45 protein-coding genes are annotated in these 57,671 nt (G+C 47.5%); 30 read left to right on the plus strand and 15 right to left on the minus strand.

Going from position 1 to position 57,671, the window contains the following annotated elements:
* Positions 1-249 (minus strand): hypothetical protein (locus tag ACEW9O_RS00430; RefSeq protein WP_373548135.1); only part of this gene is annotated, 249 nt, incomplete at its 3' end.
* A gap of 110 nt (positions 250-359) precedes the next feature.
* On the opposite strand from ACEW9O_RS00430, the gene ACEW9O_RS00435 reads away from it, so the two are divergent.
* The 6 genes from ACEW9O_RS00435 (at position 360) to ACEW9O_RS00460 (ending at position 7,078) form a co-directional block, all read left to right on the plus strand.
* The gene (locus ACEW9O_RS00435) at positions 360-899 is read left to right on the plus strand and encodes an RNA polymerase sigma factor (RefSeq protein WP_373548136.1); all 540 of its coding nucleotides are present in this window, start codon (positions 360-362) and stop codon (positions 897-899) included.
* Complete coding sequence (locus ACEW9O_RS00440; RefSeq protein WP_373548137.1) at positions 880-1,152, plus strand: hypothetical protein; 273 nt, start codon at positions 880-882, stop codon at positions 1,150-1,152. Before ACEW9O_RS00435 ends, ACEW9O_RS00440 begins: the two co-directional genes overlap by 20 nt.
* 125 nt (positions 1,153-1,277) lie before the next feature.
* Positions 1,278-1,949, plus strand: a complete 672-nt coding sequence (locus ACEW9O_RS00445) for a ClpP family protease (protein WP_373548138.1) — start codon at positions 1,278-1,280, stop codon at positions 1,947-1,949.
* A gap of 131 nt (positions 1,950-2,080) precedes the next feature.
* On the plus strand, positions 2,081-3,208 hold the full coding sequence (locus ACEW9O_RS00450; RefSeq protein ID WP_373548139.1) for a serine hydrolase domain-containing protein: 1,128 nt from the start codon (positions 2,081-2,083) through the stop codon (positions 3,206-3,208).
* 106 nt (positions 3,209-3,314) lie between these two features.
* Entirely contained in the window at positions 3,315-6,287 is a 2,973-nt protein-coding gene (locus ACEW9O_RS00455) for a PVC-type heme-binding CxxCH protein (protein WP_373548140.1), read from the plus strand.
* Positions 6,288-6,415: 128 nt separating this feature from the next.
* On the plus strand, positions 6,416-7,078 hold the full coding sequence (locus ACEW9O_RS00460; protein ID WP_373548141.1) for a hypothetical protein: 663 nt from the start codon (positions 6,416-6,418) through the stop codon (positions 7,076-7,078).
* A 363-nt stretch (positions 7,079-7,441) separates the two neighbouring features.
* On the opposite strand, the gene ACEW9O_RS00465 is transcribed toward ACEW9O_RS00460, so the two are convergent.
* On the minus strand, positions 7,442-9,313 hold the full coding sequence (locus ACEW9O_RS00465) for a U32 family peptidase (RefSeq protein ID WP_373548142.1): 1,872 nt from the start codon (positions 9,311-9,313) through the stop codon (positions 7,442-7,444).
* Between the two features lie 110 nt (positions 9,314-9,423).
* Entirely contained in the window at positions 9,424-9,606 is a 183-nt protein-coding gene (locus ACEW9O_RS00470; protein ID WP_373548143.1) for a hypothetical protein, read from the minus strand.
* A 483-nt stretch (positions 9,607-10,089) separates the two neighbouring features.
* Between ACEW9O_RS00470 and ACEW9O_RS00475 the strand changes: the two genes are divergently transcribed.
* The 3 genes from ACEW9O_RS00475 to ACEW9O_RS00485 all read left to right on the plus strand — a co-directional run bounded on the left by ACEW9O_RS00475 (position 10,090) and on the right by ACEW9O_RS00485 (position 15,444).
* Positions 10,090-12,594, plus strand: coding sequence for a DPP IV N-terminal domain-containing protein (locus tag ACEW9O_RS00475; RefSeq protein ID WP_373548144.1), 2,505 nt, complete (start codon positions 10,090-10,092; stop codon positions 12,592-12,594).
* Between the two features lie 175 nt (positions 12,595-12,769).
* Positions 12,770-14,206 carry a DASS family sodium-coupled anion symporter gene (locus tag ACEW9O_RS00480; RefSeq protein ID WP_373548145.1) on the plus strand — a complete coding sequence of 479 codons (1,437 nt, stop codon included), beginning with the start codon at positions 12,770-12,772 and terminating at the stop codon, positions 14,204-14,206.
* A 35-nt stretch (positions 14,207-14,241) separates the two neighbouring features.
* Positions 14,242-15,444, plus strand: a complete 1,203-nt coding sequence (locus ACEW9O_RS00485) for a M20 family metallopeptidase (protein WP_373548146.1) — start codon at positions 14,242-14,244, stop codon at positions 15,442-15,444.
* Between the two features lie 205 nt (positions 15,445-15,649).
* Here ACEW9O_RS00485 and ACEW9O_RS00490 read toward each other — a convergent pair whose 3' ends face one another.
* Positions 15,650-18,151 (minus strand): serine hydrolase, encoded by a 2,502-nt coding sequence (locus ACEW9O_RS00490; RefSeq protein WP_373548147.1) that lies wholly within the window; start codon positions 18,149-18,151, stop codon positions 15,650-15,652.
* Positions 18,152-18,380: 229 nt separating this feature from the next.
* Here ACEW9O_RS00490 and ACEW9O_RS00495 point away from each other — a divergent pair, with 229 nt between their 5' ends.
* Complete coding sequence (locus tag ACEW9O_RS00495; RefSeq protein WP_373548148.1) at positions 18,381-19,874, plus strand: CRTAC1 family protein; 1,494 nt, start codon at positions 18,381-18,383, stop codon at positions 19,872-19,874.
* 116 nt (positions 19,875-19,990) lie between these two features.
* On the opposite strand, the gene ACEW9O_RS00500 is transcribed toward ACEW9O_RS00495, so the two are convergent.
* Positions 19,991-20,902, minus strand: a complete 912-nt coding sequence (locus ACEW9O_RS00500; protein ID WP_373548149.1) for a TIGR01777 family oxidoreductase — start codon at positions 20,900-20,902, stop codon at positions 19,991-19,993.
* A 180-nt stretch (positions 20,903-21,082) separates the two neighbouring features.
* Here ACEW9O_RS00500 and ACEW9O_RS00505 point away from each other — a divergent pair, with 180 nt between their 5' ends.
* The 4 genes from ACEW9O_RS00505 to ACEW9O_RS00520 all read left to right on the plus strand — a co-directional run bounded on the left by ACEW9O_RS00505 (position 21,083) and on the right by ACEW9O_RS00520 (position 28,307).
* On the plus strand, positions 21,083-22,807 hold the full coding sequence (locus ACEW9O_RS00505) for an ABC transporter substrate-binding protein (RefSeq protein ID WP_373548150.1): 1,725 nt from the start codon (positions 21,083-21,085) through the stop codon (positions 22,805-22,807).
* Positions 22,808-22,905: 98 nt separating this feature from the next.
* Complete coding sequence (locus ACEW9O_RS00510) at positions 22,906-24,342, plus strand: ABC transporter permease (protein ID WP_373548151.1); 1,437 nt, start codon at positions 22,906-22,908, stop codon at positions 24,340-24,342.
* Positions 24,339-25,598 carry an ABC transporter permease gene (locus ACEW9O_RS00515; protein WP_373548152.1) on the plus strand — a complete coding sequence of 420 codons (1,260 nt, stop codon included), beginning with the start codon at positions 24,339-24,341 and terminating at the stop codon, positions 25,596-25,598. The genes ACEW9O_RS00510 and ACEW9O_RS00515 overlap by 4 nt, the downstream gene beginning before the upstream one ends.
* A 324-nt stretch (positions 25,599-25,922) precedes the next feature.
* Complete coding sequence (locus ACEW9O_RS00520) at positions 25,923-28,307, plus strand: outer membrane beta-barrel protein (protein ID WP_373548153.1); 2,385 nt, start codon at positions 25,923-25,925, stop codon at positions 28,305-28,307.
* A 300-nt stretch (positions 28,308-28,607) separates the two neighbouring features.
* Here ACEW9O_RS00520 and ACEW9O_RS00525 read toward each other — a convergent pair whose 3' ends face one another.
* Together ACEW9O_RS00525 and ACEW9O_RS00530 are read right to left on the minus strand one after the other, a co-directional pair.
* Positions 28,608-29,558, minus strand: coding sequence for a T9SS type A sorting domain-containing protein (locus tag ACEW9O_RS00525; RefSeq protein ID WP_373548154.1), 951 nt, complete (start codon positions 29,556-29,558; stop codon positions 28,608-28,610).
* 37 nt (positions 29,559-29,595) lie between these two features.
* A complete protein-coding gene (locus ACEW9O_RS00530; protein WP_373548155.1) occupies positions 29,596-30,600 on the minus strand; it encodes a T9SS type A sorting domain-containing protein in 1,005 nt (334 codons plus the stop codon).
* A gap of 79 nt (positions 30,601-30,679) precedes the next feature.
* Between ACEW9O_RS00530 and ACEW9O_RS00535 the strand changes: the two genes are divergently transcribed.
* From ACEW9O_RS00535 to ACEW9O_RS00545, 3 genes are all read left to right on the plus strand, one after another.
* Complete coding sequence (locus ACEW9O_RS00535; RefSeq protein ID WP_373548156.1) at positions 30,680-32,134, plus strand: tyrosinase family protein; 1,455 nt, start codon at positions 30,680-30,682, stop codon at positions 32,132-32,134.
* A 113-nt stretch (positions 32,135-32,247) separates the two neighbouring features.
* On the plus strand, positions 32,248-33,039 hold the full coding sequence (locus tag ACEW9O_RS00540; protein WP_373548157.1) for a tail fiber domain-containing protein: 792 nt from the start codon (positions 32,248-32,250) through the stop codon (positions 33,037-33,039).
* A gap of 242 nt (positions 33,040-33,281) precedes the next feature.
* A complete protein-coding gene (locus ACEW9O_RS00545; RefSeq protein ID WP_373548158.1) occupies positions 33,282-33,866 on the plus strand; it encodes a helix-turn-helix domain-containing protein in 585 nt (194 codons plus the stop codon).
* A gap of 82 nt (positions 33,867-33,948) precedes the next feature.
* Here ACEW9O_RS00545 and ACEW9O_RS00550 read toward each other — a convergent pair whose 3' ends face one another.
* Complete coding sequence (locus tag ACEW9O_RS00550) at positions 33,949-35,052, minus strand: alkaline phosphatase (protein WP_373548159.1); 1,104 nt, start codon at positions 35,050-35,052, stop codon at positions 33,949-33,951.
* A gap of 72 nt (positions 35,053-35,124) precedes the next feature.
* Complete coding sequence (gene dprA / locus ACEW9O_RS00555; protein WP_373548160.1) at positions 35,125-36,219, minus strand: DNA-processing protein DprA; 1,095 nt, start codon at positions 36,217-36,219, stop codon at positions 35,125-35,127.
* 147 nt (positions 36,220-36,366) lie between these two features.
* Here dprA and ACEW9O_RS00560 point away from each other — a divergent pair, with 147 nt between their 5' ends.
* On the plus strand, positions 36,367-36,873 hold the full coding sequence (locus tag ACEW9O_RS00560) for an SH3 domain-containing protein (RefSeq protein ID WP_373548161.1): 507 nt from the start codon (positions 36,367-36,369) through the stop codon (positions 36,871-36,873).
* A gap of 179 nt (positions 36,874-37,052) precedes the next feature.
* Here ACEW9O_RS00560 and ACEW9O_RS00565 read toward each other — a convergent pair whose 3' ends face one another.
* Positions 37,053-37,799: a glucosaminidase domain-containing protein gene (locus tag ACEW9O_RS00565; protein WP_373548162.1), complete on the minus strand. Its 747-nt coding sequence runs from the start codon at positions 37,797-37,799 to the stop codon at positions 37,053-37,055.
* A 52-nt stretch (positions 37,800-37,851) separates the two neighbouring features.
* On the minus strand, positions 37,852-39,066 hold the full coding sequence (locus tag ACEW9O_RS00570) for an HD domain-containing protein (protein ID WP_373548163.1): 1,215 nt from the start codon (positions 39,064-39,066) through the stop codon (positions 37,852-37,854).
* Between the two features lie 231 nt (positions 39,067-39,297).
* Here ACEW9O_RS00570 and ACEW9O_RS00575 point away from each other — a divergent pair, with 231 nt between their 5' ends.
* The 4 genes from ACEW9O_RS00575 (at position 39,298) to ACEW9O_RS00590 (ending at position 44,049) form a co-directional block, all read left to right on the plus strand.
* Positions 39,298-40,854 carry a response regulator gene (locus ACEW9O_RS00575; RefSeq protein ID WP_373548164.1) on the plus strand — a complete coding sequence of 519 codons (1,557 nt, stop codon included), beginning with the start codon at positions 39,298-39,300 and terminating at the stop codon, positions 40,852-40,854.
* Positions 40,855-41,394 carry a DedA family protein gene (locus tag ACEW9O_RS00580; RefSeq protein ID WP_373548165.1) on the plus strand — a complete coding sequence of 180 codons (540 nt, stop codon included), beginning with the start codon at positions 40,855-40,857 and terminating at the stop codon, positions 41,392-41,394.
* Between the two features lie 140 nt (positions 41,395-41,534).
* The gene (locus ACEW9O_RS00585) at positions 41,535-43,169 is read left to right on the plus strand and encodes a carboxylesterase/lipase family protein (RefSeq protein WP_373548166.1); all 1,635 of its coding nucleotides are present in this window, start codon (positions 41,535-41,537) and stop codon (positions 43,167-43,169) included.
* A 301-nt stretch (positions 43,170-43,470) separates the two neighbouring features.
* A complete protein-coding gene (locus ACEW9O_RS00590; protein WP_373548167.1) occupies positions 43,471-44,049 on the plus strand; it encodes a c-type cytochrome in 579 nt (192 codons plus the stop codon).
* 125 nt (positions 44,050-44,174) lie between these two features.
* Here ACEW9O_RS00590 and ACEW9O_RS00595 read toward each other — a convergent pair whose 3' ends face one another.
* The 4 genes from ACEW9O_RS00595 to ACEW9O_RS00610 all read right to left on the minus strand — a co-directional run bounded on the left by ACEW9O_RS00595 (position 44,175) and on the right by ACEW9O_RS00610 (position 49,288).
* Positions 44,175-46,403, minus strand: coding sequence for a DUF5916 domain-containing protein (locus ACEW9O_RS00595; protein WP_373548168.1), 2,229 nt, complete (start codon positions 46,401-46,403; stop codon positions 44,175-44,177).
* 343 nt (positions 46,404-46,746) lie between these two features.
* Positions 46,747-47,817 (minus strand): hypothetical protein, encoded by a 1,071-nt coding sequence (locus tag ACEW9O_RS00600; RefSeq protein WP_373548169.1) that lies wholly within the window; start codon positions 47,815-47,817, stop codon positions 46,747-46,749.
* Positions 47,792-48,526, minus strand: coding sequence for an NRDE family protein (locus ACEW9O_RS00605; RefSeq protein WP_373548170.1), 735 nt, complete (start codon positions 48,524-48,526; stop codon positions 47,792-47,794). The genes ACEW9O_RS00600 and ACEW9O_RS00605 overlap by 26 nt, the downstream gene beginning before the upstream one ends.
* 75 nt (positions 48,527-48,601) lie before the next feature.
* Positions 48,602-49,288 (minus strand): iodotyrosine deiodinase, encoded by a 687-nt coding sequence (locus tag ACEW9O_RS00610; protein WP_373548171.1) that lies wholly within the window; start codon positions 49,286-49,288, stop codon positions 48,602-48,604.
* Positions 49,289-49,410: 122 nt separating this feature from the next.
* Here ACEW9O_RS00610 and trxA point away from each other — a divergent pair, with 122 nt between their 5' ends.
* From trxA to lipA, 8 genes are all read left to right on the plus strand, one after another.
* Entirely contained in the window at positions 49,411-49,716 is a 306-nt protein-coding gene (gene trxA, locus ACEW9O_RS00615) for a thioredoxin (RefSeq protein ID WP_373548172.1), read from the plus strand.
* A 70-nt stretch (positions 49,717-49,786) separates the two neighbouring features.
* Positions 49,787-51,109 carry a porin gene (locus tag ACEW9O_RS00620; RefSeq protein ID WP_373548173.1) on the plus strand — a complete coding sequence of 441 codons (1,323 nt, stop codon included), beginning with the start codon at positions 49,787-49,789 and terminating at the stop codon, positions 51,107-51,109.
* 85 nt (positions 51,110-51,194) lie between these two features.
* Entirely contained in the window at positions 51,195-52,532 is a 1,338-nt protein-coding gene (locus tag ACEW9O_RS00625) for a hypothetical protein (protein ID WP_373548174.1), read from the plus strand.
* Between the two features lie 50 nt (positions 52,533-52,582).
* Positions 52,583-54,178 (plus strand): M1 family aminopeptidase, encoded by a 1,596-nt coding sequence (locus ACEW9O_RS00630; protein WP_373548175.1) that lies wholly within the window; start codon positions 52,583-52,585, stop codon positions 54,176-54,178.
* 194 nt (positions 54,179-54,372) lie between these two features.
* A complete protein-coding gene (locus tag ACEW9O_RS00635; RefSeq protein WP_373548176.1) occupies positions 54,373-54,687 on the plus strand; it encodes a cytochrome c in 315 nt (104 codons plus the stop codon).
* A gap of 106 nt (positions 54,688-54,793) precedes the next feature.
* Positions 54,794-55,792, plus strand: a complete 999-nt coding sequence (locus ACEW9O_RS00640; protein ID WP_373548177.1) for an NAD-dependent epimerase/dehydratase family protein — start codon at positions 54,794-54,796, stop codon at positions 55,790-55,792.
* A 56-nt stretch (positions 55,793-55,848) separates the two neighbouring features.
* A complete protein-coding gene (locus ACEW9O_RS00645; RefSeq protein ID WP_373548178.1) occupies positions 55,849-56,499 on the plus strand; it encodes a hypothetical protein in 651 nt (216 codons plus the stop codon).
* Positions 56,500-56,615: 116 nt separating this feature from the next.
* A complete protein-coding gene (gene lipA / locus ACEW9O_RS00650; protein ID WP_373548179.1) occupies positions 56,616-57,476 on the plus strand; it encodes a lipoyl synthase in 861 nt (286 codons plus the stop codon).
* Positions 57,477-57,671 lie beyond the last annotated feature (195 nt).

Raw genomic sequence — 57,671 nt, forward strand, 5'->3', positions numbered from 1 at the left:
CGTCATGAGCTTTTGCACTTTCGTTTCCTCCAGCACAATCACAACGGCTTCAAGCTGATCGGCATCTTGGCTTGTGTGGCTCTTCCATCCACTAGGTTTTTTTGCATTATATTTACCGCACGCCTCGTGGCGCACCAAAGAACCACAGAGGACACAAAGACCGTCAACGTCTAACTTTGTGTCCTCTGTGTCCTCTTTTTTTTCCTTTGTGCTAATTTTCTTTGTGTTGTTTTTCGGGTAATGACTCATGTTTGTGTAGCAAAATTGGTCCACCCCTTATATTTTTTTTGCAAAAAAATCTCTTGCACCTGGTGATATTTCCCCCCTAACTTGCACTTACCATTAAACACGCAACGATCATGGTAGCAGCACCAGCAAAAATAAAGACTGATTCCTCCATCGAAACCCTGTACGAAGCGGCGTTTCCAAACGTAGCCCGCTTCGTACAAAAAATGGGCGGCAACTTAGAAGACGCCAAAGACATCTTCCACGATGCCCTGGTCATCTTCCAGGAGCGCCAAACTCAGCCCAATTTCCAACTCCAACAAAGCTCCAGTGCCTACTTGCTCGGCATTGCCAAACACCTCTGGATTCGACAACACCACCGCCAACGGAAACTGGTGCCCTTAAGCGAGGCTGAGCAACAGATTGAAATCCCTACTGATTATTTTCCGAATCTGCACACCCAACGTTTGTTGCAGTTTTTGGAAGCTGTGGGTCAAAAATGCCTGGAACTGCTTCGCAGTTTTTATTTCCAAAAAACGGCTCTGAAGGACATCGTCAAAACCCAGGGTTACGCCAACGAGCATTCCGTCAGCGTCCAGAAATACAAGTGCCTCGAAAAGGTTCGCCACAGCATTCAGCAAAAATCCCTGCGTTATGAAGACTTCCATGAGTGAAACCATCCTGATCGAACGCTACCTGTGGGGAGAGCTGCTGCCGCTGGAAAAACAAAACTTCAAAGCGCGTTTGTTAAAAAGTCCGCGCCTGCGGCTCAGGGTGTATTTCCAAAAAAAGGTGCACCTCCTGGTCAAATTGTACCACCGCAAAAAGCTTAAAGCAGAACTGGAAGTGCTACACGAGGAATTGTTCAGCAACCCGGACAAAACCCAGTTTCGGGAAAACATTCACCACATCTTTAATAAGGGTTGAGAGACAGTTCGTCATCCCGAATTTTTGGGATGACAAACCGCGGAGCGATTAGGTTTATTCCCGATTTTGACTTTTCAAAAATTCGGGATGACGAACGTTCCTCAACCTCCTCAAACTCCAAACCTATGGTTCGAGCAAGTCTTGTCCCCATGGTCATTGACAATGACGGTGGCGGAGAACGAGTGTATGACATTTACAGTCTGCTGCTCAAGGAACGTATTGTCTTTTTAGCGGGCGAAATCAACGATACGATGGCCAATATCGTGGTCGCGCAATTGTTGTACCTCAGCAGCCGCGACCCCAAACAGCAGATCAACCTGTACATCCAAAGTCCGGGCGGCATTGTGTATTCGGGTATGGCCATTTACGACACCATTCGTATGATTGGCACGCCAGTCTCCACAGTTGCCGTGGGCTTTACGGGAAGTATGGCCACCTTTTTGCTCAGTGCGGGCACCCCAGGCAAACGTTATGCGCTGGCCCATGCCACCATCCACAACCACCCTACCAGTGGCGGTTCACGTGGCTATACCGAAGATGTGCGCATTGCCACCCGGGAACAGGATCGCATCCAGGCCCAGATTTTTCACCTCCTGGGTAAACACTGCGGGCGCAGCGGCCAAGAAGTGGAAGAGTTTTTCCTGCGCGACAAGTACTTGAATGCTCAGGAAGCCAAGGATTTTGGCATTGTGGATGAGATTTTGGGGGATGTGGGGGATTTGGTGGTGCTGAATTCCGTACTGCCAGAAGTAGGTTTGTTGTCGGCTTTGTCACTCAACACCAGGAATAACAGTTAAGGGCATTTGTTTATTCATCAGGCTAAACAAACCTTACCGGGTTTGTTTAGCCACCTTATCTTCATTGAAGCAAAGCATTGAATTAGCGACAAAATTTTCGCAAATTTGGACCTCATCCAAAATTTAAGAAGATGAGGCCTTTTTTATATTTAATCATTCCAGGTTTAATTCTTTTATCCCCCAACGCCTATACACAAGAAAAAAGCAACACTAACCCTGTTTCAGAGGCAATTGAGAAATATGGAAAATCTTTTTTAAAAAATAAAGACATCACTTCAGTCTCCATAGGTGTGTTTAAAGCCGGAGAAGTTTACACCCAACACTTTGGCGAAATTGAAAAAGGCAAGGGGAATGTGCCTAATGACGAGACCATTTATGAAATTGCCTCGGTGACCAAAACCGTAACGGGTTATTTGGTGGCTAAGGCTGTCCTCGAGAAAAAAATCAAATTAGAAGAGGATGTTAGAGTGTATTTAAAGGGAACTTATCCAAACCTGGAATACAATCAAACGCCCATCACTATCAAACACTTGCTTACACATACGAGTGGCTTGCCACTATTTTTGCCGAAAGAAATGAATGGAGTGTTTGAAAAGCTCAATGAAAATGTACCTAACGATTATTATGAATTAGAGAGATCTTATGGTAAAGAACAATTTTTAAGCGATTTGAAAAACGTTTCTCTAGCTGTTGAGCCAGGAACAAAGTATGCTTATTCTAATGTTGGAGCGGAATTAGTCGGGTATGTTTTAGAAACGGTTTATGAAAAAACCATCGATGAATTATTGCAAGAAAGTTTTTTGAAAAAATACGCGATGGTCAACACGGCAATTGAGTTAAACGAGACCCAAAAGCAAAAACTGGTGCGTGGATATTGGATGAGCAATACAAGCCCCTCCCCTAACCAACTCAATAAATTATGGGCAACCGCAGGTGGCTTAAAAATGAACATGACCGATGTATTGCACTATATGGATTTACAGTTAAACAGCGAAGACCCGATTGTCGCTGAATCCCATAAAGTGCTTTATGAAGAGGGCAACATCCTAAAAATCGCCTATTTTTGGAGGGTATGGAATGACAAATATGGCACCTCTTACAACCATCACGGAGGGACGAGCGGTACTCAAAATTGGTTGTTCATTTTTCCGAAATACAAACTGGGCATATCCATTATCACCAACCAAAGCGGCCCAGATACGCCAAATCTGCTGAATAAAACGGCAAAAAAGATTCTGGAAAGCATCATTAAGGAATAAACAGGTTTAACTCTTGTGGCAAAACCAGCCCGATCATATTTGTTTAGCCTTTTTATTATCTTCATTGCAGCAATATTCATTATCCACCATCAGCCCAGACCTCCTTATGCGCCATCAGACTCAGCAAGCTGCAACAACAACTTTTGTGTTAAAAAACGCTCCCGTTTTATTTCTGATGCTTGTGTTAGGCACTTTTGCCTGTCAGCATTCGGCAACACCCAAAGGCTTTCAAATCGAACCCGGTTTCAAACTCGAACGAGTTGCCGCCGAGCCTTTGATCAAAGACCCCGTTGACCTGGAATTCAACGAACGCGGCGAGGCGATGGTGCTCGAAATGCCCGGTTACCCCTTCGAAGACCGCCAAAGCCGCCTGCTCGTACTTCAGGATAAAAATCAAGACGGCACTTACGATGACTCCAAGGTTTTTGCCGAAGGTTTACAACTCGCCAATTCCTTTTTGCCCTATAAAAAAGGCGTCCTGGTGGCTGCCCCACCCTATCTCCTTTTCTTGCACGATGATGACCAAAACAACGTAGCTGACCAAGTGGACACCCTCATGGGCGGCTTTTCCACTGGCAACTTACAGCACAACTACAACGGCCTCACCTACGGCCTGGACAACTGGATTTACGCGGCCAATGGCGGCAACGACGGCAAACCCTACTGGTGGGGCGATCCCGACAGCGCACTGGATTTGCGTGGACAAGATTTTCGTTTTAATCTGGAGACCCGCACTCTGGAGCGCTTGGGCGAATCCTCCGGTGGGTTTGGCCTAGCTATGGGCGAGTACGGGCGTTTGTACGAAACCCACAACCTCACCCATATTTCCACCCTGGTTTTCCCGGCTCGTTATTTCAAAGGCAAGGATCATTTGGAAAAAAGTACCCTTGAAAATGCCTCCAATCACGAAGAAAATGGTCTGGCGCGTATCTACCCCATCGGCGAACAGGAGTCGCGGGTGAACCACCCGGAGCAATCGGGGTATTTTTCGGGCGCCTGTGACATCACCTATTACGGCGGCGGTGCTTTTGGGGAGGAATACGACCACAGCGTTTGGGTGGCCGATGTGGTGCTCAACCTGATCCATGTGGATAAGATCAAAGCCCAGGGTGCCTCCTTCGCTGCCCAGCGCCACCTCGACAACCGCGACTTGTTGGCCAGCAGCGACCGTGCCTTCCGCCCCGTCAATATGAACGTCGGACCCGATGGTAGCATGTACCTCGTAGACATGTGCCGCAAAGTAATTGAACACCCCGAATGGATTCCCGATGACATCGAAAAAACGCTCGACCTGGAAGCGGGCAAGGATCAGGGCCGGATTTATCGGATCAGCAAAGGTACTGCCATAGCCTATGATGTAGCCCAATTTAAAACAGAAACTGGTCTGGTCCAGGCGCTAACCCATGCCAATCAGTGGGTGCGCAAAACGGCTCATCGCTTGTTGATGGAGCAAAAATTGGGACAAACCAGCATGCATGGTTTAAAAGGATTGCTGAAAGACAAAAATCCACTTGCGAAAGTACACGCACTGCACATCCTTGCCGCTCAAGGTGCATTGAACTCCACAGCACTCGCCACGGCATTAGCCGATGAGGTGGCACCGATCCGCGAGACCGCATTGCAATTGGCAGAAAGCAGCTTGAGCAATGACCCAACGCTGCTCCAACAATGCATCCAACTCCTGAATGACCAGGATCAACGGGTACGGATGCAAGCCGCCTTGAGTTTAAGTACCCTGAATGAAGCCAGTGCAGCCTACCAAAAGCAGCGCACCGCCATTCTCACCGGATTGAACACGGCCGCCCAAAAAAGCATGGATACCTGGAACAGTTACGCCATTGCCCTAGCAGCGCAAGGATCGGCGGCAGACTTGTTTGCCAGCCTCGTTCAATCCACTCAGCCAAGCAACAGCGACTTATTGGCGGCTTTGGCCCAAAGCGCCGCGCAATCAACCCAGGGTTTGCAAAGTGTTTTGCAACAGTTGACTGCGCCAAAAATAAGCAATGCGACTCGACAGAACATCCTGCAACAACTCAGTCGTGAAGCTCCAAAACTCAGCGGAACGGCCACCATCGAACCCGCCCTCAAAGCCCTGGAACAATCCCGTGACCTCGGCCTGATTTCCGCTTCAGCTGCTCTGCGGCAACGCCTGAACTTGTCGCCCTCCCCCGAGTTTTTAACCCTAAGTCGCAACGCTTTGCAAAAAGTAAACGACGCCACCCTTCCCGATTCCATCCGCGTGCAGCAACTTGCTCTATTGACTTTGCTACCCTATGCCCAAAAATCAAAAGTACTCTTTGCCTGTCTGCCCAATAGCCAGCCCATCCAGCTACAGGAAGAAGCCCTGCGGCAATTGGCCAATTCCGCCGAGCCTGAAATCGGCCGACGCCTCGTCCAACTATGGGCAGAGCTGGGGCCACACATCCGCAAGTACGCGGGCGACCTGCTGCTGGATCGCGAAATCCACCACGACGCTCTACTAACTGGACTGGAAAAAGGCCAGATCAACATCGGTGAGATGAACTTCGACCTCGAACGCCGCCGCACCCTGCTCTGGTGGACCGACAATAAAAACACCAAACGCCGCGCCGAAAAACTCTTCAGCGACGCCGCCGTAGTGACTCGGCAAGCGGCCATCGATAAAATGAAGCCCGCCCTGATGCTCAAAGGCACTGTGGCAAAGGGGAAAATGGTATTTGCTACTCATTGCGCCAATTGCCACCGCTACGGCAATACGGGCAAAGAAGTGGGCCCGGTACTGACCGAAATATCCCGCAAAAGTAAAGCCACCCTCCTGCACGACATCCTCGATCCCAACGCCGCCGCCGACCCCAAATACATCAGCCACCGCCTCGAAACCAAAGATGGACTGAGCCACCTGGGCATCGTGGCCGCCGAAACGGATCAGAACGTGACTTTGTTAAAAATGGGAGGTGAGAAGGTGACTTTGGCTAAGAAGGAGTTGAAGTCGTTTCGCTCAATGGGGACTTCGTTGATGATGGAGGGGTTTGAAAATGCGTTGACGGTAGCGGAGATGGGGGATTTGTTGGCGTTTTTGCAGGGGGGGAGTGAGGAATAAATCAGCTCTGGATTTAGAAGTAAGATCTGGCGCGGTAGAGACACACGGCAGTGCGTCTCTGCAATGTTTTACATAGCGCAACAGTATCTTACCATCCCGAAATAAAAAATACAAATGCATTGAAACCAATGAATAGAAGCATAATTCCAAAAAGTATTTATTTCCGAGAGTTGAAAAAGAATTTAGATTCTACATCAATGGAAAAGCATGTTGAAAAAATGCAAAAAAAGTTAGTAGACAATTGGTCTAATTTGAATTTGAATTCGGGCCTACGTCCAATTTATCTATTTGAAGAAGATTACAACTCAATTTCTGCATATGCTGTTGAGATTCATGAAGAAAGCTTCTTTTATGTTGAACAAATTACTGAACAAATAGAATCGACGCTTATAAGTAACGAAGCAAAATTCTTCGTAAGAAAGCCAATGGCGTTTTTCGATTTTGAAATTACCGCGTGTAGAAAAGAAGAATGTAGAAATACTGTTCAATATTTGGATTCAAAAGAAGATGAAGATATCCTCAAAAGCCTAACAACTGGATTTAATAAGTTAGAAAACATTGCCCAAATTGGACGACAGTTGATTTCTCGTGGAATAATTATTAATTCAATTAAATTGTTCTGTCAAAACTGGAAGATTCAGTCGTTGGAATTTCGAGCAACAAAAAAAAGAGTTCATTTTGTGGATAGTACAAATGGAATCGTTTACCTAGGAATCAGAAAGTGTTTAGAAGATATGTTTGGAATTGACAAAGATGAGATTCAAATGATCATTGAAAAAAATCACAGCTAAAAACAAATGGAACGTGCATGACCGCAAAAGCTGGCCACAACGTTTCTGCAAGAACCTTTTACATCACCGAACCCAAAAATATCGATAAAATATCGATAACATTTAGATATCCCCCTCAGATATCGATAACTTGCAGATAAGATATCGATAAAATAGAGCGGAAAATACTTAGTTTTGAAATTTGGGCTAAAGCCCAATTGGAAAAGCAATCCTGACCCACGCGCTAAAGCACGTGGCAATTCATGTCCTCCGAGCAAAAGGTACAGAAGTATAAAAATTGGCTCAAAATTGGCTCAAAATTGGCTCAAAAATAGAAAAAACTGGCTCAAATTGGCTCAAATTGGCTCAAAATGGAAGGAAGGCTCACTCCATCCCATCCTCCTCCAGCACCAATTCCGCGTCCTTCTCCCAAATCTCCATCTCACAAGGCTTACAATTGAACTTGAGCTTGTACTCCACCTCCCCATGCTTCAAGGTAAGTGGTTCGGCCACTTTGGTGCCCATAGTTGCGCGTTGGTAACGGGGGCATTTACCCAGTTCGTACTTCACGCAATATTTGGTCACCATCACCCGCGATTTGCCGGGGTCCCACTGCAACTCAAAAGCCTTTTCAATGTCGGTGACGCCGTGGCGATGGTAGAATGCCCTGGCTAGTTTATTGGACACGTTGTAGGTAAAATCGAGCGTCTGCACTGGATAAGGGTGTTCTGTTTTGACGATCTGCGGTTCATCCCGCTGGTAATCCCGAATGCGGATTTCCGCCAATGCTTCCAGGGCCGCTCGGCGGATTTCGTTCACCTTTGAATTGGGCAAAAACCAGTTTTGCGAAAATTCCACCGCTATCTCATCCGTCATGAAAGGCGTATTGCCCGTTTTGGCAAGGTTCTTTTTGATGTTGTCGATCAACCCTTCGGCGTTTTTGGCGAGTTCTTTGGGCATGTCAAAGCTGGCCACATGCTCGTGGCCATCCTCGTCTACTACCCGCAGTGTGAAACCCGTTTCCGTCTCGCTGAACTGCATGGTCACCCCAATTTTCCGCACGGCGCTGTTTTCATTCTCCAGCATACGGTTGAATTCGGCGTCGTGGTTGCGGTAGATTTCCGTGCCGACTGGCAGGGGTTTCAAGGTATTGGGCACCACAATGTCGTTGACGATGATGTTGACCTGCACGCCATCGGCCACGCCCTGCTCGTTGAGGAAGTACAGGCCGTCGCCGTTGTTGAGCAACTCGTAGTTTTCGATCAGGTAGCCATTCGCTTTTTGCTCCAACAATTTGCCGATGTATTGGCCTTGGGACTTGGGGCTTTCCCAAGAGCCGATTTTACTGTGGCGCTGGTTGACAAAATAATCGGTGTAGCCCCGGTTGAAACTGCGATCCAGGCCAGGCTCAAAATTGTAAAAGGTGCGGCCCGAAGAGGCCTTTTGGTATTGATCGGGATGGGCCTCCAGGAAGGCATCCAGTCTTTGGCGCAGGTAGGAGGTATTGTTTTTGACATAAACAATATCTTTCAAGCGGCCTTCAATTTTGAAGGAAGAAATGCCAGCCTGGATCAGATTGGGCAGCTCATCGCTCAGGTCCAAATCCTTGATGGACAAGAGGTGGCTGCTTTCAATGAGGGTATTGCCATTGCCGTCGATCAGTTGGTAGGGCAGGCGGCAGTTTTGGGCGCAGGAGCCCCGATTGGCCGAACGTTCGCCGTTGGCAATGCTCATGTAGCAGTTGCCACTGAAGGAGACACAAAGTGCGCCAGTTACGAAAAACTCCAGTTCTACGTCTGAGGCTTCGTGGATTTCCCGCACCTGGTCCAGGTTCAGTTCCCGGGCCAGCACCACCCTTTTGATGCCAGCATCACCCAAGAATTTCACATGGCCGGCATCCCGGTTGTTGGCCTGGGTGCTGGCGTGAATGGCGATGGGTGGCAGCTCCATTTCCAGGATGCCCATGTCCTGAACAATGATGGCATCCACCCCAATGTGGTACAATTCCCAGATGAGTTGCCGGCAAGGCTCCAGCTCGTTTTCGTACAAAATGGTATTGAGGGTCACCAACACCTTTGCTTTGAACAAGTGGGCGTACCGGGCCAATTCGGCTATGTCTTCCACGGAGTTCGTGGCATTGGTGCGGGCACCAAACAGCGGCGCGCCAATGTACACGGCATCTGCGCCCGCATTGACGGCAGCCATGCCTTGATATAGATTTTTGGCCGGAGCCAGTATTTCGATCTTTCTGCTCATTGGGTGCGCCTCGTTTCTTACTGCTAATTCGGATGAGGCGCAAAATTACAAAAATTAGTAAATGTTTGGTGGATCAACTTTGGGAGGTTGTTTAGGAGAAGTTCACTCATTTACATTCCCAAGGCTTTTAAGGCTTCATACACCAAGAACCCGGGCCACAAAATGGCCTTTAAAATCCCTAAAAGACCCATCCAGAAGCTTGTGGCATGGGAAATGTAATAGACAAGCGCGCCGATGAAACCCATCCCATAAATCGGGTTACTGGAGGCGTGGCGTTGAATTTGTTCTTTCATGGTGTTGATGCGTTTGATGCCTCAAGTTGTTGGTATTTGCTGCATTGTTGGAAAAACTAAAGTCAGTGGCGGGGCTGATTTTTTATGGGTTGTAACTTGATTATGAAGTGGTCATGACTTGGTATAGGTCGCTGACCGGAGCTAGAACTTCGGGAAAGAGCACCAATTTGTGCAGAAGGTATTCGCGAATGATCGGAAGAATTTGCCACCACAGGTGAAAGCTTGATTGTTGGGCAGGCTAAAGCGACACACAAAAGCGACACAAAAGCGACACAATTGCAGCGCGGAGGACGCGGATAAAGCGGATTTACGCGGATTTTTTCTCGCGCCTTCGGCACGAGTTGGGCAAAGTTCAGCAAAAGCATTCCAAACTCCGCATCACTCCCCCTTTTCGCCCTCCGTCGTCAAAAAACCACCATATCAATCCCCCTACTTTCCTTTTTCCAGCATTTTCCTATCTTCCCTCCAAAATTTTGGACTAGTATGAAAAAACTCGTTATTGCCCTGTTTGTTTTGGGTTGCAGCACTTTGGGTATGGCCCAAAACAAACCCAAAGCCAATTATGACCTGGCCGCCCGTTTTTCCCAACCCAAAGTGGAAAAAATGGTCTTTTCCACCAGCGTAAGCCCGCATTGGCTCAAAGAATCGGAACGGTTCTGGTACCAGTACGAAACCAGTCAAGGCCGCAGCTACTACCTGGTGGATCCCGCCAAAAAGCTCAAAAAGCTGTTGTTCGACAATGTAAAAATGGCCGCCGATCTATCGCGCCTCACTGGCGATCCCTTCGATGCACAGCACCTCGACATCACCAGCCTCAAATTCATCAACAAAGAAACCGCGATTCGTTTTGAAGTCAAGAGCAAATTGGCGGAAGAAGATGAAAAGAAGGATGAGGAAGAGGACGACATGAAACAGAAGAAGTCGGACGCGCCGCCCAAAAAAGTAAAGCGCACTTTTTATTTTGAATACGACCTCACCACGGGTGTACTCAAACTCCTTGAAGACTACAAAAAGCCTAAAGACAAACCCACTTGGGCCAGCATTGCTCCTGATTCCTCTTATGTGGTTTTTTCCAAAAACTACAACCTCTACTGGATGGACAAAGCCAATTTCCTGAAGGCCGTGAAAAAGGAGAAGGACTCCACTATTGTTGAAACCCAATTGACCACCGACGGCGAAGAACATTACGGGTACCACAGCGGCGTTTTTGGTCAAACCGACCTGGAGAAGGAAAAAAACAAAGGCAAACGCCAGGGGGCCAGTGTCCTATTTTCCCCCGATTCCAAAAAATTCGCGCTCGTTCGCAACAACAACCGCAAGGTCAAAGACTTCTGGGTGATCAATTCCATCGCGGAGCCCCGTCCTACCCTGGAGACCTACAAATACCACATGCCTGGCGAAAAGGGGGCCCCGCAACAGGAGATTTGGCTGGTTGATTTTCCGAGTAAAGCCTTGGTCAAGGTAGCGGTTGATACAACCATGAAAGACCAGGATTTGAACCTGATGCGTGCCCCACGCCTGGCCAAAAACCGCGACGATGACCACCAACCGAACTTGTGGCTCGCCCCCAACTCGGATCAACTGTACTTCAGCCGTACCAGCCGCGACCTCAAACGTATCGATGTTTGTGTAGCGGATACCAAAACCGGCGTGTCCAAAACCCTGATCGAAGAACGCCTGAATACCTACGTGGAAACCCGTCCACTGGGACTCGTCAACAACGGCGAAGAATACATCCATTGGTCGGAACGCGACGGCTGGGCACATTTTTACCTGCACGACAAAATGGGCAAGCTGAAAAACCAGATCACTTCCGGTCCTTTCCACTGCGAAAGTATCGAAGCGATCGACAGCAAAAACCGGGTTTTGTACTTCCTGGCGAATGGTCGGGAGCCCGGCGAAGACCCTTATTTGACCCACCTCTACCGCGTCAATTTTGATGGAACAGGGTTGAAACTGCTGAGCAAAGGGGATTTCAACCATACCACGTCCAACAACGACGTGAATACCTTTTTTGTCAACAATTATTCCCGCGTTAATACCACACCAAAGTCGGAATTGCTGGATAATTTGGGCACCAAGCTGATGGATTTGGAAACTGCCGATTTGTCCCAGCTTTTTGCCGCAGGCTACAAATTCCCGGAGCCCTTCGTGGTCAAAGCTGCCGACGGCATCACCGACCTGTATGGCGTGATGTACAAACCCTTTGATTTTGATTCTACGCTCAAATACCCGATCCTCGAATACGTGTACCCCGGCCCACAAACCGAGGCGGTGAACAAGGCATTCTCAGCCGGCATGGATCGCACCGATCGGCAGGCGCAACTGGGTTTCATCGTGATCACCATCGGCAACCGGGGCGGGCACCCCAGCCGCTCCAAGTGGTACCACAACTATGGCTACGGCAATCTGCGCGATTACGGTCTGGAGGACAAAAAAGTAGCCGCCGAACAACTCGCCGACCGCCACAAGTACATCGACCTCGACAAGGTGGGCATCTTTGGGCACTCCGGGGGCGGCTTTATGTCGACTGCTGCGATGTTGGTGTATCCCGATTTTTTCAAAGTTGCGGTTTCTTCCTCGGGCAACCACGAGAACAACATCTACAACCGTTGGTGGAGTGAAAAACACGATGGGGTCAAAGAAGTGAAGGACGCCAAAGGCAACATTACTTTTGAATACGACATCGACAAAAACACCGATTTGGCCAAAAACCTGAAGGGTAAACTCCTGATTTGTACGGGCGACATCGACAATAACGTGCATCCAGCGCTCACCATTCGGATGGCCAATGCCTTGATTAAAGCCAACAAACGTTTTGATTTTTTCATGTTTCCTGGGCAACGGCACGGTTATGCGGATATGAATGAGTACTTCTTCTGGCTGCGCGCGGATTATTTTTGCAAACATTTGCTGGGAGATTATGAAGACAGCACGGATATTTTGCAGATGAATCGCGACAAACCCCTAAGTAATAAACGACCATAACCAAAGGAACTAAGAGCGACTTGATTTTCACAAAGGACACACAAAGGTTCACAAGGGGCACAAAGTTAGACGTTGACGATTCTTTGTGTCCTTTGTGAATCTTTGTGTTTTCTTTGTGAAAAAAAATACCGCTTCGGTTCTAACTTACAACACCTACACGCAAACACCTAAATCCATGACTGCGAAACAGATCGGAATTGTCCTTGGTCCACTATTGTTCACCATTCTCCTGTTCATTCCTCCGCCGGAAGGCTTGGAACCTGCGGCCTGGAAAGCCATCGCCATGGCCGCCTGGATGCTCACCTGGTTCATCTCCGAGGCCTTACCCCTCCCTGTAACCGCTCTCCTGCCCATGGTCATCCAACCCCTTTTGGGCTTGGCCACGGTCAAGGAAGCCATGGCACCCTATTCCGACCCCATTATTTACCTCTTCATGGGCGGCTTCACCATTGCACTGGCCATGGAACGCTGGAACCTGCACCGCCGCATTGCCCTGAATATCTTGCGCATGACTGGCTCCAATGCGAATGGGATTATCCTCGGTTTTTTCTTGTCCACTGCTCTGATCAGCATGTGGATCAGCAATACGGCGACTACCATTATGATGTTGCCGATGGCGCTGTCGGTCATTGATTTGGTCAATCAAAAAGATGAAAAAGGAAATCCCTTGCCCGGGATGCGCAACTTTGCGATTTCGATGATGTTGGGGGTGTCCTATGCTTCCAGTATTGGCGGGGTAGGCACTTTGATTGGCACGCCGCCGAACGTGGTTTTTGCGGCACAGATGAAAGAGTTATTTGACAAACAAATCCCTTTTGGGCAATGGATGGCAGTAGGGGTGCCTTATTCTATTTTGCTGTTATTGGGTGGCTATTGGATCATTGTGCGCTGGGCCTATCCCAATCGTTTGGGCAAAATCGAGGGGGCCAGAGAACGTATGGACGCTGAATTGGCAAAACTCGGCCCGATGAGTGCGGGAGAAAAACGAACCACACTGGTCTTCTTTCTGGCTGCATCAGGCTGGATTTTTAAATTGCCAATCGAAAAGGCCATTCCAGGCTTGGTCATCGAAGAATCCGTGGTGGGCATTTGTGCCGCGCTGATGTTGTTTGCGGTGCCAATCAGCTTGAAAAACTACACTTTTGCCCTGGATTGGAAACATACCGAAAAATTGCCCTGGGGCATTTTGTTGCTTTTTGGGGGTGGGTTAAGCTTGGCTTCAGCCTTGTCTTCAACTGGTTTAATCGGTTTGATCGGCCAGCAATTTGCCGGAGGCAATGGGGGCTCCTGGCTGTTTTTACTCGCACTCGTAACAGTGACGGTTTTTTTGACCGAGTTGTTGTCCAATGTCGCTTTGGTGGTGGTGTTCATTCCGGTCATCGGCGCGGTTGCCCAGGCTATGAATATCGACCCAGTGGTGATGTGTATCCCCGTTACGCTGGCGGCCAGTAGTGGGTTTATGTTGCCCATGTCTACCCCGCCGAACGCCATTGTGTTTTCCAGTGGGCATTTAACGGTATCTCAGATGATGCGTGCGGGGGTCTGGTTGAACTTGTTGTCGATTGTGTTGATGACGATCTTTGGTAAATTGGTGGTGCCGCTGTTTTTTTAGTCCGTATCTTTGCGGCGGAAAAAAGAGTACACACCATGACATTGAAGGACAACATTCAAAAACTCGCCCAGGCTTATCACCCTGAAATAGTAGCCCTACGGCGACACATCCACCAAAACCCCGAACTTTCTTTTGAAGAACACGAAACCGGAAAATACGTCGCTGCGCAACTGCAAGAATGGGGTATTGCCCATCAGACAGGCGTTGCAGGAACCGGAGTAGTGGCTTTAATCGAAGGAAAAAATCCTGGCAAAAATACGGTAGCCCTGCGCGCCGACATGGATGCCTTGCCCATCATTGAGGCCAATGAGGTGCCTTACAAATCCCAAAACCCAGGAGTGATGCATGCCTGTGGGCACGATGTACACACTGCTTCCCTCCTGGGTGCCGCAAAAATCTTGCAGGAAACCCGTCAGGATTGGGAAGGCAGTGTAAAGCTGATCTTTCAACCCGCTGAAGAACGCCTGCCAGGCGGCGCTTCTTTGATGATCAAAGAAGGGGTTTTGCAAAATCCCAGTCCCACGGCCATTGCGGGCCAACACGTTCATCCGCCTTTGGCTGCCGGGAAAGTGGGATTTCGCCCAGGTCGCTACATGGGTTCCTGTGATGAGTTGTACATCACCATTACGGGTAAAGGGGGGCACGGGGCCATGCCTCAAGACTGTGTTGACCCCATTCTGCTGGCCGCACACATGATCACTGCTTTGCAGCAAATCGTCAGTCGCAACAACGACCCGACCATTCCCACCGTATTGACTTTTGGAAAAATCAACTCTACAGGTGGTGCAACGAACATCATCCCCAAAGAGGTAAAAATTGAAGGCACCTTCCGCACCATGGATGAAACCTGGCGCAAAGAAGCCCACCGCCGCATGAAATACATGGCCGAACACCTGATCGAAGGCATGGGCGGCAAAATTGATTTTTTCATCGATGTGGGTTACCCCTGTTTGCTCAATGATGAAGCGCTGACTTTGCGGATGCGCGAATCTGCTGAGGATTACCTTGGAGTAGAAAATGTGGTTGATCTTCCCGTGCGCCTCACCGCTGAGGATTTTTCATACTACTCTCAAGAGATGCCGGCCTGTTTTTATCGATTGGGAACGGGGAATGTAGAGCGGGGGATCACCTCACCGGTGCATTCCGATACTTTTGATATTGATGAGGAGGCGTTGAAAGTGGGGGCTGGATTGATGGCCTGGTTGGCGGTGCGGGAATTGGAGTTAACAGCAAGTTAGTACTTTCATAAAACCCCGAAGGGGTGACATGATTATAGAAAATTCAAAGAGAGATGTTTTCAAAGAGAGAAACCCCGAAGGGGTGGCATTATTCTTATCTTTAAAATGCCACCCCTTCGGGGTTTTTCTAAAAAATCGTTCTGTCTTTCCAATTTTCTATAATTATTTCACCCCTTCGGGGTTCGGTTTTCTAATCGAATTATACTTACTTCCGCAACAACTGCCCCGGGAATTCCTTTGTACTCTTCCCTCCTACAAAAACCACCTTGCCATTCACCCATACCCGCTCAATACCCGTCGACAATGCAGTAGGGTTTTGAAAAGTAGCATTGTCTTGCACCGTTTGGGGGTCAAACAGCACCAAGTCGGCAAAATAGCCGGGAGCAATCAAACCGCGTTCCCTCAAGCCCAAGTGCTCCGCCGAAAGGCCGGTCATTTTGTGAATGGCCTCTTCCAGGCCCAGGGCTTTTTTCTCCCGCACGTAACGCGCCAATACCCGCGTAAAGGCGCCATGCCCCCGTGGATGGCTGCGGTGGGTGCCGTCTGAACACACATTGGTATGCGGCCAGCGCAATAAGTTAATGACATCTTGATCCGCCATGGAAGCACCGATGATCGATTCCGTTTCACCCGTACGTTCCGCCTCGGCTACCAGGTACATCAAGGTTTTGGCAACTGCTTCGCCGCGCATTTGGGCGATGACACTCAGGGTTTTGCCCGCGTAGGCTGGTTGAGCGCCAAAGCGGGAGACAATGCTGCGGGTAGGGTCGATCAATTGGGTGACTGCAAATTCGGCGCTGGCCAGGTTGTCGAAGTCTTTTTTCGGGAACAACACCCGCAAGGTGGATTGCCAATGCTCGTAAGGGTAAACATCCGCCGTGATGTCGATGCCTTCAGACCGGGCAGCTTGCAGGCGAGCCAACAGTTGGGGCGCTTGCCCCCACTTGCTTTTGAGCGCAATTTTGAAATGGGAAATCTGCACGGGCAATTTGGCCTCCCGCCCAATCTGGATAATTTCATCAAGTGCATCGTCCAGATGGATGTCTTCGCTACGGATATGGCTCATGTAGCGCCCGCCAGCGGCAGCAGCCACTTTGGCCAGGGTGATCACCTCATCGCGATTGGAATAAAAACCTTCCTCGTATTCCAGACCGGAGCACAAGCCCAAAGCCCCAGCTTTCAACTCCGCAGCCAATAATTCCTTTATTTTTTCTATTTCTGCTACCGTGGCTTGGCGTCGAAAACTGCTCAATCCCATCGCCCGCAAGCGCAGGGTGCTGTGCCCGGCGTAAGAGGCGAGATTGACTGCGATGGGGCGGCGTTGGAGCCATAGCGCCAGGCTGTCCATGGGTTCTGATTCCCCATCTTGCCCTGATACAATTGTGGTGATGCCTTGACTGACGACGGCCAACATGTCCGGCTTTTCCTCCATCGCCCCAGCATGGTGGCTATGGGTATCAATAAACCCAGGGGCTAAGACTTTTCCCAGTCCATCAATTACTTTTTCTCCGGGCAAAGGACTGAGCGCGCCCATGTCTTGAATGCGGTTGTTGAGTACGCGCACTGCGCCAAAGCGAGCCGTGCTCCCCGTGCCATCCACGATTTGCACATTGCGGATTAGGGTGGAACTGGGAAATTTAAAAGCTTTGCCTTCAGACCAGGCTCTTACGATTTGCTGGACAAAACCTTGGCCAGAATTGTCCAGCGCAATCAAGGCTGATTTTTGATCCAGATTTCGCAGGATCAAAGTGCGGAACCCAACCCAACCGCCCGTATGACTCAACTCCCGGCCCTCTTTGCCCACAGCCCATCCGAAGCCATAAGGATAGGTGCTGCCATCATTGAGCTTTACGGGACTAAAAGCTTCTTCCAGCGTACTTTTTTTTACCAATTTTTCGGTGTACAAGGCTTGTTCCCAGCGCAGCAAATCTTCGGCAGAGCTGTAAACGTTGCCATCGCCCACTACCCCATCGATGCTAATGAGGTCATTTGGTAGCAATTTCCCTCCTTCCCGATGCATGCCCATCACCCGCTGAGCCGGAGCAGCTGGACCTTTAAAATGGTAAACAAAAGTTTGATTGAGTCCTAAGGGGCGGGCAATCCGTTCGGCAAAAAACTGGGCAAAAGGTTTTCCAGCTGCCTTTTCAACCACCGAAGCCAGGAGTATATATCCCGTGTTGCAGTACGACCATTGGCTGCCGGGCTCAAATTCCAGGGCGGGTTTATGCCGAGCCAACAACTGCAAAAGATCGTCATTGGTCAGGGTATCGAGCAAGGTGAGTTGGCGTTGGGCCAGGTCAAAGTACTCGGGCAGACCCGAAGTATGGGTCAACAATTGTCGGACTACGATATTGGCATAAGGAAAGCTCGGTAGGTATTTTTGCACCGGGTCGTCGTATTGGAGTTTGTTTTCTTCCTTGAGGAGCATCGCGCTCATGGCCACAAATTGCTTGGACACCGAAGCGAGATTGAAAGAGGATTGGGTGCTCAATAGGGTTTTTCCACCTGCATCGTTTACCCCAAAGGCTTTTTTATACAACGCCTGGCCTTCCTGTGCCACGAGCACTACGCCATTGAACAACTGGAGTTGATGCAAAGCATTTAACGCCGAATCCAGGCGAATGGGATTGGGTCTATTTTGACCGTAGCTCAAAGTAAGGTAGAGCAAACAAAAGAGCAGTAGTTTGATTTTCAGCAGTTTTTCCATAATGTTTGTGCAATTTGATTTGATGCATTCTACTGGACATTTTGCTCGGAGGACATGAATAACAAAAATGTCCAGTAGTATGGATTTGGAGTTAAAATTGAGGAAAATTGCCCATATTTCTGTACATCGGCTTACCAAGTAGATTTTTTTTTCCTGGAAAAGCGGGTGTGACAAGCATCTTTGTTTTTGTTTTTTACTCCTTACTAATGATACACTCAAAACCTGATTGATGAAACCGACGCTCACCCTATTCAGCTGGCTCTGCTTTTTGCCTTTTTTACAAGCCCAACAATTCATTCAAGTCAAAAACGGTCCTCTGGTCACTAAACCCGGTGACAGCCGCAGCATCAACTTGGTAGACGTCAATGGCGACGGCCTGGACGATGTATTCATTTCCAAAGGACTAAAAGGTGGGCAAAACAACGACCTCTACCTCAACCTGGGCAAAGGCAATTTCCAGGCAGTCACCACCGATTCCATCACCCTGGACATGAGCCCTTCCGATGGTGCCACCTTTGCCGATACCGACAACGACGGAGACCTTGATGCCTACGTCACCACCTGGTACCGCCGCCCCAACCTTTTTTACACCAATGATGGCAAAGGAAATTTCACCCACCAAGGCCAGGGCATTACCGGCCCAATGGGCACCTATTCCGAAACCGCCGCTTTTGGCGATTACGACAATGATGGCCTCGTCGACATCTACATCACCAACAGCGCAGGCGACAAACGCAACCTGCTGTACCGCAATACCGGCAACAACAACTTCGAGCGCATCCAACTCGATTGGCTGAGTGAAGCCCTGCCCAGCCGCTCGGCCAATTGGGCGGACTACGACAACGACGGCGACCTTGATTTGTTTGTGGCCAATGAAGAAGTGAATTTCAACAGCCTTTTCCGCAATCAAGGCAAGGGGCATTTTGAAAAAATCAGCAACGATCCCGTAGTGCGCGACACGTTTAGCGCTGTTACGGCCAGCTGGGGCGATGTGAACAATGATGGGTTCCAGGACTTGTTTGTGGGCAATGCGGGGTTCATAAAAGCGCAAAACAACCAGCTCTTTCTCAACAATGGCAAGGGTGGATTTACCCCGGCACCTACCGGGCCCATTCAAACCGATGGCGGTTGTAGTTTCGGCAGTGCTTTTGCGGATTACGACAATGATGGCGACCTTGATTTGTTTGTCAGCAATGGGTATTGCTCCGGCGAAATTGTGAATTTTTTGTACCGCAACAAAGGCGATGGCACCTTTGAGCGCGACCTACAAAGCCTACCCAATTTCAGCACGCCCTGTTCCTTTGGCAGCGCCTGGAGTGATTTAAACAACGATGGATTTCAGGATTTGGTGGTCTCCACTTGTAAAAATGGCCAAAATGACCCCGAGCCCAGCAACCTGCTCTTTATGAATCAGGGAAACAAAAATACCTGGTTGAAAATTCATTTGTCGGGGACCAAATCCAATCAAGCGGCCATTGGGGCAAAATTGCGGGTAAAAAGTACCATCAATGGCAAAGCAGTTTGGCAAATGCGCGAAATTTCGGCCCAAACTGGTTATGCGGGGCAAAACAGCCTCACGGCACACTTCGGACTAGCCAATTCCAAACAAGTGGATGCATTGGTCGTCGAATGGCCTAGTGGGGCCAAACAACAATTCAAAAAAGTCAAAGCAGGCCAACGGTATCAACTCAAAGAAAACGGCAAGTTGGTCATTTGGCCTTAGGGGCGATAAAAAAATAAGTGCTCATTTTGCCACAGGATTAGACAAGTAAACGGTTCATTTTAAGTGCCTTATTTAATCCTGTGGCTCAAGAAAAATGAACACTTATTTTTGCCCCACTACTTAGTGTCTTTCAAATTTTGCAAAGCTGCTTCCAGCTGTGGATAATCAAAATCAAATCCTTCTTTTTGAATCTTGGCGGATGAAGCCCTTACCCCGGTAAGGATGGCATCCGCCAGTTCACCCAATACCAAGCGCAAGGCAAAGGTAGGAGCAGGGATATTGATGGCCCGAGGTGCAAATGTTTTTGACGCTGTTTTGATCAATTCAAGATTGCGGGTTGGATTGGGTGCTACTGCGTTGAAAAATCCTTGCATGTCCTCATCCTGTAAAGCAAACATAAACATGCGACACAGGTCGTCGATGTGAATCCAGGGGTACCAGGTTTTGCCACTCCCAAAATAAGGGGCAGTACCAAATTTCATGGGTTCGAGCAGTTTTGGCAAGGCGCCACCTTTGGTCGAGAGCACAATGCCAACACGGAGTCCAACCACCCGCAGGCCTGTTTCGTTCAAGCTGCGAATGGAGGCTTCCCAAGCAATGCAACTTTCAGGCAAAAAACCTTTGCCGGGTGCAGCCTCTTCGTTGACCCATTGCTCAGAGGGGTTATCGCCATAATAACCCACTGCGGCACTAGATACAAAGGCCTTAGGCTTTTGAGGCATAGCCAGGATCTGGCGCTTGAGCAGTTGATTGCTTTTCACCCGACTATCGATGATGAGGCGTTTGCGCACTTGCGTCCAGGGTTTGTCGGCTATTCCCGCTCCGGCGAGGTTGATGATGTAATCGACATTTTCCAGGGCTTTGGTATCAATGGTGCCTTTGTCCACATCCCAGGCATAGGTGGGATAAAGCGCATCTGGGCTAGGATTTCGGCTGAGCTGCCGAACCTCAAAACCCTGCTCACTCAACAGTTTGCTCAACTGGGTGCCAATTAAACCTGTACCTCCGGCAATTAATACAATACTCATCGTGTTTGTTTTTAAAATACAACAGCTAATGTCGGGATAATTTTTTTTCCGTTGTATAATGTTTAATTTTGAGCAAATAAGCTCATGAAGCTCATGAAGCTTGTTTGTAACACCAGATTTAATCAGTCGTTCATTGGTGTAGTAAAATTTTGAAACCTTTAATCCAAAGTAATGCTTTACATGAACATCTCCAAAACCGTTCTTTTTTGCCTGGTCATTGTGCTTTGCAGTGCTAGTTTTTGTACAAAATCTGTAGACTATAAACGCTCCGGGAATTCCGTAATCGTGCGCCTCGAAAGTGATGCCGATCGTTTGAATACCATTTTAACCCAAACCCAATACGGGCGTATTCCCTCTGATCTGGCCCATTTGAACCTGATGACCTACAACGATTCTTTTGAATTGGTACCTTATCTGGTCAAAGCCCAACCCATCATCAAAGATTTGCCCAACGATGCGGTGAGTTATACTTTTGAAATTCTGGATGAGGCCGTATGGGATGATGGCAAACCTGTAACGGGCAAGGATTATTTGTTTACCCTAAAAACCATCCTCAACCCCAAGGTTGAAGCCGTAATTGGGCCTTTTGTGGAAGAGATCAAGGATGTTCAAGTTGACCCTAAAAATCCGAAACGTTTTACCGTCGTGATGAGTCCTAAGACCATTTATTCCCTGGATTATGCGACCAACTCCTTTTCGGTCATCCCGGAACATATCCTGGACCCCAAGGGCTTGATGAAAGGCATTCCCTTTAGCGACTTGTGCAATCCTGATAAAGCTGATGCATTGGCAGCCAACCCCAAAGTGGTCGAATTTGCTGAATTATTCAGCTCTCAACCTTATTCCAATGACCCCAAATACCTGGTCGGTTGTGGCCCATACCGCATCGAATCCTGGACTGCAGGTGAAAAGATTGTGGTCAAAAAGAAAAAAGACTGGTGGGGCGATAAAATAGTCAAAACCCATCCCCTACTTACCGCATTCCCTGACGAAATCATCTTTAAAATCATCGTCGACCCCGCTGCAACAACGGCTGCTATTAAAAACGAAGAAATTGATGCGACCAACCGCCTTGCTCCTGAGGATTTTACGGCTTTGCAGCAAAATGAGGCGGTCAATGAGCGCTACAATTTCCTCAATCCTACTACGATGACTTATTTCTGTGTCGCGACCAACACGCGCAATCCCAAATTGGCAGATAAACGGGTGCGCAAAGCGATCGCACATGTATTGGATGTGGATGAATTGATTCAGGAATTGTATTTAGGTTTTGGAGAAAGAATTTGTAGCCCAGTGCCCCTCAACTCTCCAGATTACAACAAAAAATTAAAACCTATTCCTTTTGACATCAACAAAGCCAAAGCCTTTTTGGCTGAAGCAGGCTGGAAAGACAGCAACAACAATGGCATTGTTGACAAAATGATCGATGGCAAAAGCACCGAGTTGAGTTTGACCTATTTTTATGCAGCAGGCCGAGAGACTTCCCAACAAATGGCCTTGCTGTTCCAGGATAATGCTAAAAAAGCGGGGATTGAAATCAAACCCCAGGCCTTGGAGGGCCGTGAAGTCATGGGTCGTTGGGCAAGTCACGATTTTGATTTACTGAGTGCGGGGAGAGGTTTGGCACCAATCTGGTCTCCAGAACAAAACTGGCGCACCGATTCCGACAACCGCAGTGGCTTTGGCAATGCTGAAACAGATGCGCTGATCGATCAAATTCCAGTTACTTTTGATGCAAAAAAACGCCGGGCAATGTACCATCGTTTGCAAGAAATGATCTACGAAGAACAAGCAGAAATCTTCTTGTTTACCCTCAAAGAATGTATCGCGATACACAAACGTTTTGAAGCGGAACCCATGGAAAACTCCCCAGGTTTTGCTCCTTCCGAGTTCAAACTGAAATAACCTATAGGGTTCCAGGGTTCCAGGTTCCATCCTGCACTTCGACTACGCTCAGTGACCAGGATGGAACCTGGAACCCTGGAACCATGGAACCGTTACCCATGCTCCGCTATTTTCTCAAACGTCTGCTGCTGCTTGCTCCTACCCTACTGGTGGCCCTGGTGCTCACCTTTGGCCTGAGCCGTTTGGTGCCTGGCGACCCTGTGGAGGAAGCCAATGCCGAAGAATTTGAGCAATCCACCCAAAGTGAAACCGAATTATTGCGGATGTACCGAAGCAGATCCACGCGCATGGACTTGGATAAACCCGTTTTTTATTGTGCCTTCCAGCCTGCGGCTTATCCCGACACCTTCCACAAAATCCCATTTCGCTATCGCCGGGAAATTTTGATTGCACTCCTACGGCAAAATGGCAATTGGCCAGCCGTTGAACGTTACTACGAATCTTTAGGCAAGTTAAAAAAAGTACTTCAGGCCATGCCAGTTCAATGGAATTCTGATGCACGGAGTAGCCTGGGGCAGGCAGTCAATAACTTGCAATTCAGCAGTAATTTTGCAGTAGCCAAGCTACAAATTGGCGAAATTGCAGCACTGATTCCTCAGGATTCAGTACTGCAACAGCAGACTTCTTCCGCTTATCAACAATTGAGCAAATCTTTTGACTATTTGCTAACTCATCCCCAAAAAGCCAAACTGTATCGCCCTAGCCTGGTTTGGCATGGTTTTGACAATCAATTTCACCACACTTTTTTGGGCTATTTAAAAGGCGATCTTGGGCAATCTTTTGAAGATGCCAAACCCGTAAGTGCAAAAATTGCGCGCGCTTTGAGCTGGACTTTATTGATCAACGGTTTTGCACTGCCCCTTGCTTATTTGTTGGCGATATCAATTGGGGTACGGATGGCAGTCCGCAAGGGATCTCGATTTGATCAGCGGGCCAATACCGTTTTGTTCGGTTTGTATGCCCTGCCCGCCTTTTGGGTTGCGCTGGTGCTTTTGGTTGTTTTTTCCAATCCCGATTGGGGCATGAATTTTATTAGCATAACCGGTATGATGGATTTGGATAAAGATTCATCCTGGGCAACCTGGATTAGCGTCAGTTTCCGGCAATTGATCATTCCGATCCTGTGTTTGATTTATCCGGCCATGACTGTGTTGAGCCGCCAAATGCGCAGTGCCATGGTTGTTGCACTCAATCAGGATTTTGTACGCACGGCTCGGGCCAAAGGTTTGGCTGAAAAAGAGGTAATTTGGAACCATGCCTTTCCCAACGCCGCTTTTCCCCTGATCACTTCTTTTGGTTCCTTATTGCCCGAAATGGTGGCTGGCTCGATTTTGGTCGAATCCATTTTTAACATCCCCGGCATGGGACGTTTGTTGATTTACGCAATGGGGTCACAGGACTGGCCAGTGGTATTTGGCATCATGTTGCTGGGCACTTTGTTGAGCATTGTGGGATTGTTGCTGGTCGACCTGGCCTATGCCTGGCTCGACCCCCGGGTTCGTTTTGATCGCAGTAATCTATCGACATCGGCATGAAAAAAAGACAAGGCATCAACAGTTACTGGAGGAATGTATGGCAGCGTTTTCGTACGCGTGGCGCGGGCCGATTGGCCTTGCGCAGTTTGACGCTTTTTGTCATCATTGCCCTGAGTAGCCCATTTGTTGCCAATGAGCGCCCCTGGTACATCAAAGTGGAAGGAAAAAGTTATTCACCCTTGCTCAAAGGTCTGCTGGTAGACCTGGGCGTAGCCAAATGGCCAACTGCCCTAATGCCCGCTGAAGATTGGGCGGATAAAACGTATGATCGAATCGTATTTACCTTGATTCCGTACTCCCCAAGGTCGATTGACCACAAAAATCTCAATGCCCGTGGACCTTTTGAACAGCAGAGGATCAAATCCTGGCGCTTTCGGCACTGGATGGGCACCGACAAAAGTGGACGAGATGTGGCAGCTGGGATGTTGCATGGTACCAGAATGGCCCTTTGGTTGGGTTCCATTATGGTGGGAATTGCCATTTTAATGGGCTTATTTTTGGGAGGCATCGCTGGGTATTTTGGCGATCAGGGTTTGATTGTTTCCAAGTCCAGGATTTGGGCCATTTTGTTGTTTTTGCCCTTTTTGTGTTTTTACCTGGCCTACTTGCCCGGTGTTCCTGAGGAGGCTTCTGCCTGGACACACGGCTTCCATCAGTTGACTTATCTTTTTTTGTACCTGATTCTGGTATTTTCACTGGATCGCTTATTGCGTTTAATGTTGCCGAAGTTGGGGCGCTATGTCGTCCCGCTTGATACGCTCCTGATGCGTTTGCTCGAAGTTGTGGATGCCATCCCCAGCATTATCCTGGTTTTAGCGCTCATTGCTACCTTGGAACAGCCCACCACAACTTACATGATGGTAGTGGTTGGTATCGTGAGTAGTGCTTCGGTAGCGCGTTTTGTGCGGGCCGAGTTTTTGAAAGTTCGACAACAGACGTACATGGAAGCCGGTCGGGCATTGGGTTTTACCCACCTGCGCTTGTTGTTTAGGCATGCCTTGCCCAATGCGCTAGGGCCACTACTGGTTTTGCTTTCCTTTAGTATGGCTGCGGCCATTGTCACGGAGTCGACCTTGTCCATCCTGGGCATCGGTGCACCTGATCGGGTCACCTGGGGCTCCATTTTGGGCGAGCTGCGTGGTCAGCACCAAATTGAATGGTGGTTGGCGCTTTTCCCGGGTCTAGCTATTTTTTTTACGGTGCTTACCTTCCGATATTTGAGCGAAGCTTTGAGCGAGGCTTTAGGTGAAAAATAGGGTTCAAATTATAATTTGCCACCCTCACTTCCTTTTTTAAGTTCATTTTTGCTCTGGTCAAAAAAATTATTGAAAAAACTGAACGTTGCACCCGTTGGAATGTACCACAAAAAAATCAATAATTTTTTTGCCAGCATAGGGGTAATTTATTTCCCTCCGCATCTACTAAGAGTAGTGGGGCAAAAATAAGTGTTCATTTTTCCTGAGCCAAAGGATTAGTTAAGACACTTGGAATGAACCGTTTACTTATCTAATCCTTTGGCAAAATGAACACTTATTTTTTATCGCCCCTAATCATTCACATTTTGTTATCACCTGACTGTTATGAAACTTCTTATCACCTTAGGGAGCGTGGCATTGTTTTGCCTATCGCTCAATGCCCAAGCTAACCTGAATGGTAAAGTCCAAGATGAAAATCGCCAGGCCATTCCTTACGCCAACATCCTGCTGCTCGAAGTCAAAGACTCGAGTTTAGTCAAAGGGGCCATTACTGCGGACGACGGCAGTTTTGAATTCAGTGCAGTGCCTACCGGAAAATCTTACCTGCTGCGTGTAGTCATGTTGGGATTTGAAGATCACTTTCAAACCATCTCTGATTTAAAAGAAAACTTCAATATCCCGACCATTTCGCTACTCAATCAGACTAAAACCCTGGCCACCGCAGAAGTTACCGCCCGCAAGCCGTTTTTGGAACAAAAGGCGGGAACCCTCATTGTCAATGTAGCCAATAGCATCACCGGTGCCAGCGGGAGTGCTTTGGATGTGTTGCGCAAAGTACCCGGCATGATTGTGGTCAATGATCGCATTAGCTTGGCGGGCCAAACAGGATTGACCATCCTCATCGATGGCCGCCCCACCCAGTACATGGACATGCAAAGCCTGTTGAAAGACATGCCTTCGGCCAACATCGACCGCATCGAGGTGATCAGCCAACCTGGAGCTCGCTTTGATGCGCAGGGTACCGGGGCGGTATTGAACATCATCCTGAAGCGCAACATGAAATTGGGCCTCAATGGCTCCGCTACCCTGGGAGCCGGTAAAGGAAAATTTTGGAAATACCGCGCTTCGAGCACCATGAACTTCCGCAACGAAAAATTCAATTTCACCAACTCCCTGGCCTTTAGCCACCGCACCTGGTACGAACAACTGAACCTCGAGCGGGTAGTTGGCACGGAATTGTACAAACAAAGCAATTTTCAACCCGGCTTGCCTTATTCTTTGAACATCAAATCGGGGGTGGATTATTACATCAGTAAAAATCAAACAGCAGGTGTTTCGGTAAATGCCCTGGGCAGTACCAGTGAGGTGGTGAATGAAAGTACCACCTCCATTTTGCCTGATGCCCTGCAAAAAGCCCGGGCGGAAATTTTGACCTACAATGAAACCGACCGCCGCACTGGTTTTGTCAATGTAGATGCTTACTACGAATTCAAACTGGACACCAGTGGCCAAAAACTCAACGCCGATTTTAGCATCAACCGTTATGGTCGCAATGTTAGCAACCTGCTGCGTACCGAGGTGCTGAGCGGGGATGAAACCTATAACAATCGCCTGCAAAAACAACCAGGCGATACCGAAATTGAAGCCTATCGCTTGGACTATACCAAACCTTTTAGCAAAAAATTCCAAATCGAGTCGGGGCTTAAATATAGCCATGCCATTGTGGACAATGACCTCCAGGCCAGTATTTTTAGTGACAACAATTGGGTAAATGACCCCACTTTTAGCAATCACTTCGTTTTTACGGAAAAAATTGCGGCGGCTTATGTGTCGTCCAATTTCACCTTGGGTAAAATCGAAGGTCAGGCGGGTTTGCGTTACGAAAACTCCCAATCCACGGGTTATTCCGTAACTTTGGACAGCACCCAACAACGGCGGATTGCGCGGTTTTTTCCTAGCTTGAGCTTGTCTGCGCCTTTGGGCGACAAATTGGGTTGGTCGGCAGCCTACAGCAATCGCATCAACCGCCCCAGCTATGGATCTTTAAATCCTTTTGTGCAATTCCTTGATCCTTACACCTACCGAAAAGGCAACCCGTTCCTGCGGCCCGAGATCACCGACTCGTACAAGATGTCTTTGACCTACGACAAACAACCTTTCTTCAACCTGGAATATACCCGCACCAAGGATGTGATTCAGATGGTTACGCAGCAGGACGATGCCACCGGGGTGGGTTTTGGGATAGACGACAACCTTGCTACTTTTGAACGCTACGGTGGTAGTTTGTTCTTCCCCCTGGAATTTGTAAAAAAACTGGAAGGGTACGGCGGCGTGATGGTATTTTACAACCGCTACGAATCCGAGGTTTTTGAAGAACAGTTCAACCAGGGTCGCTGGAATGTGGTGGCTTTTTTGAATGCAACTTATACTATGCCCAAAGACTGGAAATTTGAAATGAATGGCTGGTACTCCGGCCCTGGTATCGAAGGCATTCAAACCTCGGAGCACTTGTACGGGGTAAGTTTTGGGGTGCAGAAAAAGATAATGAAAGGTAAGGGCACCCTCAACTTGGCCCTAGATGATATGTTGTTCCGCTACTGGCATGGCCGGATTGATCACGCTTCTTTTGAGGCAAACATCGTGTCTTCCTGGGAAACACGCATTGCGAACCTGAGCTTTACCTACAATTTTGGGAATCAGTATTTGAACAAGGGGGCTCGGAGAAAAAGCGGGGCTTCAGAGGAGCAGGGCCGGGTGGGGGAAAAGTAATCGTAGGGGCAGCCCTTTGTGGCTGCCCGACCTCAATTTTATTTAAGCGAAGCGACAAATTTTACATTCAAGCAATTGTCCCAAATCAGTCGACCAGCGGCAGAGCCGCGCAACGCCGATAGCAGTAAAGGAACGAAGGTGAATTTTAAGGTGCGTAGCACCGAAACAAAGGGTAATGGTTCCGGTCCTAAACACTTTAGAATAATGCACGTTGTCTGATTGCTAGTGACCTTGCGCGGCTCTGCCGCTGGTCGATTCAGCCTGCATACTTACGTGGGTGTGACTTTGTTCACTCCAATTTTATCTAGCCACTACCAATCTTTCTACCCCTATCAATTGTGCTCCTTGCCGCAGGTATACGAGGTAGACGCCTTTGGGCAAATCCCCAGTATTGATTTCAGCTTGATTTTGTGCGGTTTTGATGCTTCGCACGGTCCGCCCCAAGGCATCAGTGATGTTCACATCGAATGCTTTGGCCGGATTAGGAATATCCCAGGTGATGATTGTTTGGTCATGAACAGGATTGGGGCTGATTTGAAGTTTTTGTAAGGGAGTAATGGGATTTTTGGTGGGGGTAGTGAATTGGAGGGAGAGGTCGTCGATGGTGAGGTAATGACAATTACTTCCAAATTCAACAGCACAATGCCTAGATGGTACATTCAATTTTTTTATTCCTCCCTGTGGGACTAATTTATATCTATTCGACACACTAGAAAAAAAAATGCTAATGGTATCAGGTATTAAATCGCTTACATAATGAACGGGTACAGTAAATTCCGTATAAAAATCTGCTTTGCCTAAATTAAGCAAGCCTTGACCAACAATTATAGTTTTTTGCTCAGCTTGAAGATAACGACGCAACAAAATAATTACCTGTCCAGAATCAATATTTACTTGATTGGTGTCTATTTTTTCATATTTGTACCAACCTTTTAGATTCTTTACTCTATGTTGTATTGGTAGACCAAAGCTGCCTTGTTCTCCTAAATCTGTAAGTGTCAATGTTTGTTGCTTAAACACGTCTCCTAGATATAAATTACCCGGCACATAAAAGTACGACGTGTTTATTTGAACTGCCTTAGTGCCATGGTGGGTATCTTTGGCTAAAAAATATGATTTAGGAAAAGAATGAATAAACCAATTATTCGGTAAACCCATGCTGTCCGCCTGTTCAAAGCTGAGATTTAAGTCTTGAGCGACGAGGTAGTTGCCAATGAGGGCAAAAAAGAGCAAGGTTAAAAATTTGTTCATGGTGATTACGGGAATATGATACGCCAAAGAATGGAAATCATTTTGCAATGAGCAATCGCTCTGTGCCAAGAAGCTGTCCAGCTTGACGCAAATACACCACATACATTCCTTTAGGTAAATCAATTGTATTTACTTCAACCTGGTTTTGATCTGTTTGAACTCTTTGTAAGGTTCGCCCCAAAACATCGGTTATGCTTAGTTCAACATTGCGAGATGGTGTGGGCAGTTCCCAGGTGATGACTGTTTTATCGTCTGTTGGATTGGGGCTGATTTGGAGTAGCTGTAAGTTTATGCGTGGATTTTTGGTGGGGGTAGTGAATTGGAGGGAGAGGTCGTCGATGGTGAGGTAAAAGCAGGTTTGGCCTAGTGTATTACATTGCTGTGAGTTTTGAGAAAATAGAAGTTCTATGCCACCTGAAGGTTTCAATTTATGGCGATCATACGTTGTTGAAAAAAAAATACTCATTGTATCCGGTAATAAATCTCTTAAATATTTTATCGGCACTTGAAACTCCGTATATTGATCCTTAGCCCCCAAATTGAGCAAACCCTGCCCAATTACAACCGATTTTTGTTCCAATTCCAGAAATCGTCTCAATATGATGATTACTTGCCCAGAATCCTTTCCAAGTCTATTCGGATCAACCTGCTCATATTTGTACCACCCTTTGAGGCTAAGTACTTTCTGCTGAATTGGCATACCCAGGCTGCCTTGCTCTCCTACTATGTCAGTAACGATTACTTTTTGGTTAATATCCCCCAAGTACAAACTTCCTGCAACATAGCCATAATAATTGTTGATCCTTACCGCATTTTTACCATGATGTGAATCACTGGTGATCGTCGAATTTTTAGGGTAAGATAGAGGCAACCAGCTTTTAGGGCTTCCACTTTCGTCCAAGTCTTCAAAACTTAGATTGAGGCTTTGACTGCTTATGCAATTGCTAAACAGGATGAAAAAAAATAGGCTTGAAATCTTGTTCATGGTGATTTTTTTCTCAAAGAAAAGAACAATAAGGTGAGTATTAAAGCCAAGCTTCATTATTCATAATACTTAGTTTCAGAATTGATAATTCCTCAAAAAAAAAGAATTTTCACCTTTGTGTCAGTTAAAAAAAAGCATGAATCCAAAACAAATTAAAACGAATTTACTCCTATTGGTTTTATTTGGCCTTTCCATACAAGTGATGGGACAAAGAATCAGAAAAGATCATCGTGAGATGACTCCTACTGAAAAAACACTTTATGCTACGGCTGTAAAACAGAATAGGGTCTACTTTGAGAACGAGGGACTTCATCATCAGTGTCACTTTAGCGAGACGAATTCGATCTGTCCAATTCCATTAGAAAACGTGCACTTTAATGAACTTTTTCTTCCTTGGCATCGCATTTTCCAATACCATGCTGAAACAGTTTTACGCACGAGTGTAGGCAGTGTAAATCTTTCAATTCCCTATTGGGACTGGAGAATAGAACCTACAGCTGCTCTTTCTACCTGGGAAGAACCTTCTTTTTTAGGACAATTTGATGACCCTACTGGCACCATTTGGAGGCATTTACAAAGAGGCTGGAATTCTGGAGGGAACTTGAATACTAATAACAGCGTATTTCCTCTTAACGTTTTAACTAGGGTTAACAATGCACTCAATTCCAATTTCTTCGGGGGATTTCAAAGTGGAATAGAAAATACAGTACATGCAGCTGGACATCAAGAAGTAGATGGAGCGATGAGCGGTCCAAACTCTCCTTGGGATCCTCTATTTTATTTGCATCATGGAATGGTTGATAAACTCTGGCAGGAATGGGAAGATAAAATTGTCGGTGAACAATCCGATTTTTCAGAACGAAATACAACGGGGGACTATGATATTCCCCCTGATGTAGTCCTTGACTCCAGGTTCTTGCAAAATATCCCCGGTTTGGGTCAAGATGTATGGTATGCATACAATAAAAAACTATTGCTAGATGGAAGTGGGTATTTAGGTTCTGCTTCAGATTTTGTCCCCAATTCCAACAAACTTTACTGCTACACCGCCTGGAACGGCTCCACCGTAGAAGGCACCATTTATGCTGGTGATGTGAAACGAGATGCCAGCGACAATGTGGTAACAGACAATAAGGGTGGGTTCCAAATTCCCAGTGGCAAAACCGTCGACTTCCGTGCTGGCAAAGCAATCTACCTCATGGGTGGTTTCAAGACCGTACAAGGAGCTGCCTTTAGCGCCAAATGTGTTACAACTCCCTGCGGATTCAGTTCCAATACCCTGGTTAGCCAAAGTACACCAGAACTGTCTGCATTAGACATCCCCAAAAACACCGAAACAAATGCCAAAATTCAGATCATTCCTAACCCAATCGGAGATGCGCTGAATGTACAATACGAAGTAGAAAACGAAGCTTTGGTACAAATCCATGTTTTCAATGTACTTGGCCAAATAATCGCGCAGTACCAGCCGGGCATTCAAGTTGCCGGAAAATACAACTATTCTGTATCCACCCAAGGTTGGTCCAAAGGCATTTACAATTGCCGCGTGAGCATTGGCAAAGAAAGTACCAGTGTAAAAGCAGTACATTAAAATCCACAACAAAATACTTTCACAAAAAATCGGCAACAGGTCGATTTTATCCTGCAATTCATTTCATCAAAAATAAACTTGTCATCAACATGAGAATGGTAAAATCATTTTTCGTGCTAGCAATCCTTATGTCTAGCTTCATCCCAGGTACTTTTGCACAGGTCAAAGTAGAAACGACTGGTAAGGTCAAATTGGGGAACGAAAGATCCGGAAACGACTACAACAATGAGGTAACTCAAGAAATACTGGGCTTAGGGACCGATACTTATCGCACTGGCTCAAAGTTAAGCTTTGGAGATTACGGAGCTGGATCTGGTGGAGGAGCAAATGTGTATCTTGGCGAATACGGTACCGGGGATTCGGATAAACTGGAATTGGGCGGAAAAAATGGCTTCCACTTTATGGTAAATGGCGACCGTATTACCAATGGCATGGCCTTCAATTGGCTGGGTAGCGCCTGGGTATTAGATGTTTGGGGGCAAGTTCGTTCTTATGGCGTCACCTTAACTTCAGACATTCGTTTAAAATCAAATGTTGTCAAACTCAATGATGGGCTTTCCATAGTGAAGCAACTCCAGGCCATTAAGTACGATTTCAACCGTCCTGTCGACCCCAATCGAGCGAGGTTTTTGCAAGATGCTAAGCCCAGTAATGAAAAAGAGCAAAAAAGCATCGAGGAAGCTCGTAAACGCCTGGAAGAAGAATCCAAACCACAAAAAGAGCAGATCGGGTTTTCCGCTCAAGAAGTACAAAAAATCTTGCCACAGTTGGTTTCACCAGATAGTCAGGGATACCTTTCTGTCAACTACACAGCGATGATCCCAGTTTTGGTTGAAGCCATCAAAGAGCAACAAGCATTGATCGAAGCCTTACAAAAAGAAGTGGAGGCTTTGAAGAAAAAATAAACAGTGACCTTTATGGAAGCGAACTTGAAACCTTCGCTTCCATAAATTTTAAGATTGGTTTCACTATTCATAAGTTAAAAAAGTAGCTTTTTGGCATCAGTATTGGTATTTTTGTTGTTGTAAAATGTAGTATTCCCAATTCCCAAAAATAACCCTATAATGCTATATGCTGATTTTACCCCCCCCTTAAAAACAATCCGATTCCATACGAAAAACAAAACCAACCAATAGAAATCACACTGATGAACCTTGCCCCAAAGCAAGCAATTCACTGTGTGGTAAAATCAGAGGTTTCGTGGGTACAAGACTTAACATTTCCAACGGTATTGTATACCAATCGCATCCATAAATGCCCAGTTTTTCAACGAGAATGGAATGACACTTGGTCTATTCCGATCCAGAGGATGATTCCCTGGATTCATGTGTCTGAGGTAAAAAATTGGAGTGAGTTAACCTTGCTGGAAGCCGAAAACCGTTATTGGGATACCCTTAATGGTGACAAGAAAGCGTACCCTAGAATGGTAGATCGATTTTTGGATCTCTTGTTTTCAAGTGCTCCCCGTATGCAAATTCAGGAATACGCCACTGAATTAAACGTATCTCAACAATATTTAAACAAAAGTTTGAGGCAGCAACTCGGGTGCTCTGCAAACGCTTTGGTTCAATTCAGAATCCTCCTTGAAGCCAAAAACCAATTGGTATTTTCCAAGCTGCCTATTAAAGCCATTGCTTATGAGCTCGGGTTTACGGAGTTGGCTAATTTTTACAATTTTTTCAGAAAACACACCAATCTGACTCCAAATCAATACCGCCTACACTTACAATAGATTTGAGGTGAGTCGATCGACAATTCTCAGGTTTTGCCTTAACCCTGGAACTTTGGAACCTGGAACTTTGGAACCTTCTATTTCACCACCCCAACACCGCCTTCATTTTCTCATAAATCGCCGTGTTCTCATAAATTCCCGCAAACAACTCTGCTCCCGGACCAAAAGCAAACACTGGCACCAACTGAGCGGTATGTTGATTGGTCGTAAACGCCCCCCGGATTTTGCCCAATTCTGAGCCCGGATTGATTGCGTAGCCTCCCGTTTCGTGGTCAGCAGTTACAATCACCAGGGTTTCTCCATCGGCGGCGGCAAAGTCGAGGATTTTACCAATGGTTTGGTCAAAATCTACTACCTCACTCACAATGTAATCCGAGTTGTTGGCATGACCACCCCAATCGATTTGAGAGCCTTCGATCATCAGGAAAAAGCCTTTTTCAGAGCGTTGTTTGAGGTGTTTGGCGGCAGCAACACTATAGGGTGCCAGGTAGGTTCGGCCTTCCGAGGCTTTGGCTGGGTCGCCGTCGGCGCTGAAATAAATGAAGTTTTTGCTTGGATCGGGCGGAGTGGCACTTTCAGCATTTTGGCTAAAGTCGTTGATTTGATAGCCTTTGGCCTGGAGTTCTTTGACCAAATTACGACCATCGGTAGCCCGTTGGTCGAAGAATTTTTTTCCCCCACCAACCAAAAAATCGACTTCGGTTTTGAGGAAAAAAGTAGCAATTTCTTCTTCGAACTTCCGGTTGCGCACATGGGCAACAAAGGGAGCCGGGGTAGCGTGGGTGAGGGTGGAGGTGACCACCATCCCGGTGGCCAAGCCCTTTTCTTCAGCTTGTTCCAGGATGGTTTTGACGGGCATACTATCGGTGTTCACCCCGATCGCGCCATTGTAGGTTTTGATGCCGCTGGCAAATGCCGTAGCTCCTGCTGCCGAATCCGTAATGAGGTCGCTGGCGGAATAGGCTTTGTGTAAACCGGCCACGGGGAAACGTTCGAACTGGCTTTGGTTGTTGTTGAAATACATACCCGCCGAGATGTGGGTCAACCCCATGCCATCCCCAATCAGTAAAATGACATTTTTAGCCTGGCGCAACGGTGTAGCTGCAACGACTGTTTTTGATTTTTTTTGGCTCCAGACTGGCCCACACAACAGTAGGGTCAATCCTATGATCAAGAGTTTTTTCATCTAATCTTTGTGGTAGTTCTCTAATAAAAAACGAAGCAACTAAGCAACAGATCATTAATTGTGAGCTGGTACTTACACCAAGATGTATCGTTTGCCGGGCAAGGCTTTGATGACTCCTTTAAACTCCAATTCCAATAAAAGGGCCGCCATTGCGCTGCTCGACTTTTGCGCTACAAAGGTCAGTTCGTCGATGTTCTTTTCTTCGTCGTGACGCAACAAATTTACAATATTTTTTTCTTCTGTACTCAATTCGATAAAAAGCTGTTGTTGAACGCCATAAGTATAGGGAGGCAAATCCCAACGCAGCATACGTACCAGGTCTTCGGCGCTTTCCATCAGGTGCGCCTGATTGTTTTTAATCAATTCATTACAGCCTACCGAAAAAGGATCTTTGACCCGGCCAGGTACCGCAAACACGTCCTTGTTGTACTCATTGGCATATTTGGCTGTGATGATGGAGCCGCCATAACGGGCGGTTTCGACTACGACCAGCACATCACACATCCCAGCAATGATACGGTTGCGCAGGGGGAAATGCTCTTTTTCGGCATTGGTTTCAAAGCCGTATTCGGTGAGTATCCCACCATTGTCCAGCATTTTTTGCGCTACGGAGCGGTGTCCAGGCGGGTACAAATGAGCCAGTCCATGAGCCAACACACCAACCGTCGGCAGTTTGACTTCCAACGCCTTGCGGTGTGCACAAATGTCGATGCCATAGGCCAAGCCACTGATGATGAGCGGGTCGTAGGGCACCAGTTGTTCCAACATTTCTTCACAAAAGGAAGTGCCTTGCACCGTAGGTTTGCGGGTACCAACGATGGCAACAATACGTTTGGCATTCAAGTTGGCGTTGCCTCGATGGTACAACAACAGTGGGCTATCTGGATAATGTTTCAAACGGCTAGGATACTGCTCATCCAGGTAAAAAAGAGCCTGAATTTGATGGTGCTCCAGATGTGCAAGCTCTTTTTCCGCAGCCACTTGGGGTTCAGCTGATTTGATTTGTTGGGCCAATTGGGCACCAATGCCGGGAATTTTGAGCAAGGCTTTGGCGCTGCTGCGAAACACCTCTTCGGGGCTACCACAATAACTGACCAGGGTACGCGCCGTAATCGGGCCTACCTTGGGGATTTTTGTCAGGGCAATTGGGTAAAATAAATGCTCCATTGCAAAAAGAAATATCTTTGTAGATTATGGTTTAGGGAGGTTGAGAAGGTTTAGGGAGGTTGAGGTTGCCACAAGCATTCTTGACTAAGTCTCTAGTGGTAATGCTCAACCTTCCTCAACCTTCTCAACCTTCTCAACTTCAATACTATGAGCGAAAAAAAAGGTTCAATCCTGCCCAGCTTGGAACTCATCATCATTGCCGTTTTTTTCATCGGCTTCGCTTTTTGGGCCGTCAACAAATGTTCCGACACCCAAAGTAAATACGTCAATCGAGCAGAACGTGACCGCCTACGGGATTTGGAAGACAGTTTGGGCCGAAAAATTGAGGCCATCAAAAGTGATACCCCAAAAACCAGCCCAGTTGCCAGCCCTGCTGTCAGTACTGCTCCTGCCCTCTCCCGTTTGTACGTCTGCCTCGAAAATTTAAAGGTGCGTAAAAGCCCTTCAACGGGTGCGGAGATACTCGAAACCCTCCCCTTGTTTGAAGAAGTATATTTCCTCAACGCCGTGAGTGACTCGACCACAACGGTCAATTTGGGCAAACAAACGGTGACCGAGCCTTGGATCAAAGTCCAAACCCGGAAAGGTCGCGCTGGCTGGGTTTTTGGCGCAGGAGTACATTACTACCGCCGCAAGCACCCGGGCTCAGATTGATTGATGTGCTGATTTCCCAATTGGTTAGTAGGCCAATGCGATGAATCACAATAGCCTGACCTTGGGCAGCCCAGAAATAACAGTTGATATTTTATGTAAGGCGTGTAAACAAAGCAAAAATACAAAAATAAAAATACAAAAGCCTGGCAATAATTGCAGGGGTCAATCTACTTTTTCTTTTAACGGCTATCCCAAGCAGTTAATTCGTATTGTTCGATGATGAGCAGAACTGCTTTTGCATCCGCTTTTGTGGGGTAAAAACCTAGTTCTTGCAATGTATCCACCCAGCCTTTCACGTCGGTTGTGCTTTTTGTTCGCAGCGGAGAGAATGTACCTGTTGTGATGTAATAGCTATGGTCGCGGAAGCTCATCCAGGCTGTTTCGTAATTGCGTAGGCAGGTTTTGCCACTGGCAAAGGTAGGGCCTTGCCAATCGCTGGTGCATTGCAGGTTGAAGAAGTTGTTGGCGGCTTGTGCCCCAGCACTTTGGCCCGCCTGACTCATCAGCAGGGCATTGGCTAAAATGAGGGAGGCAGGGATGCCGAATTTGTGCTGTTCATTGACGGCAACTTTGACAAAACGGTGTACAAAGGTGGCTTTGGCAGCGTCATCAATTTGACTTAGTTTTTCGGCCAGTTTTGAAGCGGATTGTTTGCTGGGAAATGGATCAAGGGAAAACTTGTTGTCTGGAATTGGGGCATTGCGATTGTCAGTATACCCTTCTTTAATGGGAGCAGCAGGTAGAACGGGCAGTTTTTCCTCCGACTTGACTGGGGTGTTCATGTTGATCCGCAAACTCAGGTTTTTACGCGTGGCACCGTATACCAAAAGCAGCACAATGGCCACTTTGAGCCAATTCTTCTTTAGATATTTGTTCACCTTGCCCATAAAAACCACTTTGAGTGTAATGTTTGAAACGTAAGACAAAAATAAACAAAAAGTTTTTATTGCGCAAGTTTTTTTGGGAGTATTTTCCCACTCACCCCATCTTTGGGTACCCCAAATAATACTTCGTCACATTTTTAAAATGCAGCCCCGGCTCCAACAATTCCGACATCGGTTTGGCCACCCCATTTTTAAACAACATTTTGATCTCTTCACTTTGCGGATTGTAAGCATGGTTGCTTTCCTGGCCACTCAGTAGCAGGTAGGTGGCCTCATCCGCTGGGCCAGGCCACCACTGTTCGATTTGTTGGCGCAGGGTTTCGATATAGCTTGTTTCAAAGGGCTGATCTACCAATTCTAACTTGAATAGTCTTCGATTGACCAATCCGGTGGCCAGAAAAGCCAGAACCCGGTCTTCGGTTTTCATCCAGCCTTTCAGTGCTGCGGAAATGTCCGCGTCGTCCAGGCCAGCAAATGCATCCAGCAATTCATCGCGGCGAGAAAGGAAGTCAGCTTCCGCAAAATCGTTGTAAATAAACAACTCCATATTGGGCGGGCAATAGAGTTTTACCCCTTGTTTGGCGATCAGTTTGGCGCGGCGCAGGGCCTGAATCATCATTTGTTCCGCAGACAACACCGTTTTGTGCAAATAAACCTGCCAATACATCAAACGCCTGGCAATCAGGAATTTTTCGATGGAATAAATGCCTTTTTCCTCTACCACCAATTCCCCCTCGTGCACCGCCAACATCTTGATGATGCGATCGTAACCAATCACCCCTTCATACACTCCCGTAAAAAAGCTATCTCGATTCAGGTAATCCATACGATCCATGTCCAATTGGCTGGAGACCAACTGATGCAGGAATTTTTTGGGATAAGAATCGTCAAAAATATGGATGGCCAAGCTCAAGGCACCATTAAATTCCTCATTCAATTTTTGCATAAACAGTTGCGAAAGTCGCTCGTGGTGGACGTTGATGAGGGTGTTTTCAAGGGTATGGGAAAAAGGCCCGTGTCCAATATCGTGCAACAAAATCGCAATTTGCACCGCCTCGCCCTCTTCTTCACTGATCTCCGCGCCTTTGAAACGCAAAACCTCGATGGCCTCGGTCATCAGGTGAAAAGCCCCTAACGCATGGTGAAAACGGGTATGCAAAGCCCCCGGGTACACGTAATGGGTGAGGCTAACTTGTTTGATGCGCCGCAAACGTTGGAAATAAGGATGCTCGATGAGGTCGAAAATGATGCCATAAGGCACCGTGACAAAGCCGTAAACGGGGTCGTTGAAAATTTTGTGGCGTGGCATGGTGACAATTTGGGGCAAAGGTCGGAAAGTCTGGGGAGTGGGGCAAGGAGTATTTTTAGCTTAAAAACTGACAATCACTGGGGCTTCTTTATCCTCACATCAATAATTTCCCTTAATTCTCAAATTCCCTCCCCATCTGAACAATAATAACCCAGAAAAACTGATTTTTGTGTAATCACACAACCCACAAGTCTTAACCCATGAATTCATTCGTGGGAAAAAACCCTTCGCATGGATAAAATTATCATACTCTGGGCCGATGACGAAATCGACCTGCTCCGGCCCCAGATTTTGTTTCTGGAAAAAAAAGGTTACTCCGTCATCACGGTCACCAATGGCCACGACGCCCTGGAAGAATGCCAGCAAAACCGCAACATTGACGTCGTGTTTTTGGATGAAAGTATGCCAGGCATCACTGGTTTGGAAACCCTGACCCGCATTAAGGCCGAAAATCCGGCCTTACCCGTGGTGATGATCACCAAAAACGAGGCCGAAACGGTGATGGAAGAAGCCCTGGGTTCCCAGATTGCCGACTACCTCATCAAACCCGTCAACCCGAACCAGATCCTGCTGTCCCTCAAAAAAATCATCGATAACGACCGCCTGGTGCGGGAAAAAACTTCATCGGATTACCAGCAGGAATTCCGGCAGATTTTTACGGAGATCAACAGCGGCTTGAACTTTGAGGAATGGGTGGAGGTGTACCGCCGCATCATCAGTTGGGAACTCAAAATCGATCAGGCCAATTCCACGGAAATGGGCGACATCCTGTCCATGCAAAAAAACCAGGCCAATACCGAGTTTTCCAAATACGTCACCAAAAACTATCTGAATTGGGTACAGCACGACAGCGACGGGCCTGTACTTTCGCACCAGTTGTTTCGGCGCAAAATTTTCCCACTGCTCAACAATACCACGCCTACCTTCGTGCTGTTGCTCGACAACCTGCGCTTCGACCAGTGGAAGGTCATCGAGCCAGTGCTGAGTGAATTGTATCGGGTGGAGGAAGAGGATACTTTTTGCAGCATCTTGCCCACTGCTACCCAGTACAGCCGCAACGCCATTTTTGCGGGGATGATGCCCCTCGAAATTGACAAACACCACCCTGATTGGTGGCGCAATGACAACGAGGAAGGTGGCAAAAATCTCTTTGAAAAAGACATGCTGAGTGAGCAGATTCGACGCACCTTGCGCAAAGACATCAAGCACGATTACCTCAAAATCACCACGGTAGCCCAGGCCCGCCAATTGCAGGAGAATGTGCTCAACTACGTCAAAAATGACCTCACCGTCATCGTGTACAACTTCATCGATATGCTCTCGCACGCACGCACCGAGATGGAAGTGCTCAAAGAACTGGCAGGTGATGAAAAGGCCTACCGCTCTTTGACCCTCACCTGGTTCAAAAATTCACCTTTGTGGGCGGCCTTGCAAAAGTTGGCAGAAAAGGACATTCAGCTAATCATCACCACCGACCACGGTACCATCCGCGTGAATACGCCATCTAAAGTGGTCGGCGATCGCGAAACCACCACCAACTTGCGCTACAAAATGGGGCGCAACCTGCAATACGACAAAAAGGATGTGCTGGAAATTCGCAAGCCAGAGGAGGCGCGCCTGCCCAGTCCCAACATCAGTTCTTCCTACATTTTTGCCAAAGAAGACATCTTTTTCCTCTACCCCAACAATTACAACCACTACCACAACTATTACAAAAACACCTTCCAACATGGCGGCATCTCGCTTGAAGAGATGATTTGCCCGATTGTAAGGCTCAAAGTCAAATAAGTGAATCTTGTCGCATACCTGAGCATTTTTGCCGGTGCAGTCCTGGAAGGCGAGTTGGTGTACATCAGCGCCATCCAGGCTGCACAGGCAGGGTATGTGGATTTATATGGGGCCATCGCGGCCTTTTTTTTGGGTACTTTTTGTACCGATTGGTTTTATTTCCTCACCGGACGCAAACAAGGTCGCCGTTACCTGGAGCGCAACGAAAAACTTCAGCTCAAGGCTGCCAGGATTGATCATTTGTTGGCGCGTCATGGTACCCTTCTGCTTTTATCCTACCGTTTTATTTATGGATTCCGCATTGTATTGCCTTTGTTATTTGGCGCAAGTAAACTCAGTAGCCGCCGCTTTTTGTTGTTCAGCCTGCTCAGTACCAGCATTTGGGTGACGGTGTATGGCTGCGTGGGGTATTATTTTACGAATTGGTTGTTGGAGCAGTTGAAATCGGGTAGGGTGTTGGTTATAGTTTTATCTTTCGCTGCAATTTTAGTCTTTATTTATTGGTATTTTGGTAAAAAAGAGGTTCAGGAAAAAAGCTAAGTAGTGGGGCAAAATGAACACTTATTTTTTTATCGCCCCTAATAAATTATCAGGCTCCCTTATTTTTACATTCCCTTTTCCATCTCCAAAATTCTTCCTATTATTGTCTCACTTTGTGACAATAAATCAAATCACATCCTATGTATCGATCGCTATTCCTTTTCGGCTTACTGCTGCTGGGCTTTTCAGCGCTGGCACAAACCAACTTCTACATGCCGGTTCAAACCAAAATAGAACACGGCCAAATTGAAGGCAACTACGATATCCGCACGGGTATGCAATATTACCTAGGCATTCCTTTCGCCAAGCCACCCGTTGGCCAACTCCGTTGGAAAGCCCCACAACCGCTGGCACCCTGGACTGGAGTCAAAATGACCAAAAAGTTTGGTCCCCGCGCAGTACAAGGTTTTATCTTTGGCGACATGAAATTCCGCTCCGAAGGCCTGAGTGAAGATTGCCTTTATCTCAACGTCTGGAGCCCTGCCAAACGTACCGACAAAAACCTACCCGTATTGGTTTATTTCTACGGTGGCGGTTTTGTGGCTGGCGATGGTTCTGAACCTCGTTACGACGGCGAAAGTATGGCCAAAAAAGGCATCGTGGTGGTTACCGTGAATTACCGATTGAACATCTTCGGCTTTTTTGCACACCCTGAGTTGAGTGCTGAAGCGCCCTACAAAGCTTCGGGCAATTATGGTCTGCTCGACCAAAGTGCCGCCTTGAAGTGGGTGCAAAAAAACATTGCTGCGTTTGGTGGCGACCCCAAAAAGGTGACCATCGCCGGAGAATCGGCAGGTTCTATTTCCGTAAGTGCCCAAATGGCCTCTCCCCTATCCAAAGGGCTGATCGCAGGTGCCATTGGTGAAAGTGGCGCGGGGATCAACCCTACGCTTTTCCCAGTTCCTTTGGCTGAAGCTGAAAAAACCGGACTCGAATTTGCCAAAAATGCGGGCTATCCTACCCTGGCGGAATTGCGCAAACTGAGTACCCGCGAAATTTTTGAAATCTACACCGAATCCAGACGATTTGGTTTCCCAACCGTGATCGACGGCTATTTTTACCCCAAAACTCTCCCGGAGATTTTTGCCGCCAAACAACAGGCCATGGTGCCATTGTTGCTAGGCTGGAACTCTGCCGAAATCCCCGGCATGGCCTTCATGCAAGGGCAACCATATACGGAAGAGGCTTATGTCAAAAAGGTTAAAGAGACTTACCCCAACGACCATGAGGAAGTACTGAAGTTGTATCCACATGGTTCGACCAAGGAGATCGAGCTCTCTGCAACTGCCTTGGCTGCCGACCGTTTCATTGCTTACAGCACCTGGAAATGGGGCGACTTACATGTGCAAAACAGCACTCAACCCGTATACCGCTATTTGTACAGCCGCATCCGGCCACCATTGGTGGATCAAAACCTGGTTTCTGGTTTGGCTGGAGGTACCATGCAGCGCGATCCCAATGCCCCCAAAGCACCAGAACCCGTTGGTGCTTCCCATGCCTGTGAAATCGAATATTGCATGGGCAATCTGCATTTGGTCACGGATTATGCCTGGACGCCGGATGACTACAAAGTGTCGGAAACCATGCTCAACTACTTTGCCAATTTCATCATTTCTGGGAATCCCAATGGGGGGAGTTTGCCAAAATGGCCTACTGCGCAAAAAGGAGACAACGCTCCCGATGTAATGGTGATCGATGTGGAATCCAAAGCTGTGAAGGCGAAGGATGATGGGCGGTACCGCTTTTTGGATCGGGCTTATGGGAACAATAAGTAATGAGTCACCATGTTGTTTAGGGTAAACTAAAGCAACATTTTTTTTCACAAAGAAAACACCAAGAAGCACAAAGGGCACAAAGTTAGACGTTGACAACGCTTCGCTTTGTGTCCTTTGTGTCCTCTTTTTTTTCCTTTGTGTTTAAAAAATGTCGCTCATGCTTTTATAAGGCGTCCACCAAATTGACACTTTCATATGTTGATTATTGTGTGCTTTTTCTTTCTGATCAAATTTTATTTACTATTTTGAAGCTTCATTAGAGGGATAATCTGAAGCACCCTTACCTAAAATCACGTCTTGTATGAAAAAAATGCTGATCTGGCTGCCAGCCTTAGCTCTGGCTTTTCTAACTTTCCAATGTGCGCAGGAAGCGCCAAAAACCAATGAAGCACCCGTTGCTGAATCCGAAGAAGATCTGGTCAAAAGAGGGGAATACCTCGTCACTACTGGTGGGTGTGAAGATTGCCATTCACCAAAAGTGATGACTGACAAAGGTCCAATTCCTGATCCTAAGTTGCGCATGTCCGGTCACCCAGCTAGTGTAAAACTTGCGCCTATCTCTGACCCCAGCATCGTTGGGCCCTGGGTTTTGTTTCACCCGATGACCACGGCTTCAGTTGGCCCTTGGGGAACCACTTACTCCGCCAACCTGACCCCGCATGAAACGGGGATCAAAGAATGGTCTTTTGAGCAGTTCAAAAAAGCCATCACCGAAGGTAAATCCAAAGGTTTGGATGGAGGTCGCCCCCTCTTGCCCCCAATGCCCTGGCAGAACTACGTCAACATGAAGGATGAAGATTTGACGGCGATTTTTGCGTTTTTGAAGTCACTGCCGCCGGTGGATAATTTGGTGCCTTCTCCGGTGCCGCCCGTACAATAGTTGAGGGAGGTTGAGAAAGTTGAGGGAGGTTTAGGCTACCGCGAGTGATTTTGACAAAGACCTTGTCCAAGCCGCTCGCGGTAGCCTAAACCTTCTCAACCTTCTCAACCTCCCTCAACCCCTTCCTACAGCCAATAATTCAACTTCACCACCAGCGCCCGATTCCGATGCGCCCAACCCTGGGCAAAGTAGTTGTCGGTCAGCACCACAAACAGGTCACTCATGGGGCGGTAACGCCACTGAATCCGACTATTGATGTTAAAATTATTGGCTTGGGTATTGTATTGCAAAAAGGTGGTCCAGTTCAAATTGCGGTTGAAAAAGAATTCGATGCGGGGAGTGATCGCCAAAATTTCAGCATCCGCATAAGGTTTGGGAAAGTCCAGTTTGTTGTAACTGGCCGCCACCCGAAAATTCCCCCAAGGTTGCGCGCGCAACCCAACGCTGAGGTCTGTCGACCACTGTAGGCCATTGTAAAATTCTCCACCTGTAAACCCGGCACTCCAATTCAAGGCTTTGCGCACATCCGAAGTCCATTCCATCCGGGCATTGGAAAAAGTATACCGCGCTGAGGGCAGTGCTGGATATTCCTCAATCGGTTCATCGTCAAACTTGAAACTCACTGGTACATTGGCGTAGTTAAAGTTGGTGTACAGAGCGAACTGGCTGGTATTCCGAAAATTGAGTTCCAGGTTGATTCCACCATTGTATTCGTTGATGCTAAAGTTGGGATTAAGCACCATAAAACTACTGGCCGAGATTTCAGTGCTGTTCAACTTGCTGGTCTCTTTTTTTGGCAAAATGCGCCAGGTCGCTTCTAGGTATTTGAAATTGTAGCCAATGCGCAGGGTCGTGTCCCGGGCTGCATCGTAGTTGGCGATGCGCAGTTCGTAGCCCATGTCCGCGTAATAATTGGGCCCCATGTGTAAAAAATCGGCTATGAATTCAAAGTTGCGGCCCGTGTATTCAAAGCCCGTTTGTCCCCACCAATCCTGCTGGTTGATCTCGGGTTTAAAGGATTTATGATAGCCCACCCAAGACTGCATGGAGCCTTTGGGCGAGATGTACAAAAATTCTCCTCCAGCGTTTCGGCTCCAATTCTGGGCGTTCAGTTCCTGGTTCCCGGTTTCCTGTCGGTTGAGGAAATAGCCGCGCAGCGTGGTTCGACCGAACAAACGCCGATCAAACACCAGCGCCGAAAAATTCTCAGGATTTTGGGCGTCATGTTTACGCGTCTGCATGTTGAGCACCCCAATTCGGGTATCAGGATTGATGTTACCCGTGAGGCGCAGTCCGGCCAAGATGGGAATTTGATTGCCATTGTCATCCAAACCAATGCGGCGGGAGAAAAAAGGTCGGATCAGGTCAAAACCAAAATTGCCAAAGAGGTCGGCATTCTCAAGGAAAAAAGTACGCTTTTCGGGCAATTGAATGTCAAAACGAGTCAGGTTGATGACCTGCTCATCAATTTCAATTTGGGAAAAATCGGGGTTGATGGTCAAGTCGAGATTGAGCGAAGAACCCAGGCCAATTTTGGCGTCCAGACCAATGTCGCCGTAGGTTCGCGTAGGTATACCATTTTCAGTATCCCGATCGGTTCCTCCGGTCACAAAGGGAATAATTGCATAATTCCGCGAAGCATTTTTGGGCCCTTCATCAAATTGGAGTGCCCCAGTCCAGCCCAGGTCGGTGCCATTGAATTGTAGCGGGATTTGTACCCAGGCGCTGAAATGCCCGCGATTGGCGTCGTTGCGAATGAAGTTGATGCCCCATTCTTTTTGGCCGTCTTTAAAGCGTAGGATCCGCAAGGGAATGGCAAACTCGGCGGTCCAGTGGTCGGGGTAATTTTGTACTTCACCCCACCATACATTGTCCCAACTTTCATCAGTTTGACTGCCACTACTGGCGGCAATCAGCCCTTCAGTTTGAACGCCAGCGGGGGTAAGGGCAAAAAAGTAACCGTTGTTGGACAAATTGACGGGGTCGAGTACCACAGCGATACCATCTGATTCCCAATATCCTACGTCGCGTTTGAGGCTCTGGAGGATGTATTTTCCCGAGTCTTGGTAACAAGTGGCGGCAATGTACAGGAACTGCTCATTGTAGGCGCATTGTACTTTCGTTTGAGCGTTGGCTGGACGGCCATCCATGGGCCATTTTAGCCAAAAATGGCTCGTCGTGTCGGCATTCTGCCAGGCGGGATCGTCGAGTTTGCCGTCAATTTTAATGGGTTGGCTGGTCTTTTTACCTTGCAGCCGAAAACGGGCTTGCATGTCGTTGCGCGCTTCTTGCGCGTGGAATGTAGTGGAGAGCAGGGTAAGGATGAGGCTGCTCCAGAGCAGTTTCGGGTACATTTCAGTCGGACTTTAGGCTGCAAATGTAGCGATAAAGGTGAAAGGGCTACAAAAAGTTCCCCAAAGCAGCGAATATGTTGGTGAAAAGGTAAAAAATGAAATGGAGCCATAAAAAAGAGGGCCACCTCCTTGGTGGCCCTCCAATCGTCTCTTAAACTAACCGATTAATATTTTCTTCGCTTCAGGAAGCGATAAAATAGTATTGGTGAATTGACTCCATCTACATAATCCAGAAGGAATATTGTTCTTTACAAACCCTAAGATGCAGTAGAAACCCAACGAAATCAGTGAATAAAATCAATCAGAAAGGTGATTGTCGACAATACATCGCATTCTGCCACAATTACTCTACTTTTAGTGCAGCTTTGATTTTCTGGTGATAATCTCGCAACCCTGTCAACATTTTAATCATCTGCGGTTCAGGCACATATGCGACACCTCTGCGATGATTGGCCGCAGCTACTTTTCTTACAATTGTCCAGTGTTTCATGATCGTTCCTACCGCTCGGAAATAGCTGCCCAAGGTTTGATCATAAATATGGGTGGGTTCCGAACAAACGCCATTCAACTCAATGATTTTGAAATTTTTGCCCTGCTTCAAATCTTCTAAACTATTGCATTTGATGTCGAAACGGCCATAGCTAAAGCCTGGAATTTGTATGGATATAGCATCAAAAGTATGATGTAAGGCAGCATCAATGTGCTGATTGCCATTGATGAACTGGGTACCTTTAGAGTGATTTCCAATTACCCCCAAGCTGATGCGCTCACCTGCGGCAGGCACGTTTTTGAACAATTGCCAATGGGTCTCTTGTAGCCGATCCAGTTGCAGCAAAGCCCGCGGCGTGTTTTCGATCAATTGCAGGACAGTCGATTTGCCATCGCCCGTCACATGCAGAAAGTCTTTTAAAGTCAGGGAAGTAATTTTACCTTTTTCCACATTGGGCAAGCGGTAATACAAAACGCCCAATTCTACTGGATAATTGAGGTATTCCTGGATGATGAAGTCGATCGGGTATTGGCTCAGGTAGGCCCGCAGTTGGTCCGGCGTATCCAGTTTTTTGACCAAAAAACCGCGATAGCCAACGTCAGGTTTGGCAATGAGGGGAAATTCGATTTTGGCCTGGCGAATTTCTTCCAGAATCAGGGCCAAATCCTGTCCGCGAGGAGCTAAAATTGATTTGGGGCAAAATGCTGCCGGCAAATTTTGAATGGTTGCATATTTGGATTCCAAGCCTAAGCCACCCGCCAAAATTCCCGGATTGGCCGCCGTAAAAAAACAGGCATGGCGGGAACGCAAGGCCAAAAGCGGGCCGTATACAAACATGGGCCAATAAAAAGCCAAGGTAGGCCAGTATTCCCAGTTCCACAGTTTGATCCAAGCCGGATTATTGATTAGACTCCACCTCTTCACGCGATAACTCCATTTGTGCCTTTTGTTCATTGGCGGTGAGCAAATCCAGGTACCTAAATTTAAGATTGGATTCGGTTTTTTCGATGGAAGTAATACTCACCGTGCTTACCACGTCACCACGGTTCATTACAACATCATTCCAGGTATCGCCATCTCCGGCATGTTGGTGAAAATCCAGCATGGCATTGACTGAAAACATCGCTCGATTTTCCAGCCAACGGGCAAACCACTGCTCCCTACGGAACCGCACATCAGCCGGATATAAAGTAGCTGATGACCAGATATGGGTTCCCTGTGGATCGAGTGCTTTGACATACTGTTCTTGTCCATCCCAGCGCAATTCCCACAAGGTGCCCCGGTCATACACGATGAAAGTAAAAGGTTCGATTCCTTCAAAGTTGTAGTGTTTGAAAAAGGCAGTGGCACTGGGAAAGGTAAAACTTTCCAAGACCATGATGCCCCGGCTCAAGCGGTAGGGAGTTTGGCGATTGTGGGCTTCAAAAGCTCCATTGAGCAAACAAACCACACGCTGGCTGTTGGCCGCCGCGATCCAAGTGCCTCCCGCAGCAGGGTCTTGGGGGAAGATGATTTTTTTACCATTTCTTTCCTCTGCTGCCAAACGGGTGGCCCCCCGCGAAGGGGCTTCATCGCGATTAGAGGTAAGAATGAACTGCCCGGGAGCGGGCGAAATATAAGTCACCGTGCACATATATAAGTTTGGCCCGTTGGGGCGGCCCTGCGTGGCCGCCCTTCATTGGGCGACCACGTAGGGTCGCCCGTACGATTAATAAATGGTCATTATATCCGCCTTTTCCTTGCGCTGCAAGTTTGGCACCTGAGCATCATCGGCGGGATAACCCACCGGGATGAGCAGGAAAGGTCTTTCGTTTTCGGGACGTTGCAAAATATTTTGCAAAAAATTCATCGGACTGGGGGTATGGGTAAGTGCCACCAAGCCAGCATGATGGATTGCAGCCAACAATATTCCACAAGCTATACCTACGGATTCCTGCACGTAATAGTTTTTGCGCTGAGTGCCATCCGGCAATAAGTCGTAAGCCTTGCGGAAAACTACGATCAAGTACGGAGCAAGTTCCAGGAATGGTTTATGCCAATCCGTAGCAAAGGGCTGTAAATCTTCGAGCCATTCGTCCGACATCCGGCCATGGTAGTTTTCATGTTCTTCTTGCTCGGCAGCTTGGCGGACTTGGGCCTTGATTGCGGGATCAACTACGACGGCAAAAGTCCAGGGTTGTTTGTGTGCACCGGAGGGAGCGGTCGAAGCAGTCATGATGATATTTTCGATCACTGCTAAGGGCACTGGTCGATCAGAGAATTCGCGAAGGGTGCGCCGCTGGTTCATCCATTGGTAATATGCCTCGCTGCGTTTGAGCATCTCTGCTGGCTCAAACTGCTCACCCTGATATGGAACAAAAGAGAAGGGCGTCTCTTCCATTAAATTGCCTTTCATACCATGAATCAAATAAGAGAAACTCAAAGAAAACATTATTTTTGGTAAATGTGATCTGGATCACGTCATCTACCCTGTTTTAGGCGGTACTTTTGTCCGGTGAAGAACAAAAAAGAAATACCATGGAAAAGAAAGTCTCTTTCAATGAACTGATCCAGGGGGACAAACCCGTTCTGGTCGATTTTTTTGCTGAATGGTGCGGCCCATGTAAAGCGATGGCACCCATCTTGCAAGATTTAGCTGGAAAAATTGGAGATAAAGCCTCCATCATCAAAATAGACGTTGACCGCAATCCAGCGCTGGCCAAAAAAATGGGCATTCAGGGTGTACCTACTTTTATGCTGTTTAAAAATGGCGACATCAAGTGGCAACGTTCGGGTATGCAGTCGGCTCATCAGTTGGCGGCAGTGATTGACCAAAACGTATAAATAAACATGGATTAATGGTTGGTGCTCGTCCCTTTAAGCACCAACCCGATTTTTTTACAACCCAATCGGAATGAACACCACTACTTTTTGGCACAAACTCGCCTTGTTTGTTGCCCTTACCACTTGTATGCCAGCTCTTTTTGCTCAACACGGTAGTTTCGAAGGTTTTTTGAAGCCCAAAGAAGGATTCAAAGTCGAGCCTTATGTCATGTTGCAACTGTGGAGTACCTACAGCCTGGATCATGAATTGTACAACACAACGACCAAACAATACGAACCTGTCGACGACCGACTGAACTTCCTGTTTCGCCGTGCTCGGATCGGGTTTAAAATGCAGCCTTACGAGAATCTCCGTTTCAATGCAGTACTGGCCTATGATGCAACCGGACGGGATGTTCAGGCAGGCACTGTTGGTGCAACAAACAATGGAGGTATTCCCTCAGTGGGCATTTTGGACGCCTACATGGAGTGGCGAATCAAACCCAAGAGTGAAAAATTTTACCTGGTCGCTGGTTTTTTTCGTCCACAACTCAGTCGGGAAAGTATCACCACAGCCTGGCAAACGTCTAGCATGGAAAAATCCGCCACTCAAACCTACGTTCGTCAGCACACTACCGGAGTAGGCCCAGGGCGCGTGGTGGGTGTCAACCTGGGGGGGTTGTTAAAAAGTGAATCTGAAAAAGTAGTACTCAATTATAACCTGGGCGTATTCAATCCAAGTTACACCAGCAACAGCGGGAATTCAGCGGGCACCCATTTTGCCCCCTTGCTCACCGGGCGTGCCGTTTTATCCCTCGGTGATCCCGAAATGAAACAATATGGGATTGCCTACAATATGAATTATTTCAACCAACGCAAAGGAATATCGATAGCCTTAAGTGGCTCCCGACAAGGGAAAACCGATATTTTTCAGCGTGCGGCCACCTTGGGGACCGATCTATTGTTCAATTATGACCACCTGAATGTCACCGCTGAATACCATCAACTGTACCGCCAAGGTCACAGCAATGATAGCGATGAGCAACCCAAAACCTTCAACTACATTTCTCGCGTAGGGCATGCCCGGGCTGGTTACAACCTGGCGGTAGGAAAAAAATACTTTATTGAACCGAGCTTGATGTACATGCATTTTGCTGGGGCTAAAGATGCAGCGGGTCAAGCAAATGCTGCGCTAGTCAAAGCTTCTTCCGGTACTGAAAGTGCTTATGACGCTGGAATCAATTGGTATTTGAATGAAAAAAAATTAAAAGTGTTGCTGCACTACACCTGGCGTGCTGGTGACCCCGGAGCAGCTGGTGACGGAGCTACGGTCAATGAATACTTTTATCAATCTGGTGTAGGTGCCATTAGAAGAGGGAATTGGATCGGGCTTGGGATAAATGCTATTTTTTAAAGTATAAAAGCAAAGGAACGAAAAAATCTATCTAGCTTTGTTCTCTAGTTTATCGATCGTATTTATTGTAATAATATAAATGGCTATGGCTTCCAATAACTGGGGCTGGAGGGCTCCGGCCCTCTCTATCTCTTTTGTGGCATGGATTTTCCTGTTATGGACTCCACTTTTTGCCCAGGAGCCTTTCCAGGGGTTCCTCAAAAACCGGGAAGGTTTTAAAATTGAGCCCCTTTTACAGTTCCAGTTCTGGAGCGTCTACAGCAGTAACCAAAAAGTATTTAACCCCCAAACCAGGGTTTACGATGAGGTTGAAGATCGACTCAATTTTTTGATCCGCCGAGGTCGGGTTGGCTTCAGGATGCAACCTTTTGACAACCTGAAAGCTACCGTGATGTTGTCTTTTGACGCCATCGGTCGGGATGTGCAAAGTGGTAATTTCGGGGCCGCAAACAATGGCGCTATCCCTTCAGTTGGCCTATTTGATGCATTTCTGGAATGGCGTCTGCAGCCCAAAAGTGAAAAATTCTTTCTGGTAGCTGGTTATTTTCGACCTCAAATCAGCCGAGAAAGCATCACTCCAGCCTGGCAGGTGGGCAGTTTAGAAAAGTCAGCCACTCAGACCTACCTGCGGCAACACATCCTTGGGATAAATGCCGGACGAACTGCTGGGGTCAACCTGGGTGGTTTGCTAAAAAACAGAACGGAAAAAGTGTGTCTTAATTACAACCTGGGCGTATTCAACCCGGGTTTCTATGCCTACAGCAACAACTCCGTAGGCAGCCAATTTTCACCACTCTTGGTGGGTCGAACTGTACTAGCTCTCGGAGATCCCGAACTCAAACAATACGGAATCAGTTATTTACAAAACTACTTCAACCAACGCAAAGGTATTTCTCTGGCGCTGGATGGCAGTACCCAGGGGCAGACCGATCTATTCAGCCGCAATACCTCCATTGGAGCAGATGTTTTACTCAACTGGAAAGCCTTGAATGTAGATGCTGAATACCATCGAATGCTGCGCAGTGGCTCCCGCCAATTGCCCAATAATGCGGGGTTGCGCAACTTTGATTATACCTCCTCAGTTCAACACCTTCGCTTTAGCTACAATTGGATTGCAGGTAAAAAACTTTTCCTGGAACCAACCTTTACCCTGATGCAATACAAAGGAGCTACCGATCCTTTGGGTCAAGCTGACGCCCTAGCAGTACATACTTTTGCGGGAACTGAAACCTACTGCGACACAGGCATCAATTGGCACTTGCAGGAACGAAAATTAAAATTGATGCTGCATTACATCTGGAGAAAAGGTGATCCCGGTGCTGCTGGCGATGGAGCTACGGTAAATGACTATTTTACACAAGCCAATGTAGGTGCCATCCGGCGGGGCAATTGGTTGGGATTGGGGTTAAATGCGATTTTTTAGCCAAATAATTAATGTTTCGTACTAAATTCAGGCTTCAAAAAATCAAATTCATGAAGTCCCTAACCACCGTGTTCCTCCTCCTGTTCGTTACCACAGTACTTACAGCCCAATCCCCTGCCTACAACCCCCAGATCAACAGCATCGATGTGCAGCACTATCGCTTTAGCCTGACGCTCAAGGACGAAACGAATCGCATCGAAGGCCAGGCCGAAATCACTCTGCGTTTCAAACAAGCGGGCAACAGTTTTGCACTGGATTTGACCAACACCAAAGCGGGTAAAGGAATGGAAGTCAGCACAGTAAATTACAACAACGCAGCCCTAAAATTCAGCCATAGCAATGACCGTTTGAGCATCACTTTGCCCAATACCATCCCGGCGGGAGCAACCATCACCGTGAGTGTACAATACGCTGGTGTCCCCGTAGATGGCCTCGTCATCGATGCCAACAAATTTGGTGACCGCACCTTTTTTGGCGACAATTGGCCCAATCGCGCCCATCATTGGCTGCCGACGGTGGATCACCCCTCCGATAAGGCTTCGGTGGAATTCATCGTCACCGCGCCCGATCATTATCAGGTGATTGGCAATGGCATCCAAATTGAAGAAACCAACCTGGATGGAGGCTTACGCCGCACCCACTGGAAAGAAACCGTATTGCTGCCCACCAAAGTAATGGTCATTGGGGTGGCGCCTTTTGCGGTGCAGCTCGCTGGGGAGGTTCAAGGTATTCAAGTTAGTTCCTGGGTTTTCCCCGACAACCGAGCTGAGGGTTTTGCGGATTATAGTCAAGCGGTGGAAGTATTGGAGTGGTTCCACAAAAACATCGCTCCTTACCCCTACCGCAAATTGGCCAATGTACAATCCAAAACCCGCTACGGCGGCATGGAAAACGCCAGCAATATTTTTTACTTTGAAAACTCGGTGAATGGCAAAAAAGAACGGGAAGACCTGATCGCCCACGAAATTGCGCACCAATGGTTTGGCAACTCGGCTTCGGAGGCCAACTGGTACCACGTTTGGCTCAGCGAGGGTTTTGCTACGTATAGCACCCACCTTTACCACGAAGCCAAGTACGGTGCGGCCTCCCTGGCCGAACGGATGCGCAAAGACCGCTTCACCGTAGTACGTTATGCCGAGCGCAAACTGGCACCCATTGTAGATACCACCGTAACCGACATCAACACGGTGCTCAATACCAACTCCTACCAAAAAGGCTCCTGGGTGTTGCACATGTTGCGCCACGAGATTGGCGATGCCGCATTCTGGAAAGGATATCGCGCATATTATCAAAAGTATCAAGGCAGCAACGCGCTGACTTCCGATTTGCAAAAAGTGATGGAAGAAGCCTCGGGTAAATCACTAAGTACCTTTTTTAAACAATGGGTATTTCAGGCTGGGCAGCCCGAAATACAAACCCCCTACCGCTATGATGGTGGAGAAAAGATCATAGCCTTAACCGTCAAACAAGTACAAAAAAATCTATTTAGTTTTCCACTGGACATCCAATTCCTGGATGAAAATAAAAAGGTAATCCTGGAAAAAACCTTATCCATCAGTAAGGCACAAGAGGAGTTTGCGTTTCCTATTCAAGGTTATCCAAAAGACATCAAATTGGATCCAAATGCCTATTTGTTATTCAAATGATGAATCATTGGCAAATGTTTAAAGATCATTAACACAAACAAAAGCCATTTTGTGGCTATTTCGCCGTTATTAGAGTTGACTTAGAAAAAAAATTGCGTCATAATTGTACCGATGAAATTCTTCAGAAGGCAACAGATTGATGCGAAATTTTTTACCTTGCAACCGCATTTCTCTATTAAAAAAAAATCGACGCGATGAGAAAGTTACTGGCATTTGGATCGCTTTTGGCAATGATCTTACTTTTCTCCAACATGACTGTTGATAACGTGCAGCCCAAAAAAGCTGATGGTGAGAAAATCTACAAGCAGTACTGCGTAACCTGTCATGGTTTGCGTGGCGACATGGGCGTATCTGGTGCGGCCAATTTTGTTGAATCCAAACTAAAGGTGGAAGAACGCATCAAAGTCATCACCAATGGTCGCAACAACATGGCCAGCTTTAAAGCTTTGCTTGACAAAGAAAAAATCAAAGCTGTAGCGGCGTACACCATGAAATTGACTAAAGAATAACGCGGAGCTGTTCAAACAAAAAACGTTAAAACAGCCTGTGGTTAATTAGGGAATGGACTATATGCCCATTCCCTAATTCTTTATTTATCCATTTTTCCGCTCTACTATGTCCATTTTTGTAACTGGTGGTACAGGTTTTTTGGGTTCTTACCTGATTCGACATTTGTTGGCGGAAGGGTATACCGACATCACCGCGCTGCGCCGCCGCAACAGCAATTTTGATCTGGCTGGTGATTTTGCCGATCGGGTAGAATGGATCGAAGGGGAGCTGAATGACCCCTATAGTCTGGCTGAAGGCATCCAGGGCAAAAAATGGGTCTTCCACATCGCCGCGATCATTTCCTTCATGGAGCGGGACCGCAAAAAAATGCAGTCCGTCAACGCGGAAGGAACTGCGTACATCGTCGATGCCTGTTTGAATGAAGGGGTCGAGAAGTTGTTGCACGTGAGTTCGATAGCCGCGGTAGGCCGCACCAAACCCGTCCAGGTGCTGAATGAAAAAAACATTTTTCAAACCAGCCCTTACAATACCGAATACGGGATCAGCAAATTTTTGGGTGAACAGGAAGTATGGCGTGGCATTGCCGAAGGGCTAAATGCGGCCATCGTCAACCCTGGGGTGATCCTGGGCGCTGGGCGCTGGCACGAGGGCACCGGGCAGTTTTTTGCCAACATTCACAAAGGATTCAGCTATGTCCCTACTGGTACAATCAGCGTGGTCGATGTGCGCGATGTGGCACGGATGTTGCTGGTTTTGGCCAAAAGTGACATCGCTGAAGAACGCTTCATCGCCAATGCGGGCGAAATGAGTTACCGGGAATTTTTTGGTGCCATTGCCCAGGAATTGAAAGCGAGAAAGCCCAATATCACCATTACCCCTTTCCTGCGCGAATTAGCCTGGCGCTTGGCCTTGGTTCCAACCCTGTTTACGGGAAAAGCGCCAATCATCACCAAAGAAAATATGCGTCAAGCCGCTTTGGAGTATGTTTTTGAAAATGAAAAATCCAAAAATTTACTCCAATTTGAGTATACACCAATTGGCCAAACCATTTCCGAAACGAGCAGTGCTTTTTTGAAATCAGGGGGAAAAACTGTAGTGTTTTAACACGCTGCCAGCCACATTTCAACTTTTCAACTTTTTTCACCTAAAACTATAGCCACATGTCCCGTTCAGCTTCCATTGTTGTGCTGTTTTTTATCAGTCTGTCCATGACGTGTACCCGCCACACTCCTCCCAGTGCCGACGCAGTCCTAGCCAACTACTTTCAACCAACTACACTCAGCGATACCACCCATCTGGAGCTACCTGATGAAAACCTGACGCCGATTGCCGGCGATACCATCCCCACCACTTTATTTTTTCGGACCCTGGGGCCTTTAATGCAGCAGGTGGACTACATTGTCGATTCTACCTCCAGTGTAGTCGTCGCCTTGCAGCGCTTTCCGCTGAATGAGCGTTACGATGGATGTTTGGTGCACCTCACCCAAAATTGGTTCAAACATCAGTCCGTTTTACTTTTTGATAAACAAACCCAGCGCTTCACTGAGCGTTTCACCGTGGGCGAATGGTATGGTGGCGAAGGTGGCCAAATTCTGATCGGCTCCTGGCTCTTCGACTACAATGGAGACGGGAACAATGACCTCGTATGCCGTACCATCGAACACAGTACCACTCTTTCAACCAACGATGAGGTCGAAGAAAAATGGGCCGAATCCGCCGAATTGCTCCTTTGGCAAAAAAGCACCTGGAAAAAAAATACCGTAGACTCGGCTACATTGGTCAAAAACTACCCTATCCGCTCAGTTTGGTAGCCCAACTTTTCACTTTTCGCTTTTCACTTTTCACTCCCCTAAACATTTTCCCACCTTTTGCTGTACTATTCTGGAATTTATCTCAATTTTGCAGCTTGTAAAAGCGGAGTAAAGTTATGGTTGAACTACCTGTTGTCAGCAAGGAAAGTACTGAGAATACCCGGACGCGCAAACCAGACTGGTTGCGGGTCAAGTTGCCCATTGGTCCCAACTACCGCAAGGTGCGGACCCTGGTCGACGAGTACAAGCTACACACCATTTGCCAAAGCGGCAATTGCCCAAATATGGGCGAATGCTGGGGCGCAGGTACGGCCACCTTTATGATCCTGGGCAACACTTGTACCCGTTCTTGCTCCTTCTGTGCCGTAAAAACGGGCCGCCCCAACGAATACGACGCCGATGAGCCCCGCCGCGTAGCCGAAGCCATCGTGCTCATGCAGGTCAAACACGCCGTAATCACCTCCGTCAACCGCGACGAACTGGCCGACCGGGGTGCTGAAATCTGGCACCAAACCGTTCGCCTGGTCAAAGAAGCTTCTCCTTCCACCACTATAGAAACACTCATCCCCGACACCAAAGCCAACTGGGAAGCCCTGGAACGCATGATCTCCGCCGGACAAGAGGTAGTGTCGCACAACATGGAAACCGTAGAACGCCTCTACCGCAAAGTACGCCCCCAAGCCAAATACCAACGCAGTCTGGAGCAAATCCAACGCACCAAATCGGGCATCATGGTCGGCCTGGGCGAAACGCAAGAAGAGGTGCTTAAAATTATGGATGACCTCGTAGCACACAACTGCGACGTACTCACCATCGGGCAATATTTACAACCTACTCAAATGCACATCGCTGTAGCAGAGTTCATCCACCCGGATGTGTTTGCCATGTACAAAGAAGTTGGCCTGCAGAAAGGCTTCAAGTTTGTAGAGAGTGGGCCGCTGGTAAGGTCGAGTTACCATGCGGAGCGGCATTTGTAGTGGATTAGTTTTCATGAGGTATTGAATGCCCCAATGATGATGGTCATAATGGAGTATTGATGAGTATTTCTAATTTAATCAGTCCTAAAACATAGGAACTACCATTTTTTTTAATAAAAGAGGGAATTTTGGAACCAACTCTCAGATAATATAGTTATATTAGCGATGTTTTTGCACGTTACAAGAACATCCGGA

The organism is Haliscomenobacter sp. (assembly GCF_041740695.1).
GTDB lineage: Bacteria > Bacteroidota > Bacteroidia > Chitinophagales > Saprospiraceae > Haliscomenobacter.

Bases quoted from the DNA above. Each gene is read 5' to 3' on its own strand.
- ACEW9O_RS00435 (WP_373548136.1), top strand. From the start codon at position 360: ATGGTAGCAGCACCAGCAAAAATAAAGACTGATTCCTCCATCGAAACC.
- ACEW9O_RS00440 (WP_373548137.1), top strand. From the start codon at position 880: ATGAAGACTTCCATGAGTGAAACCATCCTGATCGAACGCTACCTGTGG.
- ACEW9O_RS00445 (WP_373548138.1), top strand. From the start codon at position 1,278: ATGGTTCGAGCAAGTCTTGTCCCCATGGTCATTGACAATGACGGTGGC.
- ACEW9O_RS00450 (WP_373548139.1), top strand. From the start codon at position 2,081: ATGAGGCCTTTTTTATATTTAATCATTCCAGGTTTAATTCTTTTATCC.
- ACEW9O_RS00455 (WP_373548140.1), top strand. From the start codon at position 3,315: ATGCGCCATCAGACTCAGCAAGCTGCAACAACAACTTTTGTGTTAAAA.
- ACEW9O_RS00460 (WP_373548141.1), top strand. From the start codon at position 6,416: ATGAATAGAAGCATAATTCCAAAAAGTATTTATTTCCGAGAGTTGAAA.
- ACEW9O_RS00465 (WP_373548142.1), bottom strand. From the start codon at position 9,313: ATGAGCAGAAAGATCGAAATACTGGCTCCGGCCAAAAATCTATATCAA.
- ACEW9O_RS00470 (WP_373548143.1), bottom strand. From the start codon at position 9,606: ATGAAAGAACAAATTCAACGCCACGCCTCCAGTAACCCGATTTATGGG.
- ACEW9O_RS00475 (WP_373548144.1), top strand. From the start codon at position 10,090: ATGAAAAAACTCGTTATTGCCCTGTTTGTTTTGGGTTGCAGCACTTTG.
- ACEW9O_RS00480 (WP_373548145.1), top strand. From the start codon at position 12,770: ATGACTGCGAAACAGATCGGAATTGTCCTTGGTCCACTATTGTTCACC.
- ACEW9O_RS00485 (WP_373548146.1), top strand. From the start codon at position 14,242: ATGACATTGAAGGACAACATTCAAAAACTCGCCCAGGCTTATCACCCT.
- ACEW9O_RS00490 (WP_373548147.1), bottom strand. From the start codon at position 18,151: ATGGAAAAACTGCTGAAAATCAAACTACTGCTCTTTTGTTTGCTCTAC.
- ACEW9O_RS00495 (WP_373548148.1), top strand. From the start codon at position 18,381: ATGAAACCGACGCTCACCCTATTCAGCTGGCTCTGCTTTTTGCCTTTT.
- ACEW9O_RS00500 (WP_373548149.1), bottom strand. From the start codon at position 20,902: ATGAGTATTGTATTAATTGCCGGAGGTACAGGTTTAATTGGCACCCAG.
- ACEW9O_RS00505 (WP_373548150.1), top strand. From the start codon at position 21,083: ATGAACATCTCCAAAACCGTTCTTTTTTGCCTGGTCATTGTGCTTTGC.
- ACEW9O_RS00510 (WP_373548151.1), top strand. From the start codon at position 22,906: ATGCTCCGCTATTTTCTCAAACGTCTGCTGCTGCTTGCTCCTACCCTA.
- ACEW9O_RS00515 (WP_373548152.1), top strand. From the start codon at position 24,339: ATGAAAAAAAGACAAGGCATCAACAGTTACTGGAGGAATGTATGGCAG.
- ACEW9O_RS00520 (WP_373548153.1), top strand. From the start codon at position 25,923: ATGAAACTTCTTATCACCTTAGGGAGCGTGGCATTGTTTTGCCTATCG.
- ACEW9O_RS00525 (WP_373548154.1), bottom strand. From the start codon at position 29,558: ATGAACAAATTTTTAACCTTGCTCTTTTTTGCCCTCATTGGCAACTAC.
- ACEW9O_RS00530 (WP_373548155.1), bottom strand. From the start codon at position 30,600: ATGAAGCTTGGCTTTAATACTCACCTTATTGTTCTTTTCTTTGAGAAA.
- ACEW9O_RS00535 (WP_373548156.1), top strand. From the start codon at position 30,680: ATGAATCCAAAACAAATTAAAACGAATTTACTCCTATTGGTTTTATTT.
- ACEW9O_RS00545 (WP_373548158.1), top strand. From the start codon at position 33,282: ATGAACCTTGCCCCAAAGCAAGCAATTCACTGTGTGGTAAAATCAGAG.
- ACEW9O_RS00550 (WP_373548159.1), bottom strand. From the start codon at position 35,052: ATGAAAAAACTCTTGATCATAGGATTGACCCTACTGTTGTGTGGGCCA.
- dprA (WP_373548160.1), bottom strand. From the start codon at position 36,219: ATGGAGCATTTATTTTACCCAATTGCCCTGACAAAAATCCCCAAGGTA.
- ACEW9O_RS00560 (WP_373548161.1), top strand. From the start codon at position 36,367: ATGAGCGAAAAAAAAGGTTCAATCCTGCCCAGCTTGGAACTCATCATC.
- ACEW9O_RS00570 (WP_373548163.1), bottom strand. From the start codon at position 39,066: ATGCCACGCCACAAAATTTTCAACGACCCCGTTTACGGCTTTGTCACG.
- ACEW9O_RS00575 (WP_373548164.1), top strand. From the start codon at position 39,298: ATGGATAAAATTATCATACTCTGGGCCGATGACGAAATCGACCTGCTC.
- ACEW9O_RS00585 (WP_373548166.1), top strand. From the start codon at position 41,535: ATGTATCGATCGCTATTCCTTTTCGGCTTACTGCTGCTGGGCTTTTCA.
- ACEW9O_RS00590 (WP_373548167.1), top strand. From the start codon at position 43,471: ATGAAAAAAATGCTGATCTGGCTGCCAGCCTTAGCTCTGGCTTTTCTA.
- ACEW9O_RS00595 (WP_373548168.1), bottom strand. From the start codon at position 46,403: ATGTACCCGAAACTGCTCTGGAGCAGCCTCATCCTTACCCTGCTCTCC.
- ACEW9O_RS00605 (WP_373548170.1), bottom strand. From the start codon at position 48,526: ATGTGCACGGTGACTTATATTTCGCCCGCTCCCGGGCAGTTCATTCTT.
- ACEW9O_RS00610 (WP_373548171.1), bottom strand. From the start codon at position 49,288: ATGAAAGGCAATTTAATGGAAGAGACGCCCTTCTCTTTTGTTCCATAT.
- trxA (WP_373548172.1), top strand. From the start codon at position 49,411: ATGGAAAAGAAAGTCTCTTTCAATGAACTGATCCAGGGGGACAAACCC.
- ACEW9O_RS00620 (WP_373548173.1), top strand. From the start codon at position 49,787: ATGAACACCACTACTTTTTGGCACAAACTCGCCTTGTTTGTTGCCCTT.
- ACEW9O_RS00625 (WP_373548174.1), top strand. From the start codon at position 51,195: ATGGCTTCCAATAACTGGGGCTGGAGGGCTCCGGCCCTCTCTATCTCT.
- ACEW9O_RS00630 (WP_373548175.1), top strand. From the start codon at position 52,583: ATGAAGTCCCTAACCACCGTGTTCCTCCTCCTGTTCGTTACCACAGTA.
- ACEW9O_RS00635 (WP_373548176.1), top strand. From the start codon at position 54,373: ATGAGAAAGTTACTGGCATTTGGATCGCTTTTGGCAATGATCTTACTT.
- ACEW9O_RS00640 (WP_373548177.1), top strand. From the start codon at position 54,794: ATGTCCATTTTTGTAACTGGTGGTACAGGTTTTTTGGGTTCTTACCTG.
- ACEW9O_RS00645 (WP_373548178.1), top strand. From the start codon at position 55,849: ATGTCCCGTTCAGCTTCCATTGTTGTGCTGTTTTTTATCAGTCTGTCC.
- lipA (WP_373548179.1), top strand. From the start codon at position 56,616: ATGGTTGAACTACCTGTTGTCAGCAAGGAAAGTACTGAGAATACCCGG.